Raw genomic sequence first — 56,442 nt, forward strand, 5'->3', positions numbered from 1 at the left:
CAAGGAGGTGGCATGAAAGATGCCGCGCCCGTTGAGAGAACGGATCATTGAGATGCAGGTGATGATCGAGGGACAGTCACACTTCCAGCCTTTCGGCGTACCTTATTGGGGTTCGCAAGATCTCAACAAGGGAGTTGGAAGCATGACTGCCTCTTATGAATACCATATCGGGGTCGACTACCACAAATCCTACAGCCATCTAGTGGTGCAGGATTCGGCTGGCAAGACGCTGCGCTCTGGCCGTGTGAAGAACGATCGTCAGTCGCTGGGTGGCTTTCTGGAGCGCTACCGCGAGAACTCGCATGCGGTTGTCGAGGCGACGCGCAACTGGATGGTGATCTACGACTGGCTCGATGACATTTGTGATGATGTCGTTCTCGCCCATCCGCTGAAGGTGAAGGCGATCGCCGACGCCAAGATCAAGACGGACAAGATCGACGCGACGGTGCTGGCGCATCTGCTTCGAGCCGATCTGGTTCCGGAGGCCTGGGCTCCGAGCGACAAGGCCCGAGAGCTGCGTGTCGCCCTGCGCGAGCGGATGTTTTACGTGCGGCTGCGCACGATGGTGAAGAACCGCATCGTCACGGTGTTCGATCGCTATCCCGAGCAGACGGCGCAGCTGAAGAAGCTCGGCGACCTGTTCGGCAAGGCTGGCCGCGTCCAGCTGGCTCAGGTGAAGGTCTCGGAGATCGACCGCATCCAGATTGACCGTGGCCTCGACTTCATCGGCGACATCGACGTGCGCATCAAGCAGTCGGAAGCAATGATCCGGGCGATGACCAGGGCCAATGGCAATGTGAAGCTGTTGAAGACGATCCCCGGTATCGGCGAGTTCTTCGCTCGGCTGATCGATGCGGAGATCGACGACATTAAGCGGTTCCGCAATCCGAAGAAGCTTGCCGCCTATGCCGGCCTGGTGCCGTCGACCTATTCGAGCGGCGGGAAGACCTTCCACGGCAAGATCATACGGCAAGGCAACAAGTGGCTGCGCTGGGCCTTCGTCGAGGCGGTTACGCCCGCCATTGTCACCGATCCGCAGCTTCGCGCCCAATACGAGCATCTGAAGCTCAGAGGAGTAAACAAGGCGCGCGTCGCGATCGCGCGCAAGCTTTTGACGATCGCCTTCCAGATCCTGCGTGACCAGCGCGCTTACGAGCCGCGTGGCGAAAGCACCACGGAAGGCGCGTCGACGATATCCCGGCTGTCCTGATGGCAAACTAGCGAGCCCGGCAGGACTGGGCTGCGCTCTTCCAGGAGAATGGGAAACCGGGAGCCGAACGCCACTCTGTGACCGAAGCCGCGAAGGCATCAGGGTCACGCATTGGAGATTGGTTCGAGAACCGAAGGACACCTTTGTCCTGCGGAGGAGAAGTTTTAGCCGATCGGCGAAGTTGCCGGTCAAAGAACAACCGAACCCAAGGAAAGCACGCAAACGCTGGTGTTTTAACCCTTGTGTTCTTTCATTGGAGACAGATAATGAAGCTTGCAATCGCAGGAGACAGCGCGGGCGAAGGCCTCGCAAAAATTCTCGCCGAGCACCTCAAGGACCGCTATGACGTGCAAGAAGTGTCGCGCACCGACGCCGGTCCCGACGCGTTCTACGCAAATCTTGCCGATCGCGTCGCCTCGGGTGTCATAGATGGCACTTACGACAAGGCGATCCTCGTCTGCGGCACCGGCATCGGCGTCAGCATCTCCGCCAATAAAGTACCCGGCATTCGCGCGGCCTTGACGCACGACACCTATTCGGCAGAACGTGCAGCGCTTTCGAACAATGCGCAGATCATCACGATGGGCTCGCGCGTGATCGGGTCGGAACTTGCCAAAGCCATCGCCGACACCTTCCTCGCGCATACATTCGATGTAGAGGGTCGCTCGGCCGGAAACGTCAAGGCAATCAACGAAGTCGACGCGAAATATAACGCGCGTTGATCTGGACTGTGCCTGCATTGCCGTGTGTCGCGACATTTAGATCGACACGCGGCGATGATACCGCAGCAAGCCGAGAGAATCTAACCACGTCACAACGCCAACTTGTTGCTGGGGATGACAACGGCAGGCTCCTCGGCTATAAGGTCCCTGCGACTCATGAGGGAGATCAATTAGATGAGACATTTCGGCACCAATCAGCGCTGAACAGCGATGCCGAATGCGGACTGCTGTTCAGTCCATCCTTGTCTAACAATTTGATCTCTCGTGCCCTTGGAGGGCATTCATGTTTCGTCGCTTCTTTTCCTATTATGCGCGCTACAAGACGCTGTTTTTTCTGGATTTCGGCTGCGCAGTCGTCGCCGGCCTTCTCGAACTCGGCTTTCCGCTGGCAGTCAAGCTCTTTGTCGATGAACTGCTGCCGAGCCGCGACTGGGGTCTGATCGCTGCGACTGCTGCGCTACTGCTGATTGTCTATGCGCTGAACACCGGCCTGATGGCCGTGGTCAACTACTGGGGCCATGCGCTCGGCATCTCGATCGAATCCGACATGCGCCGCCAGGCCTTCGACCATATCCAGAAGCTCTCGTTCCGTTATTTCGACAATAACAGGACTGGACATCTGATCACCCACGTCACCAAGGACCTCGAAGAGGTGGGCGAAATCGCCCATCATGGACCCGAGGACGTCTTCATCGCCATCATGACCTTCATCGGCGCCTTCCTGCTGATGTTTTCAGTGCATTGGAAGCTGGCGCTTTTGACGACGATCATCGTGCCCTTCATGACGTGGCTGGTCAGCCGTTACGGTGCCAAGATGACATTGAACTGGCGCAGCCTGTTCACCAAGGTGGGCGACTTCAACATTCGCGTGCAGGAGAGCGTCGGCGGCATCCGCGTCGTCAAGGCCTTTGCCAATGAGGATTACGAAAGCCGGCTCTTTGCCCGCAATAACGAGGACTACAAGGCCACCAAGCTCAACGCCTATGCCTATATGACGGCGAGCATCGCGCTCAGCTATTTCAGCACGCGCCTCGTGCAGCTCGTGGTCATGGTGGCAGGAACCTGGTTCGTGGTTTCCGGCGAACTGACCTATGGTGGTTTCGTCAGCTTCCTGCTGCTGATCAACGTCTTCTTCCACCCCATCGACAAGATCACGTCGGTGCTCGAAATGTATCCGAAGGGCATTGCCGGCTTCAAACGCTTCCTGTCTCTGATCGATACGCAGCCGGACCTCGCCGACCGGCCGAACGCGCTTGCGGTCGATCATCTCAGGGGCGATATCGTCTATAAGGACGTGAGCTTCGGCTATTCGGATCAGGGTGCGATCTTCGATGGCCTGAACCTGACAATATCGGCCGGGGAAACGGTTGCCTTCGTCGGCGCTTCCGGAACGGGCAAGACGACGATCTGCTCGCTGCTGCCGCGCTTCTATGATGTGACGGGCGGCAGCATCACCATCGATGGCATCGACATCCGCGACATGACGCAGGCCTCCCTGCGCAGCCAGATCGGCATCGTGCAGCAGGACGTGTTCCTGTTCGGATCGACCATTCGTGAGAACATCGCCTACGGAAAGCTCGGCGCGACCGATCAGGACATCATGGAGGCGCTGCGCCGCGCATCGCTCGACGAGTTCGTCCGCTCCCTGCCCGACGGACTTGACACGCCGACCGGCGAACGCGGCGTGAAACTGTCGGGCGGGCAGAAGCAGCGTCTTGCCATCGCGCGCATCTTCCTCAAGAATCCGCCGATTCTGATCCTCGACGAGGCAACGTCTGCGCTCGACACGGCAACCGAGTATGCCATCCAGCAGGCGCTGGCGGACCTCTCGAAGGGGCGCACGACACTTGTGGTGGCGCATCGGCTGACGACGATCCGCAATGCCGATCGCATCATTGTCATGGGACCGAACGGAATCGTCGAACAGGGATCGCATACTGAATTGCTGGCCCGCGGCGATGGCTACGCCAGGCTTCACAGCGCCCAGTTCGACACGCTCCCATGATGCGGCTAGGCATTGTAACCATCGAGCCCGGGAGAACGTCATCCCGGGCCTGTCCTTCTTCCGACGGACCTTGCCGAGTTCTCGGCGAAGGCAGCTAAATACGCGTATGGACGGGTTCCGAAGCGAGCCTGTCTCGCTTACCATCAAGACGGCCGGCCCCACGTCGAAAGATAAGAGCAATGGATGACCTGTTCCCCGCAACTTCGATGCCCGACCGGGACTGGTGGGCAGCCCTTTGGCCGCGGCCGGCGGAGGTTCTGACTGATCTCGGCATCCAGCCTCACATGACCGTGCTCGACCTGTGTTGTGGTGATGGATATTTTACCGCGCCGCTTGCCCGTCTCGTGGATGGCCGCGTCTATGCCCTCGATTTCGATGCGGAAATGATCGAGCAGGCAAAAACCGAGGTCGAGCGCCTCGGCGGGACTGTCCGCCAATGGATCGAGGCCGATGCCCGCAAGATCGCGTCGCTGCTGCCGGGACCGGTCGATTATGTATTGATGGCCAACACATTTCATGGCGTGCCGGACAAGCCTGATCTGGCGCTCGCAGTCCGGCATATCCTGCGGCCCGGAGGCTGGTTCGCTATCGTCAACTGGCACCCGATTCCGAGGGAACAAACGGTCGTGCTGGACCAGCCGCGCGGACCGAGGACGGAGATGCGCATGTCGCCCGACGCCGTACAAAGGATCGTCGAGCCGGCGGGCTTTGGCACCGTCCGTATCCAGGAACTGCCGCCTTATCACTACGGCATCATCCTGGAGCGCGGGTAGCGGCGAACGTCGTCCGCATGGCGCTAATGCTTCATCATCAGGGGAAGCGTGGTATGCGCCAGAAGATGGCGCGTCACACGGCCGAGAAGCAGCTCCAGGAGATATCGTGCTTGAATGAGTCCCAGATCGAATGGCTCACAACGCTGCACGCATTCCGCTCTCATCCGAGATCAGCTTGCAGTCTAATGATGCAGATGCATGCACTGCCCATGATCGGCCAGAACTTCGATCACCCGGCACTGGCCTACACGGCCGTGGCCGCACCCTTCAACCATCATCTCCAGCTCGGCTTTCAATGCCATCAGGCTGCGTATCTTTTGTTCGACTTCGATGAGGCGGGCCTTGGCGATGGCGTCGGCGGAGGCGCAGGATTGATTTGGATCGTCCTGGAGCGCCAGAAGCGTCCTGATTGCATCGACCTCGAAGCCCAATTCCCGGGCGTGGCGAATGAAAGCAAGTCTGTGAAGGTGCGATTGCTGGTAGGAACGCTGATTGCCCTCGCTCCGATCCGGTTCCGCCAAAAGCCCGATGCTTTCGTAGTAGCGGATTGTCGGCACCTTCACGCCGCTTTGCCGCGCCGCTTCGCCGATTGTGATCTTTTTCATGATTTTCCTCTTGCAGCTCTAGCCACTAGAGGATGTAGGAGAGATGCCATGGTATGACAAGGAACGGATCATGGCAGCGACAGAGGAAGCACGATACAGAGTGAGCGGCATGGACTGCGCATCTTGCGCGGCCAAGATCGATACGGCCGTGAGGCGCATGCCGGGCGTAGAGGATGTCTCCGTTTCTGTCACCGCAGGAACGATGACTGTTCGTCACGACGAGACCAGCAATCTCGCCGCGATTGAAAAGAAAGTTGCGGGCCTCGGCTATTCCCTCGCCCCGCTTGCGGGCAAGATCGAGCGCGCTCCCTCCGAACATCGTCATGACCATCATGATCATGATCATGACCATCACGACCATGATCATCATCACCATGGCCATGACCACTCCGCGCATGATCACGCCGATCACGAGGATCACGACCATGCCGCAAGGGAAATCGAAGGACTGCATGGTCACGACCATACGCCCATGGATGGTCCCTGGTGGAAGAGCAAAAAGGGTCGGCTGACCATCCTCTCCGGTGTGGCATTGGTTGCCGCCTATGCCATCGGCCATCTCGTACCCTCGATCGCCTCCTATGCTTTCGTCGTTGCCATGCTAGTCGGTCTCGTGCCGATCGCGCGCCGCGCCCTGATGGCGGCGCTGGCGGGAACGCCCTTCTCCATCGAGATGCTGATGACGATTGCGGCCGTCGGCGCAGTCATCATCAATGCCGGTGAAGAGGCAGCGACAGTGGTGTTCCTTTTCCTCGTCGGTGAACTGCTGGAAGGTGTCGCCGCCGGGAAGGCGCGCGCAAGCATCCAGTCATTAACGACCCTGGTCCCGAAAACAGCCCTGATCGAAAAGAATGGCGAGACCTGCGAAGTTCAGGCCGATAGCCTCAAGGTGGGTGCGGTCATTCTCGTGCGTCCCGGCGACCGCATCGCAGCCGACGGCACGATCATCGAGGGCGATAGCGCCATCGACGAAGCGCCGGTCACCGGCGAAAGCACGCCCGTGCGCAAGGGCGTGGATGCCCAGGTTTTCGCCGGCACCATCAACACGGATGCGTTGCTGCGCGTCAAAGTCACTGCTGCCGCGGCCGACAATACGATTGCCCGTGTGGTGAAGCTGGTCGAGGAGGCGCAGGAATCCAAGGCGCCGACCGAACGCTTCATCGACCGCTTCTCGCGCTATTACACGCCGGGCGTTGTCGCCGTCGCAGCACTGGTCGCGGTGATGCCGCCGCTGGCGACCGGAGCAAGCTGGCTGGAATGGATATATAAGGGCCTCGCCATCCTGCTGATCGGCTGCCCCTGCGCCCTGGTGATCTCGACTCCGGCCGCGATCGCGGCGGCTCTATCGGCGGGTGCTCGCAGCGGTCTGCTGCTGAAAGGCGGCGCTGTTCTTGAGACGATGGGCAAGGTGACGATGGTCGCTTTCGACAAGACCGGCACCCTGACCGAGGGCAAACCCAAGGTGACGGACATTGTTGGCTTCGGCCGCACCGAGGCAGAGGTCCTCTCGCGGGCAGCCGCTCTCGAAAATGGTTCGAGCCATCCGCTGGCGCTCGCAATTCTGGAGCGGGCGAAATCCGATCGGGTTCCGGTTCCGCCTGCCGCCGAAGCGAAGGCTCTGCCCGGCAAGGGCGTCAGCGGCCGTGTCGGCGGCGAGACCATGTCCCTCCTCTCTCCGCAGGCAGCGAGGCAGAGCGAGCCATTGTCGGCCGAACAAAACGCTCGGATCGAAGCGATGAACGACGAAGGCAAAAGCGTCTCCGTTCTCGTGGTCGAAGGCAAGATAGCCGGCCTGATCGCCATGCGTGATGAGCCCCGCACCGACGCGCGGACCGGTATCGAGGCACTGCGGACCGCCGGCGTCGGCTCCGTCATGCTGACCGGTGACAACGCCCGTACCGCCGGCGCAATCGCGAAAGGTGTCGGCATCGAACCTCGCGCGCAGCTTCTGCCGGAAGACAAGCAGCGCATCGTGCGCGACTTGCAGGCGCAAAAGCAGATCGTCGCGAAGGTCGGCGACGGTATCAACGACGCGCCCGCCCTGGCCGCCGCCGACGTCGGCATCGCCATGGGCGGCGGCACCGATGTGGCGCTGGAGACGGCAGACGCCGCCGCTCTCCACGGCCGCGTGACCGACGTCGCCAATATGGTCGTGCTGTCGCGGGCGGCAATGAGCAATATCCACCAGAACATCGGCATGGCGCTCGGCCTTAAGGCGGTGTTCCTGGTGACCACGATTGCGGGCATCACGGGTCTGTGGCCGGCAATCCTGGCCGATACCGGCGCAACCGTGCTCGTCACCGCAAATGCGATGCGACTGTTGAGGTGGAAAGGCGTGTTCGGCGGGCAATCAATAAAGGCGCGCTGATCTGAACTAACGTCAGTTTTAACGCGGCCCGGCGCACCGATTACAGGGAATTTGGTGTGCCGGGCCTTTGCTTTTGTCCGGTTCGACCGTCCCTTCACCCGCTGTCGTTTGTCCGAATTTTTACTCGCCACTCGCAATGAGGGTGAGAGCCGGTCGTGCCATGTGAAAAACACTCCGACATACAAAATGTGGATTGACCTGATGGCAGATGTCAGACCAATTTAGCGTCATGGCGAAGGCAATGCTCACCCCTCTTCCATCGATCGACCGGACGCAGCAAGTTATCGACGCGCTGTCCGATTTCATCGAGTCTTCGAAGCTCCAAGCAGGTGATCGGCTGCCGACCGAGCGCGAATTGATGGTGGCCCTTTCGGTCGGGCGCTCGACGATCCGGGAAGTCGTGACGCATTTTCAAGCCTTGGGCGTCGTGGAAACCCGCAAAGGCAGCGGCACCTATCTGCTGAAACCCGTCTCCAAGGCGACCATCCATATGCCCTTGTCGCTTGATACGGCGCATCTGCGCGACGCACTGCTGCAGACCCTGGAGGTTCGACGCGGCATAGAATGCGAAGCTGGAATGGTCGCCGCCAAGAGACGCACGCGCAAGGATATTGCGATCATCGAGGAAAAGCTCGATGAGATGGAGCGCGTCCATATGGCGAAGGGCACATCCGGCCCGGAGGACCTGGCGTTTCACCTCGCCGTCTACGACGCCACCCACAATCCGCTGTTCAAACAACTCCTCGAACAGATGCGCGGGAGTTTCGAGCGGTTCTGGACCCACCCTTTCGACCGGCAGGATTTTGCGCGCCGGTCCTTCCCGTTTCACCGCACGCTGTTCAACGCGATCGTCGCCCAGGATCCCGAAGCGGCGCGCGCCGAAACATTGAAAATTCTCGACGTCGTCGAGGAAGACATCAAGGAAATGTCCAAATGACTGACGGGCTAGAGCCGTTCGATCTCGCTTCTCTCATCACGGCCCATGACGACGGCAATTACGCCGATGCCGTGGTGCCGCCGATTTTTCAGACATCGCTTTTCACCTTTGCCGACTATGACGACATGATCGCTTCCTATCGCGGCGAGAAGGTGCGGCCGATCTATACGCGCGGCCTCAATCCGACCGTGCGCATGTTCGAGGAAATGCTGGCAAAACTCGAGGGCGGCGAGGATGCGCTCGGCTTCGCAAGCGGCATGGCGGCGATCTCTTCCGCCGTGTTGAGCTTCGTCGAACCTGGCGATCGGATTGTCGCGGTCAAACATGTCTATCCGGATGCCTTCCGGCTCTTCGGCACGATCCTGAAGCGCATGAAGGTCGAGGTGACCTATGTGGATGGCCGCGACGAGGAGGCCATTGCCAAGGCACTTCCCGGAGCGAAGGTCCTCTATCTGGAAAGCCCGACAAGCTGGGTGATGGAAGCCCATGACGTCGGCGCGCTCGCCGCACTTGCCAAAAAGCACGGTGCCGTTTCCATGATCGACAACAGTTGGGCCAGTCCCTATTTTCAGCGGCCGCTGACGCTCGGAGTCGATCTCGTCATCCACTCCGCCTCCAAATATCTCGGCGGTCACAGCGATGTCGTTGCGGGCGTGGTTGCCGGCTCGAAGGCGATGATTGCGCGCGTGAAGGCCGAGGCATATCCTTATCTTGGCGGCAAGCTTTCGCCTTTCGACGCCTGGCTTCTGATCCGTGGCCTTCGCACTCTGCCGATCCGCATGAGAGCGCATGAGGCCGCCGCAATGACGATCGCCAAGCGGCTGCAGGAGCTGGATGTCGTCGAGCAGGTCTGCCATCCGGGCCTTGCCAACCGCTTGCCCGCCGGGCTCAACGGCACCTCGGGCCTGTTTTCATTCATCTTCCGCGAAGGCGTCGATATCCGCGGCTTCGCCGATCACCTCAAGCTCTTCAAACTGGGTGTGAGCTGGGGTGGGCACGAAAGCCTGATCGTACCGGGCGAGGTCGTGCTTCAGCAGAAGGCACAGCCGAATTCCGCGCATACCTTTGGTATCAACCCGCGGTCCGTACGGCTCCATGTCGGTCTCGAAGGAACCGAGGCGCTGTGGAGAGACATAGAGGAAGCGATCGCCGCCGCCTCATAAGATCATCAACCTGAGAGAAACACCGAAAAGGGGGAACTGAACATGAAAACACTGATCACGGCAGCACTTTTCGCCACGATGATGGCGGGCACGGCGTTCGCCGATACCACCCTGAAGCTCGTCGAAGTCATTACCAGCCCCGAACGCACCGAGACGCTGAAGTCGATCGTCGGCAAGTTTGAGGCCGCAAATCCCGGCACCAAGGTCGATATCATCTCCCTGCCCTGGAACGAAGCCTTCCAGAAATTCGCGACGATGGTCTCGGCAGGTGACACGCCCGACGTAATGGAAATGCCGGATAGCTGGCTCTCGCTCTATGGCAATAACGGCATGCTCGAAAGCCTGGAGCCTTATCTCGCGAAGTGGGAGCATACGAGTGAATTGACGCCGCGTGCTCTTCAACTCGGCCGCGATGTTAAAAACACCGCCTATATGCTGCCCTACGGCTTTTATCTGCGCGCCATGTTCTACAACAAGAAGATCCTGAAGGATGCCGGCATCGCCGAACCGCCGAAGACGATGGACGATTTCGTCAAGGCATCCGAGGCAATCTCCAAGCTGCCAGGCAAATACGGCTACTGCATGCGCGGCGGTCCCGGCGGCCTGAACGGCTGGATGATCTTCGCGGCCTCCATGGCCGGCGACAACAAGTACTTCAAGGACGACGGCACCTCGACGATGAACAGCCCGGGCTGGGAGAAGGGCATCGAATGGATGGTCGATCTCTACAAGAAGGGCTATGCGCCGAAGGACAGCGTCAACTGGGGCTTCAATGAAGTCGTCGCCGGCTTCTATTCTGGCACTTGCGCTTTCCTCGACCAGGATCCGGATGCCTTGATCGCGATTGCCGAACGCATGAACAAGGACGATTTCGGCGTCGCTCCGTTGCCGAAGGGTCCGGACGGCAAGTCTTTCCCGACGATCGGCTATGCCGGCTGGTCGATGTTCTCGACGAGCCAGAACAAGGACTTGTCCTGGAAGCTGATCGCAACACTTGAAGGCAAGGAAGGCAATCTCGAGTGGAACAAGAAGATCGGCGCCCTGCCGGCCTACACCTCGGCTGAGAAGGATCCCTTCTATGCCGGCGACCAGTTCAAGGGTTGGTTCGAGGAGCTGGCCGACAAGAACACGGTGCCCACCGTCATGCCGACCTATCTCGAAGAATTTGCCTTCTTCAAGGATTCGCTCGCCATCAAGACGTCGCAACAGGCGCTGCTCGGCGATATCTCGGCCAAGGATCTCGCTGATCAATGGGCCGATTATCTGACCAAGGCGCAGCAGAAATTCCTTGCCAAGAAATAAGTTCGTCTCCCGGCGGCGGAGCAATCCGCCGCCGCTTTTGCGCATATGAAACAGACGGCGTCTGAACGCCGCGAACGGGAACATTGGCCGATGACCATGACCGCCGACATAATCGACAGGCGTCACGACCGCAGGCCGTGGCTGAAGCGCCTTGCCGATGCCTCGGAGCCTTATCTCTACAGCGCTCCCGCGCTCATCCTGATTATCGCCGTCATGCTGGTGCCGCTGGTGATCGGCATTTCCTATGCGTTTCGGGATATTCAACTGCTCAATCCGTTTTCCGGCGGCTTCATCGGCCTGGAGCACTTTCGCGACCTCTCCAAAGATACGGCCTTCTACTGGGCACTGAAGAATACCCTTTGGTGGACCGGTGCCTCGGTCGCTTTGCAATTCATCTTCGGACTGATCCTTGCCCTATTGCTGGACAAGCCGTTTTTCGGCAGGGCGATCGTCCAGGCGTTGGTGTTTCTGCCTTGGGCGGTCCCCTCCTTCCTTGCCGGCCTCAACTGGGCATGGCTCTTCAATCCCGTGATCGGGCCTATCCCGCACTGGCTCTTCGCTCTCGGCCTGATGAAGGAGCCTGGCAACATCCTCTCCGATCCTCAATATGCAATGTGGGGGCCGATCGTCGCCAATGCCTGGTGGGGCATCCCCTTCTTTGCCATCACGCTGCTGGCCGCTCTCCAGGCAATCCCGCGCGATCTCTATGAAGCAGCTTCGATCGACGGTGCCGGCTGGTTCCAGCGCTTCCGCTCGATCACCCTTCCGTTCCTCGCTCCGACGATTGCCATCACCGTATTGTTGCGCACGGTCTGGATCTCGAACTTCGCGGATCTGATCGTCGTCATGACGGGCGGGGGGCCTGCCGATCGCACCCAAATCGTCGCAAGCTACATTTTCACCCAGGCATTCAAGCGGCTGGATTTCGGCTATGCATCCGCCATTGCCCTCGTTCTGCTCCTGCTGCTGCTTGCCTATTCCATGCTGATCATCCTGCTGCGGCAGACCCTGCTGAACAAGGATTGAGCCATGAGACGATCCATCATCCCCACCATCGCGCATCGCCTGGCAATCCTTTGCTACGTGGTTTTTGCGCTCTTCCCGCTCTTCTGGCTGCTCAAGGTCTCGGTCACACCGAATGACCTGCTCTACACCGAAGGCGTACGCATGTGGCCATCGCGTACGACATGGGAGCACTATGCTTTCGTGCTGCAACATAGCGATTTTCCGACATTTTTTAAAAACAGCCTGATCGTCTCCGCATCGACGGCGGTCGCGGTAACGGTCTGCGCGTCGCTTTCCGGGTACGCGCTTTCGCGCTTCACCTTCCGCGCCAAATACTGGATCGTGGCTTTGATGCTGCTAACGCAGATGTTTCCGCTGGTCATGCTGGTGGCGCCGATCTTCAAGATTTTAACGCCGCTGCATTTGACGAATAGCCTGACCGGCCTAGTCATCGTCTACACGGCGTTCAACGTGCCCTTTGCCACCTTCCTGATGCAGTCTTTCTTCGACGGCATCCCGAAGGATCTCGAAGAGGCGGCGATGATCGACGGCGCGACGCAGTTCACGGCGTTCCGGCAGATCATCCTGCCGCTGACGCTGCCCGGCATCGCCGCGACGCTAGGTTTCGTCTTCACCGCCGCCTGGAGCGAGCTGCTGTTCGCCCTGATGCTCATCAACGGCAATCAGGCAGCGACCTTCCCAGTCGGGCTGCTCACCTTCGTTTCGAAATTCTCCGTGGATTTCGGGCAGATGATGGCCGCCGGCGTCATGGCGCTCATTCCCGCCGGCCTCTTCTTCCTGCTCATCCAGCGTTATCTCGTGCAGGGTCTGACGGCCGGCGCGGTCAAGGGTTAGTCACATGGCATCGATCGATATCCAGAACGTCAAAAAAGCCTATGGCCACGTGCAGGTGCTGCACGACATCGACCTCAGGATCAAGGATGGCGAATTCGTCGTTCTCGTCGGCCCGTCCGGCTGCGGCAAGTCAACGCTGCTGAGAATGATCGCCGGTCTGGAAGACATTAGCGGCGGCGAGATCCGCATTGCGGACAACCGTGTCAACGAGCTGCATCCGAAAGACCGCGACATCGCCATGGTGTTCCAGTCCTATGCGCTCTATCCGCACATGAATGTCGCCGGCAATATGAGCTACAGCCTCAAGCTCAGGAAGATTGCCAAGGACAAGATCGGAAAAGCCGTCGCAGCAGCAGCGTCGAAACTCGGGCTTGATCCGCTGCTCGATCGCCGTCCGAAGGCGCTTTCCGGTGGCCAGCGCCAGCGCGTCGCCATGGGCCGCGCCATCGTGCGCCAGCCGAAGGCCTTCCTCTTCGACGAGCCGCTTTCCAACCTCGACGCGCGCCTGCGCGAACAGATGCGGGCTGAAATCAAGAAACTGCATGGTGACCTGAAGGCGACATCGATCTATGTGACGCACGATCAGATCGAGGCGATGACGCTGGCGGACCGGATTGTTGCCATGCATGGCGGGGTGGTTCAGCAGGTCGGCAGCCCACTCGAGCTCTACGATCGCCCTGCCAATCTCTTCGTGGCCGGCTTTATCGGCTCTCCGGGGATGAACTTCCTCGACGCGACCTATGAAACAGGCGGTCTGCAGCTGAAGGACGGGACCATCGTTCCGCTTTCGGCAGCACCGCACCTGCCGGCTGGGGCCAAGGTGACACTCGGAATCCGACCGGAGCATGTGCTCTTTTCGACGGACGGCTCCGGCATCAGTGCCGACGTGGAGCTTATCGAGCCGACGGGCTTCGGCATCATCCTCCATCTTTCGCTGCACGGCCTGCCGTTCAAGGTCTTCACGCTCAATCGCGACGTGCTGAAGGCGGGGCCGAAAGTGAATGCAATATTTCCGCCGCAGCATCTGCATGTTTTCGACGGCGATGGAAAACGGGCGGGATAGGCGCATCTTAAATGGCTGCAAATTGCCGCATTGAGCTTTCGCAGCGAACGTCGTAGGGATCGTCTGCAAAGGGGATGAAGACGATCACGGGGAAAAAGCACTTCGGCGCAACGCAGTGGATGGTGCGCATCATATGCGCCCTGGCGCTGGTGCTTGTCGGCTTCGCCCATCAGACGCCGATTGCCGATGCGGATGAGTTCGCCCCCGCGACGCTCGCGCAATACCAGTTGCCGGATGGCACATTGCCGGTCTTGTGCGTCACCGATAAAGGCACCGACGGCAAGGAACACAGCAAGACTCATGCGCCGGGTTGCGAAGCATGCCGGATCGCCGCGGCGGCCTTGCTTCCCGCCCCGCCGACGGACGTCTGCGAGCATCTTGCTGCTGTGGATCAGGATGTGCTCCCGCCCAGAGCCGAAGCTTTCCATCGCCAGCTCTATCCGCCGAACACCGGCCCTCGCGCTCCACCCGTCCTGCAGATCGTCGCCTGAACCTGTGTTGCGGCGCGAGCCGTGATGCTTGTCATCAACGGCGGCGGGAGATGCACGACACTTGATCGTGCCGGCTGCGGGCGGACTGCTTCCATGCTGATCGTCGCTGCGTAAAACGGGCCGCCTCGGCATCCCGCACGCGCAGCACATCCGCATAAGGCCGCGACCGAAACGGCCGCTCCTCCCGCAGTCATGATCTTCCGAGCCGCCAGCCAATCTCCAGAGGATTTTCCATGTCTGCTTTCATTGCCGCTGAGCCTGCGGCCGCAACCTCCAACAACATATCGCTCTACCGCGCGATCTGGCGCTGGCATTTCTTCGCCGGGCTGCTCGTTATCCCCTTCATGCTCAATCTGGCGGTCACCGGATCGCTCTATTTGTTTAAGGATCAGATCGCCGATACCTTCTACGCCCACCGCAATATTGTCGCGGACGCCGGATCGATGCTGACGCCGCAGCAGATCGTCGATGCCGCCGTTGCCGCAATCCCGGGCTCCAAGGCGGCCTCCTATCGCGAGGCACCGACAGGCAATCGCTCCGCAGTCGTCACCGTATCGAAGGACGGCCAATCGACGATCGTCTACGTCAATCCGCATAGCGGCGAGATACTCGGTTCGGTCGGCGCGAAGCAGGAATTCAGTTGGGTCGTCAAACGCATCCACAGCCTGCAATATTTCGGAGATTGGGCCAACCGCATTGTCGAGATCGTCGGCGGCTTCGCGCTCGTACTCGTCGTCACCGGCATTTATCTCTGGTGGCCGCGGCAACAGAGTGGCGGCGTCCTCAGCGTCCGCGGTACGCCCTCACGCCGGGTTTTCTGGCGAGATCTGCACGCGGTCACGGGCGCCATTGCCGGCATCGTCATCTTCTTCCTCGCCTTCAGCGGCATGCCCTGGTCCGGCTACTGGGGCGCCAACGTCAATGCCTGGCTGACGGCCCATGATCTTGGCACGCCGGCTGCGCTTTGGGACAATGTGCCGAAATCTACGAAGGTGACGCAGGATATCGTCAGCCGACCCGGCTGGATCGTCGAAAACGCGCCCGTTCCGTTGTCCGACAGCGCCGCCGCACAAGCCGCAATGCCGATCGATCTCAACAAGGCCGTCGAGATCATGCATGGGTTAGGTATGGTGCCAGGTTCGGACCTTGCAATCCCTGCCGATGAAACCGGCGTTTACACTGCCAGCCATTATGGAGGCGATCTCGGCGAAGAGCGCACCGTTCACATCGACCAATATTCCGGCAAGCCACTCGTCGATCTCTCCTTCGGCCAGTATCCGGCATTCGGTCAGGCAATCGAATGGGGCATCAACGTCCATCAGGGCCAGGAATGGGGCTTGTTCAACCAACTCCTGATGCTCATCACCTGCCTGGCGATCGTCCTTTCCTGTGTGACGGCTGTCGTTATGTGGTGGAAGCGCCGGCCGGCGGGACGTTTCGGCGTACCGCCGATGCCGCCGCAGAAGTCCGTCTATATCGGCCTGTGGCTGATCGTGATCGTCTTCGGCGCCGCGTTCCCGCTGACCGGCCTCGCCGTCATCGTCATGCTGCTCTTCGACCAGATCGTGGTGCGCTTCGTGCCGCCACTCCGGCGCTTCTTCTCCTGAGTGTTTCGCCGACGCTGAGACAAGAAATTTCGAAAGAAAGGGATCAGCGCCGACATGGGCGCTGGCCTCGCGTTTTTAGGGAAGAACCACTTCCGCATCGTTTACTGAACGTTCGAACTCTGCTCGGCAGGAGCGCTGCGGCCATAGACCGTAAACCGCTCATCCTTCGCAATAGGATGATAGTCCGCAAGCAGCGCTGCAAAACGTGGTTGACCAAGGACGTGATCGGTCCAAAGCGGCTCATCCTGCTGGACGACGATCAGATCATAGTTGTGGCTGGCGAACTCGGCATATTTGGCGTCCAGATAAGCATCCGACTGTTTCTGGAGGCGGGTCGCATCCGCCACGTCGCCTTTCGCCGACGCTTCCTTGGCTAGAACGAACGCAAGAGCGCCGAACCAGTCGCCGTTATTCGCAGATAAGAAACGCGCTCCGACCATCCTGGAGAGTGGATGGGCGGCGGCGATGTCGCTGCCGATGACGCCGAGTGTCGGCTCTTCCTTCGACGCTGCTTTGACTGCAGCAACGAAAGCGGCCGCAGGCTTCTGCGTCGGCAAGAAGGGCAGCCATGCGAAGGCGACGACAACGACGCAAAGGGTGGCACGCCCAAGCGTTTCACGGCTGTAACGCCAGGCGGAAGACGCTGCTATCCTGCAAAGCACAGCAACAAAAGCCAGCGAGATCGCGGCAAAAGCATGATAGGGCCAGCCCTTACCCTGATAAATCAACGGCGCGACGGCAGCGAGTGAAGCGAGTAACGTGACGGCGCAAAGCGGTGTCACCGCGGCTTTGGGTGCAATCATTCGGAAGAGAAGTACAATCAGCAGGTAAATCGGCCCATAACTTACCGCGACCCTGAAAGGATCGCCCGTATTCATGTAGACATCCACGACCTGCGGCAGGAGGTCCCGCATAAATTCGGGAGTAAGCAAAAAGACGAGCGCGACATAGACGACACCGATAGTGCCGATGATGCAATTCTCGGGCGCAAGGAGTAACCACAGGTTTCGCCGCCGCCAGGCCACATAGAGCGCAGGCACAATGTAAGCGACGACATAGTAGGCCTTCACCAGAACAAGAACGCTGCCGCAGAGACCGGCGCCGACAATCAGGGCGATACCGGGCGCCGTACGGCGTGCGGTATCGGCGCGCAGGGCCATGAGCGTTAGCAGCGGCAGAAACAGCACTGTGCCGACATGATCTCGCTCGGTGAAGGCATTGCCGGGAAAAATCATGAAGAGCGCTACGAATAGCGGTAATAGTCGAAGCAAAGCATGATTTTCGGCAAAGCCCGCCCGGCGGACGATCATGGCTGATAAACCCAGGCCCACGATCACTGCGAGGCATGTGTAGAGATACATGCCTATTTCCGGAGCAATCCCGGCCCACCTCGACAGCATGATCGCCGGCAGGAAAAGCCAGATGGAAAACGGCGGGTTGTTGTCGATCACATCGACATAGAGCCGCTCTCCATTGAGTACCCGCTCGGCCTCCGTAATGAGCCAACTGGTATCGACGATGGTTCCCCATCTCTGCTGCCACAGCGCCGCAACCACGAAGACCACGGCACTCTGGATCAGAGCGATCCAAAGCACCGACGATGTTGCCGACCTAACTCCGGACGTGTCAGCCGCGCTACTCATTCGGCTGCTCCCGTCGCCCCGATCCACCATCAGTCATGTAGAATGTACCAATCATCCAAAGTTTCGGCGCGACCATAGCGCGAACTTGCTAAATTGGGCGTTAAGGCGGGGCATGCCGGCAGGTGCTGTCGATTGATTGCGCGGCTTGAAAACTGAAATCTCAGCGCGAGCAGGCGAGCGGATCCGGTGCTACCAGACGAATGGGATGAGCCGATATCGCACGCGGGCCGCATAGGCTTGATAGCCGCTCAGTTCCGCGCTCAAAGCGCGCTCCTCATGCACCGCACGCCAGGCGATCCCAAGAATGAATACCAAGGAGAGTACGAGTCCGATCCAGGAGCCGAGCAATAGGGGAACACCAAGAAGGAAAAACAACGCGCTCGCATACATCGGATGGCGGACGATCGCATAGGGACCGGTGTCGATCACCTCCTGGTCCTGTTGGATCTTCACGACGGGCGCCGCGAAGGTATTTTCGCGAAACGTCCACCAGACACCGAGCATGTAGATCACCATGCCAAGGCCCCCGAGCACCTGAAGCAATGGCGGCATCGCTCGGAAACCGGTACGGGCCGCATCCCAGCTCATAAACCCTATCCAAGCAAAGAAGACCAAGATGAAAATCGTCAGCCAGACGCGATCCCATGGCTTTTGATCGCGTTGCAGCGGTAAAGCCATACGCTCACGCAGCAGGCGCGGACTGTGCTTCGACAACCAAAGAGTCATCGCTAAGCCGCCGAGTGTGAAGATGATGATCAAAGCCCAGCCGCCCGGAAAGGCCAATGTGCCCGCCGGCCACAGGATCAGGACGGCCATGAAAACCGACCAGGCGAGCAGTTGGATCAAGTAGGCCGCCACGGCACACTCCTAAAGGTTCCGATCATATCCGGGCCGTACGGGTTCGCGCTTGCGATTTTCTGCCCATTTTGCGCTGCTTGACCGAGGAATAAAATCCATTTCACGTTGATATTGCTCCTCGCGAAATCCCATCACGCCCTTCTTGCCGCACCCGCGACCCCGATGCGGCCGCGAAACCCCAATTCCCGGATATGCGCTTGTCAGCCCCCGCCTCGAATGTCATTGGTCGAACAACCAGCTCATTCACACGCAGTTCTGCACATGAAACTCGATGCAATCGATTTGCGCATATTGGATGCCATTCAACGTGATGGCCGTATCACCAAACTCGCGCTCGCCGAAAAGGTGGGACTTTCGCCTACTCCATGCTGGCTTCGTCTACGGAAACTCGAAAAGGCCGGGATCATTACCGGCTATCATGCTCATCTGTCGCCACGCCGGCTCGCGCCGGTTGCAAGCGTCATGGTCGAACTTACGCTTGCCAATCATCGCCAGAGCGACTTCGAGCGCTTCGAACGGGCAATCTCCTCCATTCCCGAGATCGTCGCCTGCTGGTCGGTCGGCGGCGGCGTCGATTACATTCTAAAAATCATGACGCCGAATATCGACGCTTACCAGCGCCTGATCGACGGCCTTCTGGATCGCGACCTCGGGATCGAGCGTTATTTTACCTATATCGTAACGAAGACCGTGAAGGAGGAGACCGTGCTTCCGATCGCCAATCTCCTTTCCGCGGAACCGCAGGGCAACGAATAGAGACTCTCTCTACGGCCGCCTTTTTCTTTAGGCCCTTTCTCTCTTTCAGCGGTGACCAATGGACAATGTCTCGCGGTGTTCCGTGAGAATATTGCGGCACCTGGAAAAAAGAGGTTTGCCGATGACTGCAGTGCGCGCCCGACCCGCCTATCATGAAGCCCTGTCACGACTGAACGACCGGCATCTGCTGCGGGATCTCGCCTACGTCGGCGGTCGCTGGGTCGCCGCAAAGAACGGCGCGAGCTTCAACGTCGCCGATCCCGCCTCCGCCACCACGCTCGCCTGGGTTTCGAGCCTCGGCAGGGATGAGACGTTCGAGGCGATCGACGCGGCGGCGAATGCCTTTTCAGCCTGGCGCTCGCTCCTGCCGCAGCAGCGCGCATCGATCCTGCGCAGGTGGTATGAGCTGATGCTTGCCGCGAAGGAGGATCTGGCGCTGATCATGACGCTGGAACAGGGCAAGCCGCTTAGCGAATCCCGCGGCGAGATCGATTATGCAGCAGGCTTCATCGAATGGTATGCGGAGGAAGCCAAGCGGATCAATGCCGAAAGCGTCACCAGCCATCTGCCCGACACCGAAATGATCCTGCGCAGGGAGGCTTTGGGTGTCGCCGGGATCGTCACGCCTTGGAACTTTCCCTCCGCCATGCTCACCCGCAAGGCGGCCGCAGCCCTTGCCGCTGAATGCACCGTGGTTGCCCATCCATCGTCCGAGACGCCTTTGTCCGCGCTTGCCCTTGCCGAACTCGGAGAGCGCGCCGGCCTTCCTGCCGGCGTATTCAACGTGGTCACCGGCGATGCTGCGACGATCGTCGGCGCTCTCTGCGAAGATGCCCGGGTGCGGGCCTTGAGTTTTACCGGCTCGACCGGCATCGGCAGACTGATTGCCGGCCAATGCGCCCCGACCATGAAACGGCTGGTGATGGAGCTCGGCGGCCATGCGCCGCTGATCATCTTTGACGACGCCGACCTCGATCGCGCCGTTGATATCGCGATCAACGCCAAATTTGCAACGTCCGGCCAGGATTGCCTGGCCGCCAACCGCATCTTCGTGCAGCGTTCGATCATGGAGCCCTTCGTTGCAGCCTTTGCCAAGCGGATAGCGGCTCTCAAGGTCGGCGATGGACTGACGGAGGGCGTCGATATTGGTCCGCTGATGCATGAGCGGGCTCTGGCGAAAGTCGAGGAACATGTGGCCGATGCGCTGAAACGCGGCGCGAAACTAGCCGTCGGCGGGAAGCGCCACGCGGCAGGGCCACTCTTCTTCGAACCGACGCTGCTCATCGATCCATCCCCCGATGCACTGATCATGCATGAAGAGACATTCGGACCGGTCGCCGCGGTGACTTCATTCAATAGCGAGGCCGAGGTCATCGCTCGCGCCAACGATACCGAATATGGCCTCGTCGCCTATGTCGTGACGCAAAACGGCGCACGCCAGATGCGCCTCGGCCGGGCCCTGGACTACGGCATGGTGGCGATCAATCGCGTCAAGATCACCGGCGGACCTGTTCCCTTCGGCGGGTGGAAGCAATCCGGTCTTGGCCGGGAAGGCTCGCGTCATGGCATCGAGGCTTTCACCGAGCTCAAATATCTCTGCATCGACACGGCTGCCTGACCCGCCACAAACTTTCAGCAAAGGAAAATATCATGTTGGACAAGCGGAACGAACTGAACGCGTGGGACAGGGATCACTTCTTTCATCCCTCGACCCATATGGGGATGCATGCACGCGGCGAAACACCGACCCGCGTCATCGGCGGCGGCGAAGGCGTCTATATCACCGACACCAACGGCAAGAAGAGCCTCGATGCCTTTGCCGGCCTCTACTGCGTCAATGTCGGTTACGGCCGCGAGAAAATCGCCGACGCCATCGCCGAGCAGGCAAAGAACCTCGCCTATTATCACGCCTATGTCGGACATGGCACGGAAGCATCGATCACCCTTTCCAAGATGATCATCGATCGGGCGCCCGAGGGCATGAGCCGCGTCTATTTCGGCCTCTCCGGCTCGGACGCCAACGAGACGAACATCAAGCTCATCTGGTATTACAACAACATCCTCGGTCGGCCGGAAAAGAAGAAGATCATTTCGCGCTGGCGCGGCTATCATGGATCAGGGGTCATTAGCGGTAGCCTTACCGGCCTCGAACTTTTCCATAAGGCCTTCGACCTGCCGCGCGCGCCGATCCTTCATACGGAAGCCCCCTATTTCTTCCGCCGCCCGGATCGGTCGATGGATGAGGAACAATTCGCCCAATATTGTGCCGACAAGCTGGAGAAGATGATCCTCGCCGAAGGTCCTGAAACGGTCGCCGCCTTCATCGGCGAGCCAATCCTCGGCACCGGCGGCATTGTTCCGCCACCCAAGACCTATTGGCAGAAGATCCAGGCCGTGCTCGACAAGTATGACGTCCTGCTCGTCGCCGACGAGGTCGTCAGCGGTTTTGGTCGGCTCGGAACCATGTTCGGCTCGGACCATTACGGCATGAAGCCGGATCTGATCACCATCGCCAAAGGTCTGACTTCGGCCTATGCGCCGCTCTCCGGGAGCATCGTCTCCGACAAGATGTGGCGGGTGCTTGTTCAGGGATCCGATCAGCTCGGCGTCATCGGCCATGGCTGGACCTATTCCGCCCACCCGATCTGTGCGGCTGCCGGCATCGCCAATCTCGAATTGATCGATGAACTCGGCATCGTCGAAAACGCCGGTTCGACCGGTGCCTACTTCCGGTCGGAGCTTGCGAAGGCCGTCGGCGATCACAAGCATGTCGGCGAGGTCCGTGGCGACGGGCTCATGGCCGCGGTCGAATTCGTCGAAGACAAAGATGACCGCAAGTTTTTCGATCCGGGAAAGAAGATCGGGCCGCAAGTGGCGTCGGCTCTGCTCGAGCGCGGCGTGATCGGCCGCGCCATGCCGCAGGGAGATATCCTCGGCTTTGCGCCACCCTTGTGCCTGACGCGTGACGAAGCCGATATCATCGTCAAGGTCGCCGCGGACGCGATCGGAAGCGTCTTTTCAAATCTCTGACCCACGGTCCGCTGAACGTCGCTCAGTCCGTTGTTAACAATGGACTGAGCATGTCGGCTTGGTCATCGCCATGCCGCATTGAATGGTGTACATGGATATTCCGCAATTGTACCGGATCAATCCATGCTTCGTCATGATTCAAAAGACCAGCACAATAGTGTCTGGAAACCCGTCCTTCAGCACCGCAAGGGCGTGACCAAACATAAGCTGCTCACCGATAAGATCATTTCCGATATCGATGAGGGCATTCTGCCGGTGCACACGCGGATGCCGACCCATCGCGATTTGGCCCATGCGCTGGGGATTTCAGTGCAGACCGTCAGCATTAGCTACAAGGAGGCCGAGCGGCGCGGCTACTTGCGCGGTGAAGTGGGTCGCGGCACCTTCGTGCGCAGCCGCGTCACCGAGCGTGCCGATAGTTTCATGCTCGACCGCGATCCAAGCGGCAGCGCCGACCTTTCCATCATTCGGGCCGTCTATACCGAAGCGCATGAGCGATCGGCGCGGGAGCTGATGCAGGCTCTCGCCGGAAGTGACAACAGCAGTTTCATGCGGCCATGCCGTCCGATCGCCGGCCTCGATGCGCATCGCGCCGCGGCGCAGTCCTGGCTGGCGCGCCTGTCCGTCAATGCCGATCCCGATCGCATCCTGATCACGAACGGAGCCGCTCATGGCCTTTTCCTGGCCGTGGCCTCGGTGGTCCGGCCCGGCGAGGTCGTCTTGACCGAAAACCTGACCGATCATGGCATTATCGGCCTTGCAAACGTGCTGGGCTTCACGTTGCGCGGTCTTCCGACCGATCGTGAAGGCATCTTGCCTGGAGCTTTCGAGACCGCCTGCGCAGTCGGCGATGTGTCGGCCCTGGTCATCGTTCCATCGCTCGGCAATCCCACGAGCCATGTCATGGGCGCGACGCGGCGCCATGCCATTGCCGATATTGCGCGCCGGCACGGCGTCTTCATCATCGAGGATGAAGTCTATAAGCCGATGCTGCGGGATCCCCTTCCTTCCATGCCGGACCTGCTGCCCGAACTCGGCTTCTTCGTCACCAGCTTTACGAAATCGGTGATGACGGGCTTGCGCATCGGCTATCTCGTCGTTCCGGCGAACTACTCCATCCGGGTTGCATCGATCCTCCGCGTCACCGGATGGAGCGCCACCAATGTCGTGGCGGAAATGGCCTCGCGTTGGGTTCTGGATGGTACCGCTGATGCGCTGATTGCCGTTCAGAGGAGCGAGGCACAGGCGAGGCAGGCGATCGTAACCGAGGTGATGGGTCCCTTCGTTGCCGGCAGCCATCCTCTCTCGCTGTGCGCATGGCTTTCGGTGCCCGAGCGCTGGACGGAGGAGGGACTTGTTCGCGTTCTCGCTCGCAAGGGTGTCGCGGTCACGCCGTCCGATCCGTTCATCGCAGGCGTGGAACGGCCGGTCGGGGGAATTCGCATCTGCCTTGGCGGTCGCCTGTCACATTCGGCGCTCCGGTCCGCGTTGGAAACGGTCCGCGGCGCCTTCGAACAATTGCCACCGATTTTCGACGTCGGATCGATCGCTTAAAGCAAAACGGGTGCCGGAATTAGTTGGCATTGCGGCTCCGTTCAGTCACAGGACCGAACGCAGAAACTCCTTGGTGCGGTCTTCCTTCGGGGTGCTGAAAATCTGTTCGGGCTTGCCTTCTTCGCAAATGCGGCCCTTGTCGAAGAAGCAGACGCGATCGGATACCTCGCGGGCAAACCGCATTTCATGGGTCACCAGCAACATCGTCAAGTCGTGCTCATGGGCGAGATCGCGGATGACGCCGAGCACTTCGCCGACGAGTTGCGGATCGAGCGCAGAGGTCGGCTCGTCGAACAACAGGACCCGCGGGCGCATGGCAAGGGCGCGGGCTATTGCGACGCGCTGCTGCTGACCACCGGAAAGCTGGCTCGGATATTGATCTTTTTTCTCTGAAAGACCGACCATCCGCAGCAGGTCGATTGCGCGAACCTCTGCTTCCGCTCGCCCCAGTCCAAGCACGCGTGTCGGGGCCTCTACGATGTTGCGCAGCACGGTCATGTGCGGAAACAGATTGAAGCTCTGGAACACCATGCCGACATGCGTGCGAATCTGGCGCAGATGCGCCTCGCTGGCGCGGAATCGTCCCCTGCCGTTTTCCTGATGATAAGACATGCCGGCAAGCTGCAACGTACCTTCCTGGAAGGGTTCGAGCGTCATCAGAATGCGCAGCACCGTCGATTTTCCCGACCCGGACGGTCCGATCAACGTCACCTTCTCGCCGGGTGCGACATCGAAACTGAAGTCATCGAGCACGGTGAAATTGCCATAGCGCTTGGTGACGTCGTGAAAGCGGATCAGGGGTTCGGTCATCTCAAAGCAATTCCGTTTTTCGGCAGCGTCTTTTCGAGCCAATGAATGGCCGCCGAGCAGACGAGCGTGAGGATGAGAAAGATCAGGCCGACGAGCGACAGCGGCACCAGATATTCGAATGTCCGATCGCCGATGAGGTTGGCCAGATTCAGCATGTCGACCACGGTTACGACAGACAGAACCGGCGTCTCCTTGAGCATGGAGACGAGATAATTGCCCATCGCCGGGATGATGCGGGGGATCGCCTGCGGGATGATGATGTCCCAATAGGTGAGGCTGCGCCCCAGATTAAGCGCCGTCGCTGCTTCCCATTGGCCACGCGCCACGGCATCCAGGCCGCCGCGATAGACCTCCGACGTATAGGCGGAATATTGCAGGCCGAGCGCCAGCGCTCCCGTCAGAAAGGCCGGCAGGACGATGCCGTAGATCGGCAGCACGTAATAGAGGAAGAAGAGCTGGACGAGCAGCGGCGTGTCGCGCAGGAACTCGATAACGAAGGCCGTCGGCCAGGAGACCGCCACGAAGCGGCTACGCCGCAACAATGCGAACACCAGGCCAAGAACCAGGGCGATCGCAAATCCAGCCGCCGCCGCCTCCAGCGTCACGATCAATCCGATGCCAAGGATCGGCAGGATCGACAGCGCGAACGAGAGCGTCGACGAAGTATCCCATGTAAAGCCATACATCATGCCGGCGCCCTCCCCGGAAAGGCTGCGCCCCGGCGAAGGACCCTCTCAAGCCAACGCATAAAGACGACGAGGATAAGCGCCATGATGAAATATCCGATGAGCGTCAGCGAATAGATCGTGACGCTGTCCAAGGTGATGTTGCGCAGTTGCTGCGCGTGAAAGGTCAGATCGCTGATCGAGATCAGCGACACTAGCGCCGTATCCTTCAGATTCTGGACGGCGAGATTGCCGAAGGGCGGCATCATCTCCACGACAGCCTGAGGCAGCACGATATGAAAGAGCGTCTGCCCCTGCCCGAAGTTCAGGGCGCGTGCCGCCTCGTGCTGCGTATCGGGAACCGACTGCAGCGCGCCGCGCACCACCTCGGCGCCGTAAGCACCGATGTTCAGCGCCAGCCCAGCGATACCCGTCGTGATGGGATCGAAAGAGATTCCGATCAGCGGCAGCGCGTAATAGAGCCAGAAAAGTTGCACCAGAAGCGAAGTGCCCCGGAATATTTCTATGTAAACGAGCGCAATCCAGGAGAGCAGCCGCCCACCGGCGAACCGCGCAAGCCCGGCCGCGAAAGCAAAAATTGCGCCGAGCAGCATCGATGCGACGGCGATGATCGCCGTCACCTCTGCGCCCTTCAGCAGCGCCGGAAGATAATTGGTCCAGCTCATGTCCGGGTCACCTCCGTCCGCAAGATGCAAGGGGCTGATCGGCCCGATCCTTGCCCGCAGGCAAAGAGCAAGCCGATCCGGCTATCACCAGCCTCACTTGCCCGCGCACAGGTCTTCCGTGTTCTTGGTCCGTGCGGCCTCGACACTTTCGGCGCTAAGCCCATAAGACATCAGGATTTTCTTATAGTCATCCGTCTTCTTGAAGGCGGTGAGCGCGGTATTGAACGCCTGGTAGAGATCCTTGTCCTCAGGCCGGAAATCGAAACCGCCATAGCTTCGGACAGACTTGCCTTGGATGACCGGATCGGTGAAGGGGGCTGCCTGCTCGACATTCGTGCCGCCTTGGACCAGCTTGGCGACGGTCAGTTCCGTTGCCGCATAGGCATCGGCACGGCCGGTCTGGATGGTCGAGAGCGCATCGGCATTGGCTTGGATCATGACGATCTGAGAGTCCGGAATGCCAAGGCCATGGAAGAAGTCGAGCTGATCGGCGCCCGATACGATCGCGACCTTGAGAGACGGATCCTTCTTTATGTCCTCATAGGAATGCAGCTTCTTCGGATTGCCCTTCGGCACCAGCAGGCCTTCGCCGTAACTGGAATTCGGCGTGGTGAATTGCACCTGCTTGCAGCGCTCGGGTAGAATGTTCTGCTCGGCGGCCACAAAATCGAAGCGCTTGGCCTTCAGACCCGGGATCAACGAGCCGAACGGCGTAACCGTCCAATCGATTTCCTTTACGCCCATCGACTTCACGACGGCGGCGGCGACATCCGGACCGATACCCTTGGCCGCTCCGCTCTCGTCCATGTAGCTGTACGGAACTTCGTTGGCGCTGGCGCCGCGGATATAGCCATCATTTTTGATCTGGTCGAGGTCGGTGGCGTGCGCGGAGACGGCGAGGCCGAGCGTCAGACCCATGGCGGTAAGGCTGTGATAGAAATTCAGTCTCATGGTTCACTCCTCTGTGGTTGGATACCGTCATCGGCTGTCCGGTTTTCCGGATCTTCGCCGTAACGAGGGTTCAATCCGCGCCGCGCTGCCGCGACGCGGCAATTCAGGTACCGTCCGTCAGCGTTGCAACGACGGCCAGGCAATCTCCGGTCTTGATGAGGCCGGGGAAATGACGGGCGGCAAGAACGCCAGCGAGCGCCGCCCGATAGTCAAACGGCACGGACCCGGTGCGGCCGATCGGATGCACACGGGCGATGATCTCTCCCGCTGCAACCATGTCGCCAAGATCCTTCACCGGTTCGAAAAGGCCGTCCGCTTCGGCAAAGACGAAGCAATCGGAGGACGGCATATCGAGCCACTGCGTTGCTTGCGTCTCCGGCGCGCCGGCAACGATACCGGCCTGTTTCAAGATGTTCAGAACGCCGCGCTTGGCAATGGAAGCCGTACGCGCCGATATGGTTCCGCCACCCGCAAGCTCAGTTGTCACAAAAACCTTGCCCATGTCCTCGGCAGTCGTGTCGTACATGCCGACCGCATCGATCTCGATCATCCGCATGGAATAGGGCGCGGAAAACGCGGCGACCAAATCGAAACAGGCCTTTTCCTGCCCCTTGTCCGGCAGCGCATGGGCTGCGGCATAGGGCAGAAAATCGAGCGTCCGGCCGCCGGAATGGAAATCGAGCAAGATGTCCGCCAGCGGCAGCAGGTATCGGGTAAAATAATCGGCGATCTTTTCCGTCACGCTACCGTCGGGTCGACCGGGGAAACTCCGATTGAGATTGCCCTTGTCGATCGGAGACGTGCGGGTGCCGGCCTGAAAAGCGGGATAGTTCATCGCTGGGACGATGATCACCCTCCCCTTGATGTCTTCCGCCTTCAGCGTCCGGGCGAGATCGAAGAGCGCGACCGGACCTTCATACTCATCGCCATGGTTGGCGCCGGTCAAAAGCGCTGTCGGGCCATCACCGTTCTTGACGACGCAGATCGGGATCATGATCGAGCCCCAGGCGGAATCGTCCCGCGACCAGGGCAGGCGCAGGTGACCATGTTGGACGCCATCCCGATCGAAATTGACGGTCGGGGTTACGGGTGATGGGCGTGTGATCATCGTCATGCTGTTCATGCTGAAAGATCACTTCACGACGAGTTTGCGGGGTACGTTGGACAGGCACTCGACTCCGGTCTCGGTGATCACGATGCTTTCGGTGATCTCCATGCCCATGTCTTCCAGCCATAGCCCCGTCATGAAATGGAAAGTCATGCCGGGCTGCAGCTCGGTGCGATCGCCGGGGCGCAGGCTCATGGTCCGCTCGCCCCAGTCCGGCGGATAGGACAGGCCGATCGGATAGCCGGTGCGGTTGTCCTTCACGATCCCGTATTTCTTCAACACCGCGAAGAAGGCATTGGCGATGTTCTCGCAGGCGTTGCCGGGTTTTGCGGCAGCAAGACCGGCCTCCATGCCTTCGAGCGTCGCTTTCTCAGCATCCAGGAAGGCTTGGGTTGGCTTGCCGAGAAAGACGGTTCGCGACAGCGGGCAATGATAGCGGCGATAGCAGCCGGCGATCTCGAAGAAGGTGCCCTCGCCGCTCTTCATCGGCTTGTCGTCCCAGGTCAGATGTGGTGCGGAGGCATCGGCACCTGACGGCAGCAGCGGCACGATCGCGGCATAGTCGCCACCGAAGCCGTCTACGCCACGAATGCCGGCGTCATAAATTTCTGCAACGAGATCGGATTTTCGAATGCCTGGCTCGACCTTTTCGACGATCCGCTTGTGCATGGCTTCGACGATGCGGCCGGCCTTGCGCATATAATCGAGCTCCGTCGGGCTCTTGACGGCGCGCTGCCAGTTCACGAGCCCCTGAGCATCCTTGAAGCGGGCATTCGGCAAATGCTTGACCAAAGAGGCGTAGGCCGCGGCGGTGAACCAGTAATTGTCCATTTCGACCGCGATCGAGGCATTCGCCCAGCCGCGCTGCTCGATGATTTCAGACAACAGATCCATTGGATGGCGCTCGGTCGACTGCACGTAGTAGTCGGGATAGCCGATGATGTTGTCGTGGCTGAGATAGGCGGTGCGCTTGGCGCCGTTGGCATCCTGGCCGCGTCCATACCAGATCGGCTCGCCGGAACCGGGTACCAAGACGCATTGATGCACATAGAAGGACCAGCCGTCATAGCCCGTCAGCCAATGCATGTTGGACGGATCGGTCACGATGACGAGATCGACGCCCGCCTTTTCCATGGCGCGCCGTGTCTTGGCGAGCCTGGCGGCATATTCTGAGCGGGTGAAATTAAGGGTCGGTTCGCTCACGCTGGATCTCCTGATGCTTTTGTCGTTTCAATGGCTTGTCCCGCACCGGCAAGGACGGCGCGACGGTGGGCAAGCGTGGCAATGGCCGTGTCCTGCACGCCGGTGCCGGTCAGATCGCAAAGGGTTATCGCCTGGTTTGACTGGCGGCCGGCCGCCTGACCACAGATGATGGCGCCCAGTTCGGGGAAGGCCGCATCTTCTCTGACCAGCCCTGCAGCGATGGCATGATGCAGTTCACCGAGGCGGCGGGTCTGCTTCAGGCTGTCAGCGACATAGGGTTCTGCGCGCAGGATCGCCGCCGGATCAATCTCATTCTTGTGCTCGGCATCCGAACCCATGGCGGTGATATGCTGGCCAGGCTCCAGCCATGAAGCGTGGAGGATCGGCCTGTCCGAAGGCGTCGTGGTAACGATGATATCGGCGCCGCGGCAGGCCTGTTCGGCCTCCGTCTCGGCCGAAACCGGAAAACCGAGCTCGGCGGTGAGCTCATTGGCAATTCGTTCGGCCTTTTCTGCATCGCGCGCCCAAATACGGGCAGCCTCGATCGGCCGGACCAAAGTCAATGCGCGGAGCTGCAACCGCGCCTGCATACCGGCGCCGAGGATTGCCGCGATCCGGGCATCCGGGCGGGCCAGATGCCCTGCAGCAACCGCGCCTGCGGCCGCCGTGCGCACATCCGTCAAATAGCCGTTGTCCAGCAGAAGCGCCTCGACCAGTCCGGTGTGCGCCGACAGCAGCATCATTAACCCGTTCGTGCTGGGCAGGCCGAGCGATGGATTGTTGAAAAAGCCCGGGCTTACCTTGATCGCAAAGCTGTCGAGATCGGGCACATAGGCGGTCTTGACGTCGACTTCACCGCGATGGGCGGGAATATCCAGCCGCATGATCGGCGGCATCTCCACAGCCTTGGTGGCCAAGGCTGCGAAGGCCTGCTCAACACAATCCACCGCATCGGCATCAAGCTGCACAATTTTGCGCAAATCGGTTTCCGTTAGCACAAGCACGCGCGCCATCACGCCACTCCCGATTTGATGTCATTGACGATTTGGCGATGGACCGCCGGATCGATGTTGCCACCGGAGACGACAATCGCCGTCGGGCCGTCTGGTTTGATCTTGCCGGCAAGCAGCGCCGCGATGCCGACCGCACCCGCACCTTCGACGATCTCGCCTTCGACCACCGCGGCATGGCGGATGCCTGCCGCTATCTCGTCCTCGCTCAGCAGGATCACCTCGTCGAGAAGGTCGCGGCACATGGCAAACGTGAGCTGATTGTCGAGCCCGATGCCGCCGCCGAGCGAATCTGCCAGGGTTTCGACCTCCTGGACTTCGAGCGGCGCACCGGCGGCAAGGCTCGCCGCCATCGCCGCTCCCCGCTCCATCGATAAGCCAACCACCCTCGCCTGCGGTCGCCTGCCCTTGATCGCAGCAGCAACGCCGGATGCAAGCCCGCCGCCCGACAGGGGCACGAGCACAAGCGCTACGTCCGGCAGGTCCTCTGCAATCTCGAGACCAATGGTTCCCTGACCGGCGATCACGCCGGCATCATCGAAAGGCGGCACGAAGCTCATGCCCTCTTCCCTTACCAGGCGCTCGACCTCGCGCATGGCGTCATCCTGTGAGCGGCCGACGATGCGGACTTCGGCACCAAGGCTGCCGATCGCCTCGACTTTGTTGGCCGGAACGAGCGCCGACAGGCAAATGGTCGCCCGCGCGCCTAATGTTCTGGCGGCATGGGCGACTGCTCTGCCGTGATTGCCTGTCGAGGCCGTCGCCAATCCGCGCGAGTGCGCCTCATCGCCGAGGCAGAGGATTGCGTTGGTGGCTCCGCGCAGCTTGAAACTGCCGGTCTTCTGGTGATTTTCGAGCTTGAGGAATACAGGCGCGCCGAATTGGTGGGAAAGCGCCTGCGAGCGCGTCAAGGGCGTGCGGACAACGTGTCCGGCGATACGCCGCCGTGCCTCTTCGATATCGGGCAACGTCACCATCGCGGTCATCGCGCGGTCCGTCGCTCTGAAAATGCCGTGACAAATCTCAGCACGATCACATATCTCTTTCGCAGCCGATGTTCATGACATCAGCGTGAAAGAGACAATAGACCATGTCAATCTTATTATTGTTTCAGTACAATATTCGACACCACGTAGCGTCTGTTCGGACACTGTGTGGCGTTTGCTCGGAACGCGAATAGATATCTTATCCGCGTTCCGAGCCTCAAAATCCGCCGTGAGGTAGGTTCGCTCCCTCACGCGGCCTGAACGACTGCGTTCAGCGGGATTTCGACATCAATTTCCAACGTCGAGACGTGCTCGTTGCAATCCATCTTGACTTGCACCTTGTCGCCGTCGAGCTGCACATGCTTTGCAATCACGCCGAGGATTTCCTCTCGCAGCAGCGATACCAAGTCAGACCCTGCCGATAAACGTTCGTGGGCGAGAAGAACCTGCAGGCGTTCCCGCGCCGCCGGCGCGGTTCTTTGTTTGCCGAAAAGACGAAAAATGTTCATGCCGCCCTCCGTCCGAATATCTTGCCGAAAATGTTCCGCTTTTCGCCGGGAATCGTGATCGGCAGAACTTCGCCGGTGAGCCGGCGAGCGGCATCGAAGTAAGCCATTGCAGGTGCGCTGCGGCTATCGGCCAGCGTGACGGGAGCGCCGATGTTGGAGGCGCGCAGAACATCCATGCTTTCCGGAACGATGCCGAGGAGCGGAATGGAGAGGATCTCCAGAACGTCGTCGACCTTGAGCATGTCGCCGCGCTCGGCGCGGGTGGCATCGTAGCGGGTCAGGAGCAGATGCTTCTCGATCCGTTCGCCACGCTCGGCCTTAGCCGTCTTGGCGTCCAGCAGGCCGATGATGCGATCCGAGTCGCGCACGGACGAGACTTCCGGATTGGTGACGACCACCGCCGTATCCGCATGGCGCATGGCAAGAGTAGCGCCGCGCTCGATCCCGGCGGGGCTGTCGCAGATGATCCAATCGAAGTGTTGCTTCAATTCGTTTATGACCCGCTCGACACCTTCCGCCGTCAAGTTGTCCTTGTCGCGCGTTTGCGACGCTGGCAGCAAGAACAGCGTATCCAGCCTCTTGTCGCGGATCAGCGCCTGCGGGAGCTTGGCATCACCATGTATGACATTGATCAGATCATAGACGACCCTTCGCTCCGCCCCCATGACAAGGTCGAGATTCCGCAGCCCGACGTCGAAATCGACGACCACGACTTTATCATTTCTTTGCGCCAGAGCCGCTCCAAGCGCGGCGGTCGAGGTCGTCTTGCCAACCCCGCCCTTGCCTGACGTGACTACGATGACTTTCCCCATCTTGCTCTCCTCTGTCGTGGCCGCTGCCGGCTCAGATAAGTTTCTCTGCCATGATCGCATCGCCTTCGAGCCAGAGCTGAACAGCCTGTCCGCGAAGGTTGGGGGCCATGTCTTCCGCCATTTTGTAGATGCCGTCGATCGCCACCAGTTCGGCCTCGAGCTTTCGGCAGAAGATGCGCGCCGATGCGTTACCAATCGATCCTGCCATGGCTCTTCCGCGCAAACTGCCGTAGATATGCACCGATCCTCCGGCGATAATCTCCGCACCCGACGCGACCGATCCGATAACGGTGACATCGCCTTCAGGGAAAATCACCGATTGACCCGAGCGCACCGGCTCCCTGATGACGATGGACTGCGTCGCCGGCCTGACCTCGGGAGCCGCCGGTCTGCTGCGCACTTCGACGACCGGCTCCTTCGCAGGAACCTCGTTTACCGGAACCTCGATATCGGAAACGGGTCGACCGCCTTTGAGCGCAGGAGGCATGCCTTGCCCCAGAATTGAAGGGCGCGCCCCCTCGATGCCCATGATGCTGACATTGCGCTGGCCAAGTTCCCCGAGCAACTCTTTCAACTGCGACCGGTCGATCGGCAGATCCGTCAGGTCCAGCACGACCGGCCGCCCCAAAAAGAAGCCCGCCGAACGCGCGGCGAGATCATCCAGCCTGATCAACCATTCATCGATGGGAAGATCCGGAGAAAGCATGACCGCCAGGAAGGAGCGGCCTTTGATGCGGATCGAGCGAGCGTCTGTTAGCACTTTGGTCATCTGTGTAAATATTTCGTTGACCAAACCTATCGCTGTCATGGTTAACAAAAAGTTAACGCGGCCGCGACAGCACCCTCTATTGCATTGATCTGCTGCCCTTTTTTGGAAAAGAGATCGAGCTGACCCTACCCCGAGCCTTAAAGGCATCGGGATTCGGCACGCACGAGGCGAGAAGCTCGATAATGACTCTCAAATCTCGATTGCTGAGTCGGATTTTAGATCAGTGAGTCGATAGCGAAGCCGGCTTTCCGAAGAGGAAACCCTGCACGTGAGTCGCACCCGAGTCGCGAGCAGCATCCAGGTGTTCCTTCTTTTCGATGCCCTCGGCAACGATGATCGGCGCGACGCAGGACGCAAATCCGACAAGATAATGCAGGCTGCTCTCCCCCTTTTGCGAGGTCAGCACATTCCGCACCAACGAAGCGTCGATCTTGATGATGTCAGCCGGGACCGTCAGCAGTCGCGCAGGCGTGGCCATACCCGCTCCGAAATTGTCGATGGCCACCCGGCAGCCAAGCGCACGAACGGCCGCCAGCCTGCTGACGCCCTCACCTACCAGAGGGTAGGTCTCTGTAATTTCAAGGACAAGACGCTGGGCAAGTTCCGGATGGCGCTCGATCTGCCGAAAAATCTGCTTCCAATGATCCGGTGCGGCGAGATTCGCCGCCGAAATGTTGCATCCGAGGACAATATTTGGGTCCTTGGCCAAATGCGAGAGGACGAGATCCAGCATGCGCACGTCGAGATCGAAGGAAGCCATGGAGGATTCCAGGTAAGGTGCAAATGCGCTTGCGCTGTGAACAACGCCGCGAGCATCCAAAATCCGTGCAAAGCACTCCCAGTAGAGCACCTTTTCCGGACCATCAATTTGGCTGACCTTTTGTGCGGCGAAACTCAGTCCGCGATCGGAAACAGCCTTGGACATAGTGAGAAACACCTCCGGCGATGCTATTCTCAGTCGTTGTTTTCGACTGTGGGCAGGACCGCCAAGCCGCTAATACGCACGTCCTGACACGAAAACCTACAACCGACCGGCGCTGTCGGATCTAGTGAATTTCGTATGTTAGTAACTTATAAGTACATCGGCACGGCTAATTGTGTCAAATCCTCAATCAATGCGAGCTTTTATGCAACCCTCCTTTTGCATCGGAAGGCGGCGCCAGTCTCTTGTCCACAAACAATCCGTCACCAAAGGCTTACACGCTTCAGCCTTCCAAGGCAGAGGATGCCGCAAACATTGCGAAACTAACTGAGCCGGAGATCGAGGTCGCGATAGAGCTTCTTCAAATTGGGCAATGACTTTAGCTGCCACGAAATCTGTTTGGAACCACGTACCGTCATCTGCACGTCGTCGCGTTTGCGGGCCTCTATTGTCAGCTTCGCAAGCAGGTTTATGCCCGACGAATTCAGAAAGTGGAGACCTGTCAAATCAAGCGTCAGCCGCTCAGGGTTTTTCTCGAGCAAATCCATGGCCAACTGGAAGATCGGAGCGTAGGCTTCCGATCCCGCCAGACGCATGGAACCGTCGAAGAACACGACATGTCCTTCTGTCCAAACCCGAAATGCCTCTCCTTTGATTTCCATTGTCAAAGCTCAGTCATTATGGATGGAAGGGATCGGTAACGAGGCATATGTCTCCAGGTGTGTCGGGCCATTCGGCCGCTTCGAATCAAACGTCCAAGCCAAATCGGCTTCATAATCGCTCATCAGCGTCAGCAGGCCAAGACCTGACTCCGTTCCGAAAGTCGACGCCGCATTCTTTTCGATTTGCTGAATGAGAAGGTCCGAGGGATTATCATTGGTAATCTGCGCAAGCAGATGCTGAAAACGCTCCGCATTTTCGTTGTCGATAAAATTCGAGACCCTCATGCGAAACCGTTCCCCCTCTATCGAAGCCGAAATGCCGATTTCACCGGATACGCGAAACTTCACGGCATTTTCAATAAGTTCGTTGGCGACGTAACCGATGTCATGCCGCACCTGATGATAGACCTGACGTAATCTCCTGTAACGCAAAGCCGTTATTTCAGCGATAAAATCGGATGTCATCGAACAATGCGACCAGCTCAAAGCGAGCGGTCCATCAAGCAGTCGCAGGAAAGTAGAGCCGTCTCCACTGCTGTCTGTTACAAGATCTTCGAGCCCAAACACGACGGTCGCCATGCTATCACCTATGTCTCATTACAACCAGAGTTATGTCGTCGTGAATCTTCTGCGACCCAATATAGGTCATTAGGTTTTCCAGAATACCATTCACTATGTCCTGGGCGCTGCCGCCGTAAAGATGACGGACAGATTCGCAGAGCCGTTCAATTCCATACAATTCGCCATTCCGGTTCTCGGCTTCCGTGACGCCATCGGTATGCAGAACGATGATGTCGCCACTGCCAAAGGCAACGTCTCTCGTATCGACAAATTCCGAAATATCCGAATCCAGCCCCACGGGAAGTCCAAGGTCGGCGGTTTCTATCCGCTCGACTTCTCCGCCTTGTCTTACGACAATCAGATCCTCGTGTTGGCCGGACAGCGTCAGGCGCTCGCCATCATAATCGAGAAACGCAAGAGTCAAATGTTTGTCGGTCTTCGTGCGTTCGATGTTTTTGTAAATCGTGCGGTTGAGGTCGGTCAGGAACTTCGTCGGATCGGTCTCCCCGGCCTCCTGCAAGGCACGCGCGACGGACTGCACCATCAGCATGAGCACGCCGCTTTCAAGCCCATGGCCCGTCACGTCCCCTATTCCGATCTTCAGCCTTTTTCCGTCCTGCAGAATGTCATAATAATCACCACCGACCTCATCGGCGGGGCGCATGAAAGCGGCGATCTCCAACTGTTCGATGGCCGCAAGTTCGTTTTGACGCGGCAGGACCATGAGCTGTATTCGTTGAGCAACGGCGAGCTCGGCCCCAAGCCGAACGTTCTCGCTCTTCAATTGCGTGTTCAGCGCCGAGATTTCCTCTTTCGCCTCCTCGATCTCCTTGGTTCTTTCCTCCACGAGCAATTCGAGGTTTTCCGTGTGGAAGCTTATCTCCTCCGCCATGCGGTTGAATGCGATGCCCGCCTGGCCAACCTCATCGCGCGACGGGATATCGACCCTGACCGAATAATCCTTTGCCTGAATGCGCCCAGCCGCGCTTGCGAGGGCGCTGATACCGCTGGTGATGCGCTTGGAAACCGCGAAGACCGCCGCGATGACGATCATCAGCGATATGGAGATCGCAAGGACCTGATAAAGAAGGATGCGGTTTGTCGCCCGCGATATTTCTTCCTGAGCAGCAAAAAGAGAGGCATAAATCTCGCGCTCCGGCACCACAATTCCGAGCGACATCGCTTCCTTTTGAACCGGCCCGGAAACCCAAAGGTTGGTTGGAGCGATCTGTTTGACGACGACCAGATACGGGATCTTCTCTCCCTGTTCGTCGAGCATAATATGCTGGATGGCGCCATCGCGGTCCAAGGGGAGCGTGGCCATAGCCTTTTGCGTGCTGTTGCGGAAAGAGCGGTCCAGGCCCGTCACGCCCTTATCGCCGGTCTCGCTCGATGATCGCAGCCCGATGATCTTTTCGCCTGCGTGATTGATGGCAACCACGTTGCCATTCGACATCGTCAGGAAGCCGAAACCGGTATCGGCAACCTTCACGCTTTCAACGATCCCGGCCAATTGGTCGAGAGTGATATCGGCCCCGGCTATGCCGGCTACGTCCTTGCGGTCGGGGGACCAAAGAGGATTGAAGAAGCTGACGATCAACTTGCCCGTAATGGCGTCGGTATAGGGTGCAGTCTGCGTAATGTCGTCTGCGACAGGACGCGAACTCGGATCGCGCGCCCATTGCTGCCAGGATTCGTAGACGCCCGGAAAGAAGAAGTCCCAGAAATTGGCGTCGTTGTGACCTGGGTAAAGGCGATCAAACGTCTGCGCCTGGTCGGTATAAGGCACCGTCCTGAAGATCGGCCGCGCTTTCGGACCGATGTAATACATCTGCAGCTTGGGATAGCCGCTCTTCAGCAGGTTCGGCGCAACGAGATCAACAACCGTGCTGGTCTCGATGTCTTTTTGCACCTCGGGCAGCGGCTGATGATTTTGGTCCAGCAGATAGCCCCAAACGCTAATGACGGATGTCGCACCCGGAAGATTCTGGGCCCATCGGCCTTTTGGATCGTAAGTGAGTTTGATGGCCCCAGGTTCGGACTGCGCCAGCGCCTGGGCGACCGCATTGTTCCGGCCGGGATCATCTATTTGCGACTGGAGTACGCCAGCGAGCGTTTTGACATCGGAATGCACCTGATTGAGAAGCAGCCCGACGCGGGCGGCCGTCGAATCTGCGTAGGAGCGAATATAATCCTGGCTCGCACGCTCAAGACCCTGGCCTACTTCGGATGTGGCGTCGCGGGACAATCGCTGCACGTTCCACAATGCCAAACCGCCGCTGACGAGAAGGTCGAAAAGCACGGCTCCGCCAACCACGAGGACAAATTTCGCGCGAAACGACCGAATGCCGGGAATGACAAATCGACCAATTTTTCTGCTCATAACGGCTTCCGCCCGGAGGCGGCCCAGATAGGCCAGCCGGCATAACCTTTAGGGTGAAGGGCAGCGAAGATATGATCCTGGAAGCCTTGGCGGAAACGCGTGATGAATTCCGGCGGATCGCCCCGGCGGACCGACATTTCGCCGGCATATACATCTTCCCAAGCGGCGATGACATCGGCAAAATCCTGCGGATCGCCGTCGAGGTTAGTGACCATGAAGTTTTCCACCTCGATGTCTTCGAAACCCGCATCCACTAGCAGTCGGCGGCTTTTGGGCCCCATTTCGACATCCATGTCGAAATGGGCGAACAGCTTCGCCACCTCATTGTAGGTCCACTGTATGCTTGCCGCGCGTGGTTCGCCAAGACAATGAGAGTTTTTTTCGTTGGTTATGTATACGCGGCCGCCCGGCTTGCAGATGCGGTAGAGCTCCTTCAGCAACATATCCGGCCGATTGAAGATCTGCAGCGAATGACGACAGGTTACCAAGTCAAACTGATTGTCCTCAAGCAGCATCTCCGATGCATCGCCATAGGTATATTCGACATCGCGGATATCGAAATCGGCAGCCACCTTGCGGGCATATTCAAGACTGACCAGCGAATGATCGAGCGCCACGATCCTTGCCGGCTTGAATTCCTTATGGGCCAACACCGCGAAGTCACCGATGCCGCAGCAAATGTCCGCCATTACAATACCGGCGCTCATGCCATGACGCGGTAAAATCTCGCGCTCATGCCGCCAGGTCATTTTGGTCTGCGTCCGCAGGATCGGAATGAAGCTCTGGTCTTCGACAAAGGTCTGACCGGGATAAAAGGCGGAATCATACGCCTCGACGGCGATTTTCGGTTCGATGGCACTCAGATGACGGAAGGTTCTGGTCGCCCAACCGACGACACTGGACGTGACGACCACAAAGCGAATGTCCCGTCGTGTCCGGCTGGCATTGACCAACAGCCGAGCCACGGCGTGATAGGCCGTCGCATTCATATGAATTAGGCGTTTGACATTGATGTAGAGGACGCCCCTGACCTGATTGATGCTCTTTTCGAGCAGGGCCGTGGTATCGGCGATGTCGATAGGCGATAACGGCCGCAGGATGCCTGAAAGTGAAAACTCCTGGCTGTTAAGGTCGAACTGAGCCGAAAACAGCGGAACCGGTTCGTGCGAACTCAATTCAGTAATCCCTCCACTGGAATGTCCAAGACCACCGTGAGAGCGCGGTCCTCCACCTGTTGCAGCGACAGCGATGCGTCATAATTGACCGCTAGGCCAAGGAGAATGACATCTTCTTCCGAGACCGAGTTCTCATCGGCGAGCGCGTCGAGATATCTTTCCAGAGCGCCGCCTCCCGATGCCCTGGCAGTTGCATCACGGTACAGGTGCTGTTGTGCGGTAGGGCAGGGAAAGGTCAGAGCAATCCGCTCGGAGCGATCCCCTCGGGAAACATTGCAGTGAAGCCGCCCCGAAGCGGAGCCAGAGCGAAACGAGATTTCAAAAAGCTCGTTCAGTGCGGACGAAAGCAGATTGGCGTGCCGGACCGGATCGCTTCGGTCGTGGCTCACCATGCGCGCAACGTAATTTGAAAGCTGATTGCAATGGAGCCAATCCGACATGAAAATTTCCATTTCCATTTCGAGCTCCAGCATCGGATGAAATGGCAATGCAGTGCGGCCTGTGCTTTGTTCGCTCAACGCCGATCCCCTTAACTCGTCTGGAGCGGTCAGCTTCGGACGCGCCGAACCGCTCTATATCCATGTTCTCACAATTCCGGGCGGAAAAGCGCGGCACACTTTCCTGGAATTGTTCTAACGCACCTTATCTGCTTTCCGAAAGCAGAGACTCCAATATTCGCGACCATCCACGGGAATAGGTCGACCTTTCCCGTCCAACTTCCTACCACCTATTTTTCCTGATTTTGCCACTTTGCCGTATCGTTCCGTTGGAGGAACTCAAGGACCGACGATGCAGGCAGAGGCCGGCCAAGAAAATATCCCTGCAAACGATCGCAGCCGGCAGAAATGAGCCATTCGGCCTGAGCTTGATCTTCCACACCTTCGGCGGTGACCTTCATTCCCAGTCCATGAGCCAATGCGATGATAAAGCGGACGATCGTCTGGCTCTTAGCGTCGTTCGTCAGATCTTTTATGAAGTACTTGTCGATCTTTATGGAATCGAACGGAAAGTTCTTCAAATAGCTTAGGGAGGAGTATTCCGTGCCGAAGTCATCGAGCGAGATCTGAATACCGAGGACATTGAGCGTATTCAACGTATCGAGATTGTTGATCGTGCGCTCGAGCAATACACCTTCGGTGATTTCTAGCTCGAGGCGTTCGGCCGGAAAACCAATCGTATCGAGCGTCTGCGATACGCGATCGGTGAAGCCGCCGGTCAGGAATTCGGCGGGCGAGAGATTGACGGCGACCATGCAATGCGGCGGCCAATGCATCGCCTGCCGGCAGGCTTCTTCCAAGACCCACTGGCCGATTTCCGGCATCATTCCATCGGCTTCCGCCATGGGAATGAACGCGGAGGGTGGAATGATACCCATCATCGGGTGATGCCACCGCAACAATGCCTCGAAGCCGGCAACAGACCCCGAACAATCCATGAGCGGCTGGTATTCAATAAAGAATTCACCGTGTTGCAGGGCTACGCGCAGGCTTCGCCTCAGCAGCTCCCGCTGCTCCAGAACCATCATCATGGCTGGCTCGAATGTTCGCGCCCGGCCTCTTCCCTCGCTTTTTGCGGCGTAAAGGGCAATATCGGCGGCACGCATCAACTGATCTTCTTCGCTCCCGTCGCGCGGGGCAAGCGCCACACCGATGCTTGCGCCTGAAAACACCGCGATGCCATTCACCAGAAACGGCTTTTTGAACGCGTTCACCAACGAATCCGCCAACCGCTCCGCCTCGGCCGGCTGGTCATTGCGAAGCTGAATGATGGCAAACTCGTCGCCCGCCAACCGGTATGCGGTCTCTCCCGCTCCCAGGACATTGCGTATGCGCTCGGCGGTTTGCTGCAGGACGATATCGCCCGCGGCGTGACCCAGAGTGTCATTGATCGGCTTGAATTCGTCCAAGTCCAACTGCATCAATGCGATACCGTTCTTTCCGCCTGTTAGGGCGTCGCGCAGCCGTGCGGCGAACTGCCGCCGATTGGGCAAACCGGTTAGAGCATCGTGATTGGCTTCGTGCAGCAGGAGCGCCCTGTCCACCTCGTCAGGCGATGGATCCTGCCGAATCAATTTTCGCATTTCAATAACCGCGAAACCGTTGGCCGGTCGAAATATCATAAGATCGCAGAGTATCTCGCCGGGTCTCTGGAACTGAACATTCCGCAGCCATCCGGTATTGCCCGCCTGCTCCGCGAGCATGTCCAAGCCCGGATCGTCCAGCTCGGGATATATTTCGAAAAGCGTGGCCTGAGAGGTCCCCTCGTCGCCATAGAACGCCCGGAATCTTTCGGACGACATTATGAGATTCAAATCGCAGTCGTAAAACGAAAAAAGCACGTCAGGTGCGCTGTTGGTCGGCAACGGTATATCAAACTTAATGACGCTACTGGCTGCCATTCCGGTCTCCGTCCTGCCCTGGGAACTGTCAGGCTTCGTAATTGCTTTTAATCTCCTATAGCCTTAGGATTTAACGGACCGAATACAGACACCTGCTCTTCCACAAGTATCAAATGGTTGTGTTTCTAATATTACGGATAAATAATTTAACAATTGCCGAACTTAGCCCCACGCGTCATTGATGCGAAACAGCGCTCCCTTTCTTGGGAACAGCCGGTCACCCACCGATTTACATTATTCTAATGAAGTGAGTCCTGTCAAATGTTCAATCAGAAATTGCATACGTCTTCGAAGACAGGTATGGGTTACGCGTCGTTCGATTGATGCTTTGGCCTTTTCGGCAAGCGCGGAAGCGCCCTACCCTTTTTCTGCAACTCTTTTAAGAACTGCTGGAGTGCCCTAAGCAACACGCTCGAAACGGGTACGGATATGTTCGATGTAGTGCTGGCCCGGCGAGGAAGCCTCCACCATGGCCAATGCAGCCGCTTCCGGAACGCCTGTAAAGAGACGCTCCTCGCCGTTCTTGAAACGAATGTAAAGACGGCCGTCGTCCGGATGGAAAAAAACCGACTTAATAATTTTCGGTGAAACAGGAAGTTCTTTCACAGGTCACCTCGCCTTTGAGGCGCTTGTGCCATGAAAATCACAATATCCAATGAAATGGACTAGTTAAGAAAATGTAGCGCTTCTGCACAATATTTTATGGGATAGTCAGCTACGTGAACCGGCGCGGCACAAATGGCCTATCTGCCGATCCTGCAGTGTGTTGCAGGCCACCCTCCGGCGCTCGCCATAGGGGTGATGCTGAATCCCGACCGGCCACGTTCACAAAGAAGCACCATCAGCCGTGCCTCCAGGTCCGACAAATGCTTGCTGATCGCGGAATGCCCGACACCAAGCGTGTATTCAGCCGCCGACAGGCCGCCGCATTCGACGACCGACATTCAAAAGCAGAATATTCCACCAATTCACGACGTGGACATCCGTTTTCTTCGCATCTTCAATATTCATAGCCATCTCCGTGCCGTCAGCGACGCTGCCGATCTCCCCGCAGACTTTTTCCTGAAAGAAAACTTAGCCACACCTTCAGCAGCGATCCTGCCGACATGTCCAAGCCCCTAGCCTCGACCAGCCGATTGCCCAGCACTGCTGGCCCGGTCATCGGGACTATCATCATGCCCAGGTTGACGTACATTTCGTTCCATCTGCGCTTTCGCTGTTTCATAGCTTTCCGGGCTCCGATCTGTTCATCAGACTGACGTCACTTCGCCGCTGTCCATGCGCAGTTGGGCGCCAGTTAACCATCGAGCCGGCGGCGAGACGAGAAAAGCCATCAGTTCCGCGATCTCCTCCGGCTGACCATACCTCTCAATGCCCGACTCCTTGAGAAAGCGCTGACGCGCGTCCTCGATGCTCAACCCATGCATCGGCGCCCAGCGCTCGAGGTATGATTTCCGACGGCCGGTCATGACCGGACCGGGCAGCACGCTGTTGACCTGCACGCCGTCCCGAAGACCCCGATCGGCGAAAGCCTTGGCCAGCGCCACGGATCGCTGCATATCTCGTTCCGACCGCGACATAACCTGCCTTCGGGAATAAAGCCGAATTGCCTGAAGTAAAAACTACAGCGCCTTTGCTTGCCTTCAAGGCTTCCCAACATTGGATCGTCAGCCGGCGCGCACCATGCGGTTTCAATGCCATGCCGGCATCCCACTGGTCGTCCGTCATTTCGAACAGATCCACCTGCGGCACCGCACCGGCAATGTTCAGTAGCGGGTCGACCCTGCCAAACTTCGCTATTGTCTGCGCCGCAACTCGGTTTGTCGCCGCTGGCACACTGAGATCCTCGTCGAGCACCAGCGACTTGGCCCTAGCATCTCTCACCTCTTCCGCCGTCTCAACCAGATTGGCCCGATTGCGCGCAACAAGCACGATATGCTCGAAGTCGCGCGCCAGCAGCACAGCCGTTGCCTTGCCGATACCCTGACTTGCGCCCGTCACAATCGCTACGCTGCCTGACATGATTTCCTCCTGTTGGTAGATCGCTGAAGAGGGCCCGGTTGCCCGAGCCCCCTCGGAAGCTCACTCGACGCCCGAGAAGACTTCCTTGATGGCGGCCGCGATCTCCTCGCAATGGGTCTCAAGGGCGAAGTGACCCGTGTCGAAGAACCGAATGTCGGCGTTCGGGATATCCCGCCTGAACGCCTCGGCGCCTGGCGGCAGAAAGAAGGGATCGTGCTTGCCCCAAACAGCCAGGAACTTTGGCTGATGGCTCCTGAAATAGGCTTGGAATTCCGGATAAAGAGCGACGTTGCTCTTATAGTCTCCGAAGAGGTCGAGTTGAGCCTCTGTTGCTCCGTCCCGGGTGAGATAATAGTTATCAAGAGAATGACCGTCCGGGGAAACCAGCGTCGGATCCGTCACGCCGTGGGTATATTGCCATATTGTCGCTTCCGGCTGGAGGAATGATCTCAATGCGTCGCGATTGGCGGCAGACGGATCGTTCCAATAAGCCCGGATCGGGTTCCAGCCTTCGCTCAGTCCTTCCTCATAGGCATTACCGTTTTGCGAAATGATCCCCGTGATCCGGTCCGGGTGCCAGGTCGCCAGCCGGAAGCCCGTCGGCGCGCCATAGTCGAACACGTAAATGGCGTACCGTGCAAGCCCGATCACCTCCGTGAACCGATCGATCACCTTCGCGACGTTGTCGAAGGAGTAGGAAAACTCCGAACGCGGCGGCAGATCCGTCTGGCCAAACCCCGGCAAGTCGGGAGCCACCAGATGAAAATCGGCAGCCAGAGCCGGGATCAGGTCGCGAAACATATGACCGGAACTCGGAAACCCATGCAGCAGCAGGAGTGTCGGTTTCTTTCGATCGCCTGCCTCCCTGTAATAGACGCCGAGACCGCCCACATCCACCTTCCGATAGTGCACCTTCGTCATGGAACCACTCCTTTTGCATAACCTGATTAACGATGGCGACAAGGTTACATGGGAGCTGTAACCAGTCAATAGGCATTTTAAAGGTTACGTCGAGAGTCATTGCCAGATGGCGCGACATCGTAGACCACGCCATCAAATCTGTTCGATCTTGGAAATTTAACTGCCATGAGCGGCGAAGCGACGGCGCTGCCGTCGCGCACGGGACTTAATCCACGCGCAATATCTAAAAGCTGCGGCTGCCAACCTATCCGTTCGGGCGACCGATCTGATCGCACCTGACTACCGCGTGTTGCTAGTTAGCTCGGGCGCGGTGAGCGGCCTGCTTCGCACGGTTGCCGCAAACCGCCATGCTGCACCAACGCCGCTTCTTGCCGCGCGTGCGGTCGATGAAGAGGAGTGTGCAATTATGACCTTCACATGCTTTGATATCCGAGAATTCCTCGGTGCAGACGAGTTCGCCCATTGCTTCCGCAATGGGGGATAGAAGTGCATCAGGCGATTTCCACTGGCGTTCCGTGCTCCAGCGAAACCCGCCGCTCTCTCCGCCTTCGCTGACGATTTGGCGAAATTGCTCATCCCGCGCCAGCAGGCGGTTCAGCGGCCCGAGCTGCTCAAGCGCATCCCCGTCGAGGGGCCTTCCCTTGTGTTCCCTGACAAAACCGCGAAACCATTCGCGCAGCGAACGCGCCTGCGCCGCCAGCGAGTCGAGCTCGCCGGGCATTGCGTTTCCGACGATGGACTGCAGCCTCCGCTGCGGAACGAGACCAGCCTCGCGGAGCCACTGAATGAACCCCTCGCCGTCATTGAGCCATTCGAAAGGCGTGTCGACGGGGGTCGCCAAGGAATTTAGAAAATCAAGAGCAGCGGCATCCCCGACGAAGATTGCTGGTGGGTTGCGTTCGGCCATGTCCTATCTCGCTTGAAGCCTATTCCTGCTATGATCGCTCGCCCGCTCCTTTAATGCAGCGTCAGCTATCAAATAGGGAAGTAACCTTTTAAAATCCAGTAAAATGGTTATTATCTGGGCGATGCTGCTGTCGCTCGCCAGCACCTTGCCTTTGCCCGACGAGCATTTTGGACCAATATGGAGGAAGCCAATGGTTGAGCGAAAACCGACCGCCGAGCGGCTCAGCCTTTTTTCCGATGGCGTTTTTGCAATCATCATCACCATTCTCGTTCTGGAACTTCGACCGCCGCATGAGGCAAGTTTCACTGCGTTGAAGGAACTCTGGCCGGAGGGCTTGAGCTATGCGGTCAGCTATTGGTTTCTCGCGGTGGTATGGATCAATCATCATCACGTGTTGCGCTTTGCCGAAACGGCGACCCCGCGGCTTATCTGGGGCAATTTTGCGCATCTGTTCTCCGTCTCCCTCATTCCTTTCACGACGGCGTGGATCGCCGACAGCGACCTCGGCTCAGCACCAGTGACGCTTTACGCCCTGGTCTTCGTGGCTGTGAACGTGACATATCTTGCGGTGTGTTGGGAAGCTGTGGACCGCCCCTCCCATAAGAATTCATCTGATCGCATCCGGCGGATGATGCGCATGCGATCGCTGGTGACAATCATCCTATTTCTGACCGCCGCATTGACTGCGGTGTGGTTTCCTGCGCTTGGCCTCGGCATTATCGTTTTCTGTCTGTTGCTTTACGTTCGACCCGATGTTTCCGAGGTGAGTACTTAACGAATTCGCCGCTCGGCTAACCTCATCATAGCGCTAGGGGCGCCGGCCCGCAGACAGGCCTTCCTGGAAACCGAGCGAGGGAACGACCCATGGCGATGGTGGAAAAAAGAGCAACAGTCATATTGGTGCATGGGGCGTGGGCTGGCGGCTCGAGCTGGGCAAATGTGATACCGCCTTTGCGCGACCTTGGCTTGGAGGTTTTCGCCGCGCCGATTCCCATGACTTCCCTTGGCGACGATGTGGCTGCCCTGACACGATATCTCGACCGGGCTTCGGCACCGGTGGTCCTGGTCGGACACGCTTATGCCGGTGAGATCATCGCGGAAGCGGTTACCCATGACGAAATTGCGAAACACGACCCCAGCGGACCGACAGAAATAACTTATGAACAATAAGTGTCCCGGGAACGTTTCTCCGCCAGGAGGAATGCGCCATGAAGAGTTTGCAAAACCGACAGGTCAAACGGCCCGGCCCGCGTGAGCTGGATGTTGAGCAACATTGCAAGAAGCACGGCGTTGACGCAGCCGAAACCAAGAAACTAGTCAAGCTGTTGGGTCGGCATGCTCCGCTGCACGAACTACATGCGAATGCGCCGCCGAAACAACCTCGCTGGCGGTAATGTCTTGTCTGCGTATTTGAGACCGCGCGGCTGACTTGCTCGCGATCTCAAATGGCGCCTACCCGCCCGTGACGACGCGCTCGCTTTCCCTCGACTGCGAAGAGATTTGACGAAGCAGATGCATGAACATCGGACTAGGCGTATAATTATGCATGGATAAGCAACTCGTAGAACAACATCTGAAATTAGCAAAGCAGCACGTGGCCCAAGGCCGCAGACATATCGCGCGGCAAAAGCAAATCATTGTCAAACTTAGGCGAGGCCAACACGACACGTCGCAAGCCCGTCAGCTCCTATCGACCTTTGAGGAACTGCAACTCATGCATGTTGCCGAACGGAACCGCCTCCAAAAGGAGTTGGAGGCGATGAGGCCTTAGGCTCGTCCGCGTCATCTCCACCTTGCAAAGGCTAGTCACACTTCCCATCTAATGCCGTGATGGCTGCCAAGCCGCGCAAACTTATGTGTTGCGCCGAAGCGATGCTTCTCCAGAACAGGGCTAGAGCATCAGTCTGCAGCCAACGTGTCACCGCTCACTTGCGTGATGGGCATTTCCGCTATTCCTTATCATTTGCGCCGACCGGACCGTCGGCGGAGGATTTCTATTGAACAAACCAAACATCGCTGCCGCGCCCGCGGCGGTGAAGCCGCGCGAGCGCGATGGGGCCGTGAACCGGCCCGACAAGAACTGGAAACCGTATCCCTGCCTTCTCACACGCCGCGAATTGCAGGAATTGGTCGCCGAACAGCTCGGCTGATCGCCGTCCGTTTGCCAACCCCAACGACAAGGAGAACAAAATGCAGGTTTTGGTCAGAGATAATAATGTCGAGCAGGCGCTTCGAGCGCTGAAAAGAAAGATGCAGCGCGAAGGGCTGTTCCGGGAAATGAAGGAACGGCGGGCCTACGAGAAGCCTTCCGAACGCCGCATCCGGGAAAGAGCACAGGCGATCAGCCGGCAGCGCAAAGCCGCTCGGAAGAAGATGCAGCGCGAAGGGCTTATCGCTTCCGCCAAACGAAGATCATCGGCACGATAGAGAACGACCGCCCGAGCCGCCCTTCGATGCGGCGGCTCGGAGTTGAAGGAAAGGTTGAATGATGGACGAATTGTATAGCGTGACCGTTTCCGAAGAGCGGCTCGGGGATTGCCGCGATGTCATTGAGCCCGACTTGCAAGATCTGATCGAACGAACGATCAGATCCGGCTTCTCGCGTGAAGAGGTGTTGATCGCAATCAGCGAATTGGCGGCGGAGGATTTCGCCACCGTTACAAATATCCCGAGCGTCCACTGAAACGCGAGGTCAGGAACGCGGCTGCGCAGCAATCGGATCGGAACAATCAAGCTACGCTTCGGTTAGAGGTCCGATCATTGGCGAAAGGCGCGTTCCCATGGATATCGGTACTCCGCATGCCACTCACCCCGTCACCATCATTATCAACGGCAATCGCCGACGACTCGACATCCACCCCTGGATTACACTGCTTGACCTCCTGCGCGGCGATCTCGAACTTACTGGCACCAAGAAAGGCTGCGATCACGGCCAATGTGGCGCCTGCACCGTTCTTATCGACGGGCAGCGCGTGAATTCATGCCTCAAGCTCGCCGTCTGTCTGGATGGGAAGGAAATCACTACAATCGAAGGGCTTGGCAGGCCGGATGCCATGCATCCCATGCAAAAGGCCTTCGTCAAGCACGATGCTTATCAATGCGGCTACTGTACGCCAGGGCAGATTTGTTCGGCCGTCGGGCTCATGTCGGAAGGCAACGCGCACAATCGCGCTGAAATCCGCGAACTGATGAGCGGCAATCTCTGCCGCTGCGGCGCCTACACCAATATTGCCGACGCGGTCGAGGAGGTGATGGGCCAGGAGACCACCCGTCCGCTGACGGAGGCCGCCGAATGAATCCCTTTTCCTATACCCGCGCCGACACCGTTCATGACGCCATCGCTGCATTGATGTCCGACCCGGAGGCGAAGCTTCTCGCGGGCGGCACGAACCTGGTCGACCTGATGAAATACGATGTCGTGCACCCGTCCGCGATCGTCGACATCAGCCATCTTCCCTTGAATGAAATAGAGGATCTGCCGGATGCCGGCTTGAGGATAGGCGCACTCGTCAGTAATTCGGCGGTCGCCTACGATCCGCGTGTCAGGCGGAATTATCCGCTGCTATCGAGCGCAATCCTGGCCGGCGCTTCGCCGCAGCTTCGCAATGTCGCCACGACCGGTGGGAACCTTCTTCAGCGAACCCGCTGCTATTATTTCTACGATCCTTCGGCGCCCTGCAATAAGCGTGAACCCGGCACGGGATGCTCGGCCATCGGCGGCGTCAACCGCATCCACGCCATTCTGGGCGCCAGCGACAAGTGTATCGCCGTGCATCCCTCGGACATGTCTGTGGCGCTGGCCGCACTTGCCGCCATCGTTGAAGTTGAAGGGCCGCTTGGCCGACGCGACATTCCCTTCGGCGAATTCCATCGCCTTGCGGGCGATCGTCCGGATGAGGACAATACGCTCCGTAGGGGCGAAATCGTCACCGCCATCCGCCTCGACAGCAATCATGTCGCTGGCCACAGCAGCTATTTGAAGCTTCGCGACAGGCTCTCCTATGCCTTCGCGCTGGTTTCGGTTGCGGCGGCGATGGAGCTTGCCGGCGATGGCCGGATCGTCGATCTCCGCCTCGCGCTCGGCGGTGTTGCCCACAAACCGTGGCGCGACACCCTGGCGGAGGCTGAATTTGCGGGTGCTTCGGCCGACGAGGCAACCTTCCAGGCCATCGCGGATCGCCTACTCGCCGGTGCGGAAGGACAAGGCGGCAACGATTTCAAAATCCCGCTCGCCCGAAGAGCAATTGTTCGTGCGTTGAGGCAGGCCGCCTCCGGTGGACCTGAGGACGGGATCGTCAAGGCCGTGCAATGAGGAGGCGAAGCTATGCTGAGCGAGACGAAGAGCATCGGAATTCCGCTTTCGCGAATTGACGGTCCTCTGAAGGTGACGGGCCGGGCAAAATATGCCGCCGAGCATCACGAACCGGGGATGCTGCATGGCGTTGCGGTCGTCGCTACGATTTCGACCGGCCGCATCGCCGGCTTCCACCTTGTCGAAGCCGAGGACTTTCCGGGCGTCGTGAAGATCTACACCTTCAAGAACCGTCCTGATGTCGCCTGGTGGGACAGCAAATGGAAGGATGAGGTCGCCGTGCCCGGCCATCCCTTCCGTCCCCTGGAAAACGACCGCGTCCTGTTCGACGGTCAGCCGATCGCACTCGTGGTTGCCGAAACCTACGAGGCGGCCCGTGATGCCGCCGCGCTCATCCGGGTCCGTTATGCCGCGGGCGAACCGCACACCGACATTAGACGCGAGGCGCGCGACAGCCAGGTGCCGTCAAAGACACGGAAGGGAATATCGCCGCCGCCGAAACCTCGCGGCGATGCCGAAGGCGCTTTCGCGAATGCCCGCTTCAAGATTTCCGGCGATTACAGCCTTGAGGGCGAGCATCACAATCCGATGGAACTCTTCGGCTCGACCGTGCTGTGGGAAAAAGACGGCGAACTGACGATCCACGACAAGACGCAGGGTTCGCAGAATGCCCACGACTATATTTGCAATGTCTTCCGCCTCGATCCGCAGAAGGTCACCGTCAAAAACGCCTTTGTCGGCGGCGCCTTCGGCTCAGGCCTGCGTCCCAAATACCAGCTATTCCTGGCGGTGATGGCAGCGCTCGATCTAAAGCGCTCCGTCAGGGTGGAAATGACGCGGCGGGAAATGTTCTATCTCACCTGGCGTCCCGCTACGATGCAGACCATATCGCTTGCGGCCGATGATGAAGGCAAGCTTCAGTCGACTATGCATCAAGCGGTGCAGGCGACCTCCCGTTACGAAGATTACCAAGAGGTCGTCGTCAATTGGTCTGGCCTTGCCTACAAATGCGAGAACGTTCAGCTCGGCTATGAGCTTGCCGAGTTAGACGTCTCCACGCCTGGCGACATGCGGGCGCCGGGAGCCGCCACCGGTTTTGCGGCCCTTGAGATTGCCATGGACGAACTCGCTTACGAGATCGGGATCGATCCACTGGAATTCCGGCTGCGCAACTTCGTGGATCATGACCAGAACCAGGGCAAGAAACTGACCTCGAAAGCGCTCGACGCTTGCTACAGGCAAGGAGCTGCGCGGTTCGGCTGGCAAAAGCGGCCCATGGCGCCGCGCTCCGTGAAGGACGGCGACGATCTCGTCGGCTGGGGCATGGCGACCGGCATTTGGGAGGCGAGCCTCATGCCCGCGGCGGCAAAGGTGCGGCTTTTCGCCGATGGCAAGGTCGTCGTTTCAGCCGCCGCGTCCGACATCGGCACCGGCACCTATACGATCCTCGGCCAGATCGCGGCCGAGACCTTTGACGTTCCGATCGACAAGATCACAGTCTTGATCGGTCACTCGGCGCTGCCTAAGACCGGAGTCGAAGGCGGCTCCTGGACTGCAGCTTCTTCAGGTTCCGCCGTCCAGGCTGCCGCGCTTGCGGTCAAGAAAACCTTGCTCGCCCATGCGCAGGCGATGGACAAATCGCCGCTGGTCAAAGCCACCGTCGATGATGTTTCGATAGCAGACGGCCGGCTGGTTCTCGACGCAAACCATCAGATCGGCATTGCGATCGGCGACATTTTCGAGGCAGGCAATATCTCCTCCATTGAGGAAGAGGGAGAGGTCAGGCCCGACGAGAGCCAGACGCAGAAATTTGCAAGCTATAGCCATTCCGCCGTCTTCGTCGAAGTGAAGGTGGACGAAGAACTCGCCGTTCCGCGTGTGACCCGCGTCGTCAGCGCAATCGCCGCCGGACGCATTCTCAATCCGAAAACGGCGCGAAGCCAGATCCTCGGCGGCGTGGTGATGGGCTTGGGCATGGCGCTTCATGAGGAAGGCATGATCGATCACCGCAGCGGCCGCATCATGAACCACAATCTTGCGGAATATCATATCCCGACCCAGGCGGACGTCGAACACATCGAGGTAATCTTCGTGGATGAGCACGACCCCAAGGCGAGCCCGATCGGCGCCAAGGGAGTCGGCGAAATCGGCATCATCGGTGTTGCAGCCGCCGTATCGAACGCAATTTTCCACGCAACCGGAAAGCGCATCCGTCGTTTCCCGATAACGATCGACAAAATTCTCGAACGGCAGGAGAAGGCCTGAATGGGCTGCGGCGCACCGCGCTGAATCAACGGATGGGATACTCGATCAATCGAGCAAGCAGTCCCTTCAACTCCGGCTCCTGCACTCTCATGGCAGCTTCCGAAGGCGACAGCCATTCCGTGGTGCGTTGTTTTCGTTCCGGAAATTTGGTGCACACCTTCTCGACTTCCAAAAGATGAACTTCGACGATCGACGGGGTGGCGTTTTCCGCATCTAAAACCTTGAGATATGTGTAGTAACCAAAAGGCTTTTTCTTGGCCTTGCCTTTGACGCCGGCCTCTTCCCAAGCCTCGCGCTCCGCAACCTCGTTCGGTTTCAAGCCCTTGATCGGCCACCCCTTGGGAATGGTCCAACGATGCGTTTCGCGTGTGGTGATGAGGAGGACTTCGATGGCACCATCAGCGCCCGTGCGAGAGCAGATCGCTCCGAATTGTTCGACCATCTCGCCATTCATCATTGTTTCGGCATACGCTGCCAGGCGTGCAAGATGGGGTTCGTTCTTAGTCATGTAGTCTCGCAGGGTTCCTAATGTAGCGCTCGCCGCGCTCAACCAACAAACCTGCCGTCGGCAGAGGCGAACAGTCGCCAACGGCAGGCTTCCATGGCCGCATGAGGCGTGCGGCACCTTAAGCAAGGATGACCACCTCGCCGGAATTCGAACTGCCGCTGAAGGCATTTGTTCCCTGTACCAACCTGGCGTGCTGGCTCCGCAACCATCAGCCTATGTTCACCGTTTGCTGCCCATGAGGTGACGAGTGCCGCGCATATGTTTGATGGCGCGTCGAACATCGGACCTTAGTCCGAACCGGTCGAGACCAAGGTCTTACCCCCGTCTCGACTGAAGCCTCAAAACAGGAACAGAGCCGGTTCTCAGTTGTTTTATCAAAGCTCCGTTACCCGCGGCCGAACAAGAAATACAAAGGAGAAACTGATGAAAACGAAAGTATTTGGTATGGCAGCCCTCTCCCTTGCATTAGCGAGCGGGTATGCCTTCGCACAGTCGTCGACCGTTAATGGCGCCGCAGGCGGGGCAGTAACGGGTGCCATCGTGGGCGGTCCGGTGGGAGCCGCGGTCGGTGGTGTTGCGGGTGCTATTGTCGGCACCGCTATCGATCCGCCGCCGCAGAAGGTCGTAACATATGTGCAAGAACAGCCGATGCCTGAGGACACGGTTGTGGTCAGGGAAAAGGTGGTCGTTGGTCAGCCGCTGCCCGAAACCGTCAGAGTAAGAACGATTCCGGAAAACCCGAAATATGCCTACGCGGTGGTAAACCACCAACGCGTAATCATTGAGCCATCCTCGCGTAAAGTGATCCAAGTGCTCAAATGACCGACCATTGGAGAGCCTGAAGGCTCTCCAATTATTCCTCACAAGTAAGACGCAGAACCCGGCGCCTTCCGGCGCCGCGGCCGGCGTGTGCCCAAAATGGAGAAAGAATGGAGAAACTTCTTATCGCATGCGCGCTCGGAGCAGGCGCGTTGACAAAGGTGGCAGTTCCGACCCACGCCCAGTCGGTTCGCGATCACAACAAATGATAGCTCCGGCCATTACAACGAAGGCAATCACTCCGAATCGACCTAACGCGTCGGAGAAGATGTCCGCCATCATCATGTCCATTGCATGAGCAGGACCGTGGAAACACCTCATCATGGCCGGCTTATCGTGAAGCAACAGCGCTTTTGCCGTTGACTGGCAACAGTGAACTAGAAGGAGTTCAAGATGACTCGCAATCTGTTCTACATTCTCTTGGCGTCCGCCGCGCTTAGCCTCTCCCCAGTGGCTCAGTCCGTTGCGACTGCGCAGGAGTCCCAAGATTCCACCGTCCTGCCGAAAACCGGCACGTCCAAGAGCAAATCCGGTGAGATGAAGACGCAGGGTGAAACGAAGACGCAAAGTGAGACGAAGACACAGGGCGGAACGACGGCACAAAGCACGTCGGGCACTTCTGACGATTCGCAAACCACACTGCCGAAGGCGAAATCATCGACCAAGCAGCAGACCACCGGAGAGACCGGCTCGTCAGACACTCAGTCGACAGGCAAAACTCAGACCGATACGACTCAGAAGGCCGGAACCAGCACCGACACTCAGAAGCCCAACACCCAGGAGACCCAACAATCAACGACAACCGGCAAGACGCAGACAGGCACGGATCAGTCAAAATCCATTGACACGTCGAAGACCGGCAGCACGAACACCCAGACGAATACCACCCAGAACACTACCTCGAATACCAACATCACCGTCGAGCAGCAAACGCAGGTGCGTGAGGTAATCAAGGAATCTCATGTCAAGCCTATTCAGGTGTCGGAAGTCAAAACGGTGTCCGTAGGCGCCACCATTCCGCACTCTATAAGGCTCGAGGTACTTCCGCCGCGGATCGTCAAGATCGTGCCGCAATACAAGTCGTATCGGTACTTCGTCCTTGATGACGGCCGCATCGTAATTGTCGATCCCGACACGTTTACGATCGTATATGTTTTCACCGCCTGACAAGGCCTAACAGCACCGAGAGTCATCGCCACTTTCAGAAAAAGCGATGACTCTCTTGCCACGTTTCCGCGATAATACCAAGTTGAAGCAAAGTCATACGGGCTCGCCGCACTGGCTTCGGAACCAGTCAGCCCATCGCGAGTTCGGCTTTCCGAGAATGGGGAGCCGATGTGAAGACCGCCGAATATCAGCCTAGATCGTTTTTGCCACGGCGACGGATAGCAACCACAGTGACCCGGTCGCACGGGCGGTCAGCCTGATGCGGCAGCAATCCTCCCAAGATGTTCGCGAGAAAGAGAACTCCGGGCTCGGCAGGACCCTCGGCCGAGGTTTCATTTCCGGGGCGGCCAATGACGACCCGTCGGCGATAGGTACCTATGCCAGCGCAGGCGCTCGTTTCGGACCGGATATTCTCTGGACCGCGCCGGTCACCCTGCCGATGATGTTCACCATCGTTTATCTTTCCGCCAAGCTCGGCCAGGTATCGGGTAGAGGCCTGTTCCAGGTGATCCATGACTTCTATCTCCGCTGGCTGCTGTGGCTTGTTCTGACAGGTGTTGTCCTCGGCAATATGATAGAAGCCGCCGCGGATCTCGGCGGCATTGCCGCTTCGATCGGCATCTTCGCGCCATTGCCTACTCCCCTGCTCGTAACGATCACCGCTGGAGTGATTTTCGCTCTGCAGGTCTTCGGCTCCTATACGCTAATCCGCAACATCTTCCGCTGGCTCGCGCTGACGCTGGTCGCCTACGTGGCGGCGGCCGTTCTGGCAAGCCTGATCTGATGTCGAGGTTGAAAGGCACATTCATTCATATCGCTCGAATTCAACAAGGATTTCCTCTCCATACTCGTCGGCATCATCGGCACAACACTTTCCGCCTATCTCTATACCTGGCAGTCAAACGAGGAGGTCGAGGAGAAGATTGCGGACGGGCAGACGACCTTGAACGAGCGGAAGGGCACCAGCAACCGCGAACTGCGACGGTCCCGTCGCGACATCCTGATCGGCATGTCATTTCCAATATCATCATGTATTTCATCATTCTTTGCACCGGCGCAACGCTGCATGCCAATGGTCAAACCGATATAGAGACGGCAGCGCAGGCGGCGGAGGCGCTGAAGCCGATTGCCGGCGATGCGGCGGGTTATCTCTTTGCCGCCGGCGTGGTTTCCTTCGGCTTTCTCGCAGTGCCCGTCATGACAACAGGCGCCGCTTATGATCTCGCCCAATCGTTTGGTTGGAAAGGAAGTCTCCACGCGACCGCGCGTGAGGCGCCTATTTTCTACGTCATCATCGGCGCCGTCACGGCGGTCGCGGTCGCGATGAATTTTCTCGGTTTCAATCCGATGAAGGCGCTGGTGTGGTCAGGTATTGTCCAGGGCTTTTCGACGCCGCCGCTCCTGCTGCTCGTCGTGGTGATGACGAACAACCGGAAGATCATGGGCGACAAGGTCAATTCGCGCGGATTGAATATCATGGCCTACATAACGACAGCCGCGATCTTCTCAGCGAGCATCGGTCTCGTGGTGAGTTGGTTTCTCTGAAGCGAACCGCGCCCTCCCTCTCCCGGCCGATGCTCCGTTCGCCCTCTGCCGACCGCGCCCCGTGCCCAGCAGCCAGCATCGCGCGCCAGGAACATTCGAAACTTTGGGATGTTCGGGCCTCTGAACCCTGTTCGACAGCACCTGTTCGACAGCAATGGAAGGATAAACGGCGATGCCATCCTTGGAGCACGGAAAATACAGCGCATTGATCGTCTATATCGTGATGATTGCCATCGCCGCATGCATCCTGATTGCGGGCGCGATCACCTTTCGCGAGCGCCAGCCGGAGCGGCCGGGGCAGCCCTCACCGCATGCCCTCGACCAGTCGCAATAATATTCTGCGGCGCCTTTTGGTTGCCATCGCCCTTCCGCAAGTCGACCGCAGGGTCGCTTCCGTCAGCCACTATTGGATCCGCTGA

59 protein-coding genes and 1 pseudogene (1 of these 60 only partly in view) are annotated in these 56,442 nt (G+C 58.7%); 32 read left to right on the forward strand and 28 right to left on the reverse strand.

What is annotated here, in order from left to right:
• Positions 1 to 142: 142 nt before the first annotated feature.
• The 4 genes from QDY28_RS19635 (at position 143) to QDY28_RS19650 (ending at position 4,710) form a co-directional block, all read left to right on the forward strand.
• A complete protein-coding gene (locus QDY28_RS19635; RefSeq protein ID WP_331383328.1) occupies positions 143 to 1,210 on the forward strand; it encodes an IS110 family transposase in 1,068 nt (355 codons plus the stop codon).
• A gap of 266 nt (positions 1,211 to 1,476) precedes the next feature.
• Positions 1,477 to 1,932, forward strand: a complete 456-nt coding sequence (gene derI / locus QDY28_RS19640) for a D-erythrulose-4-phosphate isomerase (protein WP_331383329.1) — start codon at positions 1,477 to 1,479, stop codon at positions 1,930 to 1,932.
• 283 nt (positions 1,933 to 2,215) lie between these two features.
• The gene (locus QDY28_RS19645; RefSeq protein ID WP_331383330.1) at positions 2,216 to 3,937 is read left to right on the forward strand and encodes an ABC transporter ATP-binding protein; all 1,722 of its coding nucleotides are present in this window, start codon (positions 2,216 to 2,218) and stop codon (positions 3,935 to 3,937) included.
• A gap of 179 nt (positions 3,938 to 4,116) precedes the next feature.
• Positions 4,117 to 4,710 (forward strand): class I SAM-dependent methyltransferase, encoded by a 594-nt coding sequence (locus tag QDY28_RS19650; protein WP_331383331.1) that lies wholly within the window; start codon positions 4,117 to 4,119, stop codon positions 4,708 to 4,710.
• Positions 4,711 to 4,892: 182 nt separating this feature from the next.
• On the opposite strand, the gene QDY28_RS19655 is transcribed toward QDY28_RS19650, so the two are convergent.
• Positions 4,893 to 5,315, reverse strand: a complete 423-nt coding sequence (locus tag QDY28_RS19655; RefSeq protein WP_331383332.1) for a MerR family transcriptional regulator — start codon at positions 5,313 to 5,315, stop codon at positions 4,893 to 4,895.
• A gap of 70 nt (positions 5,316 to 5,385) precedes the next feature.
• Here QDY28_RS19655 and QDY28_RS19660 point away from each other — a divergent pair, with 70 nt between their 5' ends.
• From QDY28_RS19660 to QDY28_RS19700, 9 genes are all read left to right on the forward strand, one after another.
• On the forward strand, positions 5,386 to 7,683 hold the full coding sequence (locus tag QDY28_RS19660) for a heavy metal translocating P-type ATPase (RefSeq protein WP_331383333.1): 2,298 nt from the start codon (positions 5,386 to 5,388) through the stop codon (positions 7,681 to 7,683).
• A 241-nt stretch (positions 7,684 to 7,924) separates the two neighbouring features.
• Positions 7,925 to 8,620, forward strand: coding sequence for a FadR/GntR family transcriptional regulator (locus tag QDY28_RS19665; RefSeq protein WP_331383334.1), 696 nt, complete (start codon positions 7,925 to 7,927; stop codon positions 8,618 to 8,620).
• Entirely contained in the window at positions 8,617 to 9,783 is a 1,167-nt protein-coding gene (locus tag QDY28_RS19670; RefSeq protein ID WP_331383335.1) for a PLP-dependent transferase, read from the forward strand. Before QDY28_RS19665 ends, QDY28_RS19670 begins: the two co-directional genes overlap by 4 nt.
• Positions 9,784 to 9,825: 42 nt before the next feature.
• On the forward strand, positions 9,826 to 11,085 hold the full coding sequence (locus tag QDY28_RS19675; protein WP_331383336.1) for an ABC transporter substrate-binding protein: 1,260 nt from the start codon (positions 9,826 to 9,828) through the stop codon (positions 11,083 to 11,085).
• 90 nt (positions 11,086 to 11,175) lie between these two features.
• Positions 11,176 to 12,111, forward strand: coding sequence for a carbohydrate ABC transporter permease (locus QDY28_RS19680; RefSeq protein WP_331383337.1), 936 nt, complete (start codon positions 11,176 to 11,178; stop codon positions 12,109 to 12,111).
• Between the two features lie 3 nt (positions 12,112 to 12,114).
• Positions 12,115 to 12,945 (forward strand): carbohydrate ABC transporter permease, encoded by an 831-nt coding sequence (locus QDY28_RS19685; RefSeq protein WP_331383338.1) that lies wholly within the window; start codon positions 12,115 to 12,117, stop codon positions 12,943 to 12,945.
• 4 nt (positions 12,946 to 12,949) lie between these two features.
• On the forward strand, positions 12,950 to 14,008 hold the full coding sequence (locus tag QDY28_RS19690) for an ABC transporter ATP-binding protein (protein WP_331383339.1): 1,059 nt from the start codon (positions 12,950 to 12,952) through the stop codon (positions 14,006 to 14,008).
• Positions 14,009 to 14,082: 74 nt separating this feature from the next.
• Positions 14,083 to 14,499 (forward strand): hypothetical protein, encoded by a 417-nt coding sequence (locus tag QDY28_RS19695; RefSeq protein WP_331383340.1) that lies wholly within the window; start codon positions 14,083 to 14,085, stop codon positions 14,497 to 14,499.
• Positions 14,500 to 14,732: 233 nt separating this feature from the next.
• Positions 14,733 to 16,106, forward strand: a complete 1,374-nt coding sequence (locus QDY28_RS19700) for a PepSY-associated TM helix domain-containing protein (protein ID WP_331383341.1) — start codon at positions 14,733 to 14,735, stop codon at positions 16,104 to 16,106.
• 101 nt (positions 16,107 to 16,207) lie between these two features.
• Here QDY28_RS19700 and QDY28_RS19705 read toward each other — a convergent pair whose 3' ends face one another.
• Complete coding sequence (locus tag QDY28_RS19705; protein ID WP_331383342.1) at positions 16,208 to 17,749, reverse strand: hypothetical protein; 1,542 nt, start codon at positions 17,747 to 17,749, stop codon at positions 16,208 to 16,210.
• A 189-nt stretch (positions 17,750 to 17,938) separates the two neighbouring features.
• On the reverse strand, positions 17,939 to 18,607 hold the full coding sequence (locus QDY28_RS19710) for a methyltransferase family protein (protein ID WP_331383343.1): 669 nt from the start codon (positions 18,605 to 18,607) through the stop codon (positions 17,939 to 17,941).
• A gap of 261 nt (positions 18,608 to 18,868) precedes the next feature.
• Here QDY28_RS19710 and QDY28_RS19715 point away from each other — a divergent pair, with 261 nt between their 5' ends.
• The 4 genes from QDY28_RS19715 (at position 18,869) to ehuR (ending at position 23,947) form a co-directional block, all read left to right on the forward strand.
• A complete protein-coding gene (locus QDY28_RS19715) occupies positions 18,869 to 19,363 on the forward strand; it encodes an Lrp/AsnC family transcriptional regulator (RefSeq protein WP_331383344.1) in 495 nt (164 codons plus the stop codon).
• A 121-nt stretch (positions 19,364 to 19,484) separates the two neighbouring features.
• Positions 19,485 to 20,981, forward strand: a complete 1,497-nt coding sequence (locus QDY28_RS19720) for an NAD-dependent succinate-semialdehyde dehydrogenase (protein WP_331383345.1) — start codon at positions 19,485 to 19,487, stop codon at positions 20,979 to 20,981.
• Positions 20,982 to 21,013: 32 nt separating this feature from the next.
• Entirely contained in the window at positions 21,014 to 22,393 is a 1,380-nt protein-coding gene (locus QDY28_RS19725; RefSeq protein WP_331383346.1) for an aspartate aminotransferase family protein, read from the forward strand.
• A gap of 123 nt (positions 22,394 to 22,516) precedes the next feature.
• Positions 22,517 to 23,947, forward strand: coding sequence for a MocR-like ectoine utilization transcription factor EhuR (gene ehuR, locus QDY28_RS19730; RefSeq protein ID WP_331383347.1), 1,431 nt, complete (start codon positions 22,517 to 22,519; stop codon positions 23,945 to 23,947).
• Positions 23,948 to 23,992: 45 nt separating this feature from the next.
• On the opposite strand, the gene ehuA is transcribed toward ehuR, so the two are convergent.
• From ehuA to QDY28_RS19825, 19 genes are all read right to left on the reverse strand, one after another.
• Complete coding sequence (gene ehuA, locus QDY28_RS19735) at positions 23,993 to 24,757, reverse strand: ectoine/hydroxyectoine ABC transporter ATP-binding protein EhuA (protein WP_331383348.1); 765 nt, start codon at positions 24,755 to 24,757, stop codon at positions 23,993 to 23,995.
• Positions 24,754 to 25,446, reverse strand: coding sequence for an ectoine/hydroxyectoine ABC transporter permease subunit EhuD (gene ehuD, locus QDY28_RS19740; protein WP_331383349.1), 693 nt, complete (start codon positions 25,444 to 25,446; stop codon positions 24,754 to 24,756). Before ehuD ends, ehuA begins: the two co-directional genes overlap by 4 nt.
• Positions 25,443 to 26,108, reverse strand: a complete 666-nt coding sequence (ehuC, locus tag QDY28_RS19745) for an ectoine/hydroxyectoine ABC transporter permease subunit EhuC (RefSeq protein ID WP_331383350.1) — start codon at positions 26,106 to 26,108, stop codon at positions 25,443 to 25,445. Before ehuC ends, ehuD begins: the two co-directional genes overlap by 4 nt.
• Positions 26,109 to 26,201: 93 nt before the next feature.
• The gene (gene ehuB / locus QDY28_RS19750) at positions 26,202 to 27,059 is read right to left on the reverse strand and encodes an ectoine/hydroxyectoine ABC transporter substrate-binding protein EhuB (protein WP_331383351.1); all 858 of its coding nucleotides are present in this window, start codon (positions 27,057 to 27,059) and stop codon (positions 26,202 to 26,204) included.
• A 103-nt stretch (positions 27,060 to 27,162) separates the two neighbouring features.
• Positions 27,163 to 28,182, reverse strand: a complete 1,020-nt coding sequence (doeB, locus tag QDY28_RS19755; protein ID WP_331383352.1) for a N(2)-acetyl-L-2,4-diaminobutanoate deacetylase DoeB — start codon at positions 28,180 to 28,182, stop codon at positions 27,163 to 27,165.
• 9 nt (positions 28,183 to 28,191) lie between these two features.
• Positions 28,192 to 29,370, reverse strand: coding sequence for an ectoine hydrolase DoeA (gene doeA, locus QDY28_RS19760; RefSeq protein ID WP_331383353.1), 1,179 nt, complete (start codon positions 29,368 to 29,370; stop codon positions 28,192 to 28,194).
• Positions 29,367 to 30,383, reverse strand: coding sequence for an ectoine utilization protein EutC (gene eutC, locus QDY28_RS19765; RefSeq protein ID WP_331383354.1), 1,017 nt, complete (start codon positions 30,381 to 30,383; stop codon positions 29,367 to 29,369). Before eutC ends, doeA begins: the two co-directional genes overlap by 4 nt.
• The gene (gene eutB, locus QDY28_RS19770; protein WP_331383355.1) at positions 30,383 to 31,366 is read right to left on the reverse strand and encodes a hydroxyectoine utilization dehydratase EutB; all 984 of its coding nucleotides are present in this window, start codon (positions 31,364 to 31,366) and stop codon (positions 30,383 to 30,385) included. Before eutB ends, eutC begins: the two co-directional genes overlap by 1 nt.
• 248 nt (positions 31,367 to 31,614) lie before the next feature.
• The gene (gene minE / locus QDY28_RS19775; protein ID WP_331383356.1) at positions 31,615 to 31,875 is read right to left on the reverse strand and encodes a cell division topological specificity factor MinE; all 261 of its coding nucleotides are present in this window, start codon (positions 31,873 to 31,875) and stop codon (positions 31,615 to 31,617) included.
• Positions 31,872 to 32,687, reverse strand: a complete 816-nt coding sequence (gene minD, locus QDY28_RS19780) for a septum site-determining protein MinD (RefSeq protein ID WP_331383357.1) — start codon at positions 32,685 to 32,687, stop codon at positions 31,872 to 31,874. Before minD ends, minE begins: the two co-directional genes overlap by 4 nt.
• 31 nt (positions 32,688 to 32,718) lie before the next feature.
• On the reverse strand, positions 32,719 to 33,456 hold the full coding sequence (minC, locus tag QDY28_RS19785) for a septum site-determining protein MinC (protein WP_331383358.1): 738 nt from the start codon (positions 33,454 to 33,456) through the stop codon (positions 32,719 to 32,721).
• A gap of 220 nt (positions 33,457 to 33,676) precedes the next feature.
• A complete protein-coding gene (locus QDY28_RS19790) occupies positions 33,677 to 34,381 on the reverse strand; it encodes an EAL domain-containing protein (RefSeq protein ID WP_331383359.1) in 705 nt (234 codons plus the stop codon).
• A gap of 320 nt (positions 34,382 to 34,701) precedes the next feature.
• Positions 34,702 to 35,040: a slr1659 superfamily regulator gene (locus tag QDY28_RS19795; RefSeq protein WP_331383360.1), complete on the reverse strand. Its 339-nt coding sequence runs from the start codon at positions 35,038 to 35,040 to the stop codon at positions 34,702 to 34,704.
• 9 nt (positions 35,041 to 35,049) lie between these two features.
• Positions 35,050 to 35,619 carry a slr1658 superfamily regulator gene (locus tag QDY28_RS19800; protein WP_331383361.1) on the reverse strand — a complete coding sequence of 190 codons (570 nt, stop codon included), beginning with the start codon at positions 35,617 to 35,619 and terminating at the stop codon, positions 35,050 to 35,052.
• A 4-nt stretch (positions 35,620 to 35,623) separates the two neighbouring features.
• Positions 35,624 to 37,984, reverse strand: coding sequence for a SpoIIE family protein phosphatase (locus QDY28_RS19805; protein ID WP_331383362.1), 2,361 nt, complete (start codon positions 37,982 to 37,984; stop codon positions 35,624 to 35,626).
• Positions 37,981 to 39,159, reverse strand: coding sequence for a class I SAM-dependent methyltransferase (locus QDY28_RS19810; protein ID WP_331383363.1), 1,179 nt, complete (start codon positions 39,157 to 39,159; stop codon positions 37,981 to 37,983). The genes QDY28_RS19805 and QDY28_RS19810 overlap by 4 nt, the downstream gene beginning before the upstream one ends.
• Entirely contained in the window at positions 39,156 to 39,632 is a 477-nt protein-coding gene (locus tag QDY28_RS19815) for a ubiquinone biosynthesis methyltransferase UbiE (protein WP_331383364.1), read from the reverse strand. The genes QDY28_RS19810 and QDY28_RS19815 overlap by 4 nt, the downstream gene beginning before the upstream one ends.
• Before the next feature lie 254 nt (positions 39,633 to 39,886).
• Entirely contained in the window at positions 39,887 to 41,557 is a 1,671-nt protein-coding gene (locus QDY28_RS19820) for a putative bifunctional diguanylate cyclase/phosphodiesterase (RefSeq protein ID WP_331383365.1), read from the reverse strand.
• Between the two features lie 399 nt (positions 41,558 to 41,956).
• Positions 41,957 to 42,163, reverse strand: a complete 207-nt coding sequence (locus QDY28_RS19825; protein WP_331383366.1) for a KTSC domain-containing protein — start codon at positions 42,161 to 42,163, stop codon at positions 41,957 to 41,959.
• A gap of 132 nt (positions 42,164 to 42,295) precedes the next feature.
• Between QDY28_RS19825 and QDY28_RS31030 the strand changes: the two genes are divergently transcribed.
• A complete protein-coding gene (locus QDY28_RS31030; protein WP_442967563.1) occupies positions 42,296 to 42,679 on the forward strand; it encodes a hypothetical protein in 384 nt (127 codons plus the stop codon).
• Between the two features lie 128 nt (positions 42,680 to 42,807).
• Here QDY28_RS31030 and QDY28_RS19835 read toward each other — a convergent pair whose 3' ends face one another.
• From QDY28_RS19835 to QDY28_RS19850, 4 genes and pseudogenes are all read right to left on the reverse strand, one after another.
• Positions 42,808 to 43,116, reverse strand: coding sequence for an SDR family oxidoreductase (locus QDY28_RS19835; protein WP_331383368.1), 309 nt, complete (start codon positions 43,114 to 43,116; stop codon positions 42,808 to 42,810).
• 19 nt (positions 43,117 to 43,135) lie between these two features.
• Positions 43,136 to 43,579, reverse strand: a pseudogene (locus tag QDY28_RS19840) (SDR family NAD(P)-dependent oxidoreductase); the annotation flags it as partial.
• Positions 43,580 to 43,639: 60 nt separating this feature from the next.
• Positions 43,640 to 44,500 (reverse strand): alpha/beta fold hydrolase, encoded by an 861-nt coding sequence (locus QDY28_RS19845; RefSeq protein WP_331383369.1) that lies wholly within the window; start codon positions 44,498 to 44,500, stop codon positions 43,640 to 43,642.
• A 292-nt stretch (positions 44,501 to 44,792) separates the two neighbouring features.
• On the reverse strand, positions 44,793 to 45,407 hold the full coding sequence (locus QDY28_RS19850) for a CGNR zinc finger domain-containing protein (protein ID WP_331383370.1): 615 nt from the start codon (positions 45,405 to 45,407) through the stop codon (positions 44,793 to 44,795).
• A 190-nt stretch (positions 45,408 to 45,597) separates the two neighbouring features.
• Between QDY28_RS19850 and QDY28_RS19855 the strand changes: the two genes are divergently transcribed.
• From QDY28_RS19855 to QDY28_RS19895, 9 genes are all read left to right on the forward strand, one after another.
• A complete protein-coding gene (locus QDY28_RS19855; protein WP_331383371.1) occupies positions 45,598 to 46,182 on the forward strand; it encodes a TMEM175 family protein in 585 nt (194 codons plus the stop codon).
• Between the two features lie 89 nt (positions 46,183 to 46,271).
• A complete protein-coding gene (locus tag QDY28_RS19860; RefSeq protein WP_331383372.1) occupies positions 46,272 to 46,577 on the forward strand; it encodes an esterase/lipase family protein in 306 nt (101 codons plus the stop codon).
• Between the two features lie 38 nt (positions 46,578 to 46,615).
• A complete protein-coding gene (locus tag QDY28_RS19865; RefSeq protein ID WP_331383373.1) occupies positions 46,616 to 46,801 on the forward strand; it encodes a hypothetical protein in 186 nt (61 codons plus the stop codon).
• Positions 46,802 to 47,404: 603 nt separating this feature from the next.
• A complete protein-coding gene (locus QDY28_RS19870) occupies positions 47,405 to 47,557 on the forward strand; it encodes a hypothetical protein (protein WP_331383374.1) in 153 nt (50 codons plus the stop codon).
• 40 nt (positions 47,558 to 47,597) lie between these two features.
• Positions 47,598 to 47,834 carry a 30S ribosomal protein S21 gene (rpsU, locus tag QDY28_RS19875; RefSeq protein ID WP_028750342.1) on the forward strand — a complete coding sequence of 79 codons (237 nt, stop codon included), beginning with the start codon at positions 47,598 to 47,600 and terminating at the stop codon, positions 47,832 to 47,834.
• Positions 47,835 to 47,895: 61 nt separating this feature from the next.
• A complete protein-coding gene (locus QDY28_RS19880) occupies positions 47,896 to 48,090 on the forward strand; it encodes a hypothetical protein (RefSeq protein WP_331383430.1) in 195 nt (64 codons plus the stop codon).
• A gap of 97 nt (positions 48,091 to 48,187) precedes the next feature.
• Entirely contained in the window at positions 48,188 to 48,703 is a 516-nt protein-coding gene (locus QDY28_RS19885; RefSeq protein WP_331383375.1) for a (2Fe-2S)-binding protein, read from the forward strand.
• A complete protein-coding gene (locus QDY28_RS19890) occupies positions 48,700 to 49,719 on the forward strand; it encodes an FAD binding domain-containing protein (RefSeq protein WP_331383376.1) in 1,020 nt (339 codons plus the stop codon). The genes QDY28_RS19885 and QDY28_RS19890 overlap by 4 nt, the downstream gene beginning before the upstream one ends.
• Before the next feature lie 12 nt (positions 49,720 to 49,731).
• Positions 49,732 to 51,984, forward strand: a complete 2,253-nt coding sequence (locus QDY28_RS19895; RefSeq protein WP_331383377.1) for a xanthine dehydrogenase family protein molybdopterin-binding subunit — start codon at positions 49,732 to 49,734, stop codon at positions 51,982 to 51,984.
• 25 nt (positions 51,985 to 52,009) lie between these two features.
• Here QDY28_RS19895 and QDY28_RS19900 read toward each other — a convergent pair whose 3' ends face one another.
• Positions 52,010 to 52,492 (reverse strand): NUDIX hydrolase, encoded by a 483-nt coding sequence (locus QDY28_RS19900; protein WP_331383431.1) that lies wholly within the window; start codon positions 52,490 to 52,492, stop codon positions 52,010 to 52,012.
• 423 nt (positions 52,493 to 52,915) lie between these two features.
• On the opposite strand from QDY28_RS19900, the gene QDY28_RS19905 reads away from it, so the two are divergent.
• From QDY28_RS19905 to QDY28_RS19925, 5 genes are all read left to right on the forward strand, one after another.
• Positions 52,916 to 53,314, forward strand: coding sequence for a DUF1236 domain-containing protein (locus QDY28_RS19905; protein ID WP_331383378.1), 399 nt, complete (start codon positions 52,916 to 52,918; stop codon positions 53,312 to 53,314).
• A gap of 390 nt (positions 53,315 to 53,704) precedes the next feature.
• Positions 53,705 to 54,478 (forward strand): DUF1236 domain-containing protein, encoded by a 774-nt coding sequence (locus QDY28_RS19910; protein WP_331383379.1) that lies wholly within the window; start codon positions 53,705 to 53,707, stop codon positions 54,476 to 54,478.
• A gap of 259 nt (positions 54,479 to 54,737) precedes the next feature.
• The gene (locus QDY28_RS19915; RefSeq protein ID WP_331383380.1) at positions 54,738 to 55,262 is read left to right on the forward strand and encodes a divalent metal cation transporter; all 525 of its coding nucleotides are present in this window, start codon (positions 54,738 to 54,740) and stop codon (positions 55,260 to 55,262) included.
• 245 nt (positions 55,263 to 55,507) lie between these two features.
• Positions 55,508 to 56,023 carry a divalent metal cation transporter gene (locus tag QDY28_RS19920; protein ID WP_331383381.1) on the forward strand — a complete coding sequence of 172 codons (516 nt, stop codon included), beginning with the start codon at positions 55,508 to 55,510 and terminating at the stop codon, positions 56,021 to 56,023.
• A 172-nt stretch (positions 56,024 to 56,195) separates the two neighbouring features.
• Positions 56,196 to 56,357 (forward strand): hypothetical protein, encoded by a 162-nt coding sequence (locus QDY28_RS19925; RefSeq protein ID WP_331383382.1) that lies wholly within the window; start codon positions 56,196 to 56,198, stop codon positions 56,355 to 56,357.
• 62 nt (positions 56,358 to 56,419) lie between these two features.
• Here QDY28_RS19925 and QDY28_RS19930 read toward each other — a convergent pair whose 3' ends face one another.
• Positions 56,420 to 56,442: the 3' portion of a TIGR04290 family methyltransferase gene (locus QDY28_RS19930; RefSeq protein WP_331383383.1), read on the reverse strand. It continues 748 nt past the right edge of the window; only the last 23 of its 771 coding nucleotides appear in the window; its start codon lies off the right edge, out of view — the gene reads right to left on this strand; it ends in the stop codon at positions 56,420 to 56,422.

The organism is Rhizobium sp. BR 362, from assembly GCF_036528765.1.
Lineage (GTDB): Bacteria > Pseudomonadota > Alphaproteobacteria > Rhizobiales > Rhizobiaceae > Rhizobium.

Bases quoted from the DNA above. Each gene is read 5' to 3' on its own strand.
- QDY28_RS19635 (WP_331383328.1), top strand. From the start codon at position 143: ATGACTGCCTCTTATGAATACCATATCGGGGTCGACTACCACAAATCC.
- derI (WP_331383329.1), top strand. From the start codon at position 1,477: ATGAAGCTTGCAATCGCAGGAGACAGCGCGGGCGAAGGCCTCGCAAAA.
- QDY28_RS19645 (WP_331383330.1), top strand. From the start codon at position 2,216: ATGTTTCGTCGCTTCTTTTCCTATTATGCGCGCTACAAGACGCTGTTT.
- QDY28_RS19650 (WP_331383331.1), top strand. From the start codon at position 4,117: ATGGATGACCTGTTCCCCGCAACTTCGATGCCCGACCGGGACTGGTGG.
- QDY28_RS19655 (WP_331383332.1), bottom strand. From the start codon at position 5,315: ATGAAAAAGATCACAATCGGCGAAGCGGCGCGGCAAAGCGGCGTGAAG.
- QDY28_RS19660 (WP_331383333.1), top strand. From the start codon at position 5,386: ATGGCAGCGACAGAGGAAGCACGATACAGAGTGAGCGGCATGGACTGC.
- QDY28_RS19665 (WP_331383334.1), top strand. From the start codon at position 7,925: ATGCTCACCCCTCTTCCATCGATCGACCGGACGCAGCAAGTTATCGAC.
- QDY28_RS19670 (WP_331383335.1), top strand. From the start codon at position 8,617: ATGACTGACGGGCTAGAGCCGTTCGATCTCGCTTCTCTCATCACGGCC.
- QDY28_RS19675 (WP_331383336.1), top strand. From the start codon at position 9,826: ATGAAAACACTGATCACGGCAGCACTTTTCGCCACGATGATGGCGGGC.
- QDY28_RS19680 (WP_331383337.1), top strand. From the start codon at position 11,176: ATGACCATGACCGCCGACATAATCGACAGGCGTCACGACCGCAGGCCG.
- QDY28_RS19685 (WP_331383338.1), top strand. From the start codon at position 12,115: ATGAGACGATCCATCATCCCCACCATCGCGCATCGCCTGGCAATCCTT.
- QDY28_RS19690 (WP_331383339.1), top strand. From the start codon at position 12,950: ATGGCATCGATCGATATCCAGAACGTCAAAAAAGCCTATGGCCACGTG.
- QDY28_RS19695 (WP_331383340.1), top strand. From the start codon at position 14,083: ATGAAGACGATCACGGGGAAAAAGCACTTCGGCGCAACGCAGTGGATG.
- QDY28_RS19700 (WP_331383341.1), top strand. From the start codon at position 14,733: ATGTCTGCTTTCATTGCCGCTGAGCCTGCGGCCGCAACCTCCAACAAC.
- QDY28_RS19705 (WP_331383342.1), bottom strand. From the start codon at position 17,749: ATGAGTAGCGCGGCTGACACGTCCGGAGTTAGGTCGGCAACATCGTCG.
- QDY28_RS19715 (WP_331383344.1), top strand. From the start codon at position 18,869: ATGAAACTCGATGCAATCGATTTGCGCATATTGGATGCCATTCAACGT.
- QDY28_RS19720 (WP_331383345.1), top strand. From the start codon at position 19,485: ATGACTGCAGTGCGCGCCCGACCCGCCTATCATGAAGCCCTGTCACGA.
- QDY28_RS19725 (WP_331383346.1), top strand. From the start codon at position 21,014: ATGTTGGACAAGCGGAACGAACTGAACGCGTGGGACAGGGATCACTTC.
- ehuR (WP_331383347.1), top strand. From the start codon at position 22,517: ATGCTTCGTCATGATTCAAAAGACCAGCACAATAGTGTCTGGAAACCC.
- ehuA (WP_331383348.1), bottom strand. From the start codon at position 24,757: ATGACCGAACCCCTGATCCGCTTTCACGACGTCACCAAGCGCTATGGC.
- ehuD (WP_331383349.1), bottom strand. From the start codon at position 25,446: ATGATGTATGGCTTTACATGGGATACTTCGTCGACGCTCTCGTTCGCG.
- ehuC (WP_331383350.1), bottom strand. From the start codon at position 26,108: ATGAGCTGGACCAATTATCTTCCGGCGCTGCTGAAGGGCGCAGAGGTG.
- ehuB (WP_331383351.1), bottom strand. From the start codon at position 27,059: ATGAGACTGAATTTCTATCACAGCCTTACCGCCATGGGTCTGACGCTC.
- doeB (WP_331383352.1), bottom strand. From the start codon at position 28,182: ATGAACAGCATGACGATGATCACACGCCCATCACCCGTAACCCCGACC.
- eutC (WP_331383354.1), bottom strand. From the start codon at position 30,383: ATGGCGCGCGTGCTTGTGCTAACGGAAACCGATTTGCGCAAAATTGTG.
- eutB (WP_331383355.1), bottom strand. From the start codon at position 31,366: ATGACCGCGATGGTGACGTTGCCCGATATCGAAGAGGCACGGCGGCGT.
- minE (WP_331383356.1), bottom strand. From the start codon at position 31,875: ATGAACATTTTTCGTCTTTTCGGCAAACAAAGAACCGCGCCGGCGGCG.
- minD (WP_331383357.1), bottom strand. From the start codon at position 32,687: ATGGGGAAAGTCATCGTAGTCACGTCAGGCAAGGGCGGGGTTGGCAAG.
- minC (WP_331383358.1), bottom strand. From the start codon at position 33,456: ATGACCAAAGTGCTAACAGACGCTCGCTCGATCCGCATCAAAGGCCGC.
- QDY28_RS19790 (WP_331383359.1), bottom strand. From the start codon at position 34,381: ATGTCCAAGGCTGTTTCCGATCGCGGACTGAGTTTCGCCGCACAAAAG.
- QDY28_RS19795 (WP_331383360.1), bottom strand. From the start codon at position 35,040: ATGGAAATCAAAGGAGAGGCATTTCGGGTTTGGACAGAAGGACATGTC.
- QDY28_RS19800 (WP_331383361.1), bottom strand. From the start codon at position 35,619: ATGGCGACCGTCGTGTTTGGGCTCGAAGATCTTGTAACAGACAGCAGT.
- QDY28_RS19805 (WP_331383362.1), bottom strand. From the start codon at position 37,984: ATGAGCAGAAAAATTGGTCGATTTGTCATTCCCGGCATTCGGTCGTTT.
- QDY28_RS19815 (WP_331383364.1), bottom strand. From the start codon at position 39,632: ATGCTGGAGCTCGAAATGGAAATGGAAATTTTCATGTCGGATTGGCTC.
- QDY28_RS19820 (WP_331383365.1), bottom strand. From the start codon at position 41,557: ATGGCAGCCAGTAGCGTCATTAAGTTTGATATACCGTTGCCGACCAAC.
- QDY28_RS31030 (WP_442967563.1), top strand. From the start codon at position 42,296: ATGGCCTATCTGCCGATCCTGCAGTGTGTTGCAGGCCACCCTCCGGCG.
- QDY28_RS19835 (WP_331383368.1), bottom strand. From the start codon at position 43,116: ATGCAGCGATCCGTGGCGCTGGCCAAGGCTTTCGCCGATCGGGGTCTT.
- QDY28_RS19845 (WP_331383369.1), bottom strand. From the start codon at position 44,500: ATGACGAAGGTGCACTATCGGAAGGTGGATGTGGGCGGTCTCGGCGTC.
- QDY28_RS19850 (WP_331383370.1), bottom strand. From the start codon at position 45,407: ATGGCCGAACGCAACCCACCAGCAATCTTCGTCGGGGATGCCGCTGCT.
- QDY28_RS19855 (WP_331383371.1), top strand. From the start codon at position 45,598: ATGGTTGAGCGAAAACCGACCGCCGAGCGGCTCAGCCTTTTTTCCGAT.
- QDY28_RS19860 (WP_331383372.1), top strand. From the start codon at position 46,272: ATGGCGATGGTGGAAAAAAGAGCAACAGTCATATTGGTGCATGGGGCG.
- QDY28_RS19865 (WP_331383373.1), top strand. From the start codon at position 46,616: ATGAAGAGTTTGCAAAACCGACAGGTCAAACGGCCCGGCCCGCGTGAG.
- rpsU (WP_028750342.1), top strand. From the start codon at position 47,598: ATGCAGGTTTTGGTCAGAGATAATAATGTCGAGCAGGCGCTTCGAGCG.
- QDY28_RS19880 (WP_331383430.1), top strand. From the start codon at position 47,896: ATGGACGAATTGTATAGCGTGACCGTTTCCGAAGAGCGGCTCGGGGAT.
- QDY28_RS19885 (WP_331383375.1), top strand. From the start codon at position 48,188: ATGGATATCGGTACTCCGCATGCCACTCACCCCGTCACCATCATTATC.
- QDY28_RS19890 (WP_331383376.1), top strand. From the start codon at position 48,700: ATGAATCCCTTTTCCTATACCCGCGCCGACACCGTTCATGACGCCATC.
- QDY28_RS19895 (WP_331383377.1), top strand. From the start codon at position 49,732: ATGCTGAGCGAGACGAAGAGCATCGGAATTCCGCTTTCGCGAATTGAC.
- QDY28_RS19900 (WP_331383431.1), bottom strand. From the start codon at position 52,492: ATGACTAAGAACGAACCCCATCTTGCACGCCTGGCAGCGTATGCCGAA.
- QDY28_RS19905 (WP_331383378.1), top strand. From the start codon at position 52,916: ATGAAAACGAAAGTATTTGGTATGGCAGCCCTCTCCCTTGCATTAGCG.
- QDY28_RS19910 (WP_331383379.1), top strand. From the start codon at position 53,705: ATGACTCGCAATCTGTTCTACATTCTCTTGGCGTCCGCCGCGCTTAGC.
- QDY28_RS19915 (WP_331383380.1), top strand. From the start codon at position 54,738: ATGCGGCAGCAATCCTCCCAAGATGTTCGCGAGAAAGAGAACTCCGGG.
- QDY28_RS19920 (WP_331383381.1), top strand. From the start codon at position 55,508: ATGTATTTCATCATTCTTTGCACCGGCGCAACGCTGCATGCCAATGGT.
- QDY28_RS19925 (WP_331383382.1), top strand. From the start codon at position 56,196: ATGCCATCCTTGGAGCACGGAAAATACAGCGCATTGATCGTCTATATC.